Origin of the sequence: uncultured Mobiluncus sp. (genome assembly GCF_902488535.1) — a bacterium.
In the GTDB taxonomy this organism is placed as follows: Bacteria; Actinomycetota; Actinomycetes; order Actinomycetales; family Actinomycetaceae; genus Mobiluncus.
On the sequence record NZ_CABTWO010000004.1, the window covers coordinates 57,672 to 115,342 of the forward strand.

General features: G+C 58.9%; 51 protein-coding genes (2 of these 51 cut by a window edge). 25 read left to right on the forward strand and 26 right to left on the reverse strand.

Features of this window, described 5'->3' with window-relative positions; translation table 11 throughout:
- From RDL66_RS02405 to RDL66_RS02420, 4 genes are all read left to right on the forward strand, one after another.
- Positions 1 to 248, forward strand: partial view of a DUF2142 domain-containing protein gene (locus tag RDL66_RS02405; RefSeq protein ID WP_308534944.1) — the end only. The gene continues 1,414 nt to the left of window position 1, outside the view; 248 of the gene's 1,662 nt are visible here — the last part of the coding sequence; its start codon lies off the left edge, out of view; its stop codon occupies positions 246 to 248.
- 255 nt (positions 249 to 503) lie between these two features.
- The gene (locus RDL66_RS02410; RefSeq protein ID WP_308534945.1) at positions 504 to 1,559 is read left to right on the forward strand and encodes a GDP-mannose 4,6-dehydratase; all 1,056 of its coding nucleotides are present in this window, start codon (positions 504 to 506) and stop codon (positions 1,557 to 1,559) included.
- 55 nt (positions 1,560 to 1,614) lie between these two features.
- Complete coding sequence (locus tag RDL66_RS02415; protein WP_299296310.1) at positions 1,615 to 2,436, forward strand: ABC transporter permease; 822 nt, start codon at positions 1,615 to 1,617, stop codon at positions 2,434 to 2,436.
- Positions 2,436 to 3,785 carry an ABC transporter ATP-binding protein gene (locus tag RDL66_RS02420; RefSeq protein ID WP_308534946.1) on the forward strand — a complete coding sequence of 450 codons (1,350 nt, stop codon included), beginning with the start codon at positions 2,436 to 2,438 and terminating at the stop codon, positions 3,783 to 3,785. Before RDL66_RS02415 ends, RDL66_RS02420 begins: the two co-directional genes overlap by 1 nt.
- 40 nt (positions 3,786 to 3,825) lie before the next feature.
- Here RDL66_RS02420 and RDL66_RS02425 read toward each other — a convergent pair whose 3' ends face one another.
- The 3 genes from RDL66_RS02425 to RDL66_RS02435 form a co-directional block, all read right to left on the reverse strand.
- Complete coding sequence (locus RDL66_RS02425; RefSeq protein WP_308534947.1) at positions 3,826 to 4,926, reverse strand: acyltransferase; 1,101 nt, start codon at positions 4,924 to 4,926, stop codon at positions 3,826 to 3,828.
- Entirely contained in the window at positions 4,923 to 6,782 is a 1,860-nt protein-coding gene (locus RDL66_RS02430; protein ID WP_308534948.1) for a rhamnan synthesis F family protein, read from the reverse strand. The genes RDL66_RS02425 and RDL66_RS02430 overlap by 4 nt, the downstream gene beginning before the upstream one ends.
- 87 nt (positions 6,783 to 6,869) lie before the next feature.
- Positions 6,870 to 7,727, reverse strand: coding sequence for an NAD-dependent epimerase/dehydratase family protein (locus RDL66_RS02435; protein WP_308534949.1), 858 nt, complete (start codon positions 7,725 to 7,727; stop codon positions 6,870 to 6,872).
- A gap of 88 nt (positions 7,728 to 7,815) precedes the next feature.
- Between RDL66_RS02435 and RDL66_RS02440 the strand changes: the two genes are divergently transcribed.
- Entirely contained in the window at positions 7,816 to 8,868 is a 1,053-nt protein-coding gene (locus RDL66_RS02440) for a glycosyltransferase family A protein (protein WP_308534950.1), read from the forward strand.
- Here the strand turns inward: RDL66_RS02440 and RDL66_RS02445 are convergent.
- From RDL66_RS02445 to RDL66_RS02465, 5 genes are all read right to left on the reverse strand, one after another.
- Positions 8,851 to 10,893: a DUF6541 family protein gene (locus tag RDL66_RS02445; RefSeq protein ID WP_308534951.1), complete on the reverse strand. Its 2,043-nt coding sequence runs from the start codon at positions 10,891 to 10,893 to the stop codon at positions 8,851 to 8,853. The genes RDL66_RS02440 and RDL66_RS02445 overlap by 18 nt on opposite strands.
- Complete coding sequence (locus RDL66_RS02450; RefSeq protein WP_308534952.1) at positions 10,890 to 11,909, reverse strand: glycosyltransferase family 2 protein; 1,020 nt, start codon at positions 11,907 to 11,909, stop codon at positions 10,890 to 10,892. The genes RDL66_RS02445 and RDL66_RS02450 overlap by 4 nt, the downstream gene beginning before the upstream one ends.
- Positions 11,910 to 11,933: 24 nt before the next feature.
- Positions 11,934 to 12,551: a dTDP-4-dehydrorhamnose 3,5-epimerase gene (locus RDL66_RS02455; protein WP_308534953.1), complete on the reverse strand. Its 618-nt coding sequence runs from the start codon at positions 12,549 to 12,551 to the stop codon at positions 11,934 to 11,936.
- Positions 12,552 to 12,636: 85 nt separating this feature from the next.
- On the reverse strand, positions 12,637 to 13,806 hold the full coding sequence (locus RDL66_RS02460) for a glycosyltransferase family 4 protein (RefSeq protein ID WP_308534954.1): 1,170 nt from the start codon (positions 13,804 to 13,806) through the stop codon (positions 12,637 to 12,639).
- A gap of 92 nt (positions 13,807 to 13,898) precedes the next feature.
- A complete protein-coding gene (locus RDL66_RS02465) occupies positions 13,899 to 16,052 on the reverse strand; it encodes a DUF6541 family protein (RefSeq protein WP_308534955.1) in 2,154 nt (717 codons plus the stop codon).
- A gap of 119 nt (positions 16,053 to 16,171) precedes the next feature.
- Between RDL66_RS02465 and wecC the strand changes: the two genes are divergently transcribed.
- The 5 genes from wecC (at position 16,172) to RDL66_RS02490 (ending at position 22,203) form a co-directional block, all read left to right on the forward strand.
- On the forward strand, positions 16,172 to 17,404 hold the full coding sequence (gene wecC, locus RDL66_RS02470) for a UDP-N-acetyl-D-mannosamine dehydrogenase (protein ID WP_308534956.1): 1,233 nt from the start codon (positions 16,172 to 16,174) through the stop codon (positions 17,402 to 17,404).
- Positions 17,405 to 17,525: 121 nt separating this feature from the next.
- Positions 17,526 to 18,659 carry a non-hydrolyzing UDP-N-acetylglucosamine 2-epimerase gene (wecB, locus tag RDL66_RS02475; RefSeq protein ID WP_308535011.1) on the forward strand — a complete coding sequence of 378 codons (1,134 nt, stop codon included), beginning with the start codon at positions 17,526 to 17,528 and terminating at the stop codon, positions 18,657 to 18,659.
- Between the two features lie 38 nt (positions 18,660 to 18,697).
- Positions 18,698 to 19,819 carry a hypothetical protein gene (locus tag RDL66_RS02480; protein WP_308535012.1) on the forward strand — a complete coding sequence of 374 codons (1,122 nt, stop codon included), beginning with the start codon at positions 18,698 to 18,700 and terminating at the stop codon, positions 19,817 to 19,819.
- Between the two features lie 19 nt (positions 19,820 to 19,838).
- Positions 19,839 to 21,155, forward strand: a complete 1,317-nt coding sequence (locus tag RDL66_RS02485; RefSeq protein WP_308534957.1) for an oligosaccharide flippase family protein — start codon at positions 19,839 to 19,841, stop codon at positions 21,153 to 21,155.
- Positions 21,142 to 22,203 carry a glycosyl transferase gene (locus RDL66_RS02490; RefSeq protein ID WP_308534958.1) on the forward strand — a complete coding sequence of 354 codons (1,062 nt, stop codon included), beginning with the start codon at positions 21,142 to 21,144 and terminating at the stop codon, positions 22,201 to 22,203. The genes RDL66_RS02485 and RDL66_RS02490 overlap by 14 nt, the downstream gene beginning before the upstream one ends.
- 58 nt (positions 22,204 to 22,261) lie before the next feature.
- On the opposite strand, the gene RDL66_RS02495 is transcribed toward RDL66_RS02490, so the two are convergent.
- Positions 22,262 to 23,398, reverse strand: a complete 1,137-nt coding sequence (locus RDL66_RS02495) for a glycosyltransferase family 4 protein (protein ID WP_308535014.1) — start codon at positions 23,396 to 23,398, stop codon at positions 22,262 to 22,264.
- A 90-nt stretch (positions 23,399 to 23,488) separates the two neighbouring features.
- Here RDL66_RS02495 and RDL66_RS02500 point away from each other — a divergent pair, with 90 nt between their 5' ends.
- Positions 23,489 to 24,481, forward strand: coding sequence for a glycosyltransferase (locus tag RDL66_RS02500; RefSeq protein WP_308534960.1), 993 nt, complete (start codon positions 23,489 to 23,491; stop codon positions 24,479 to 24,481).
- A gap of 40 nt (positions 24,482 to 24,521) precedes the next feature.
- On the opposite strand, the gene RDL66_RS02505 is transcribed toward RDL66_RS02500, so the two are convergent.
- The 7 genes from RDL66_RS02505 to RDL66_RS02535 all read right to left on the reverse strand — a co-directional run bounded on the left by RDL66_RS02505 (position 24,522) and on the right by RDL66_RS02535 (position 33,918).
- Entirely contained in the window at positions 24,522 to 25,886 is a 1,365-nt protein-coding gene (locus RDL66_RS02505) for a nucleotide sugar dehydrogenase (protein ID WP_308534961.1), read from the reverse strand.
- A gap of 169 nt (positions 25,887 to 26,055) precedes the next feature.
- On the reverse strand, positions 26,056 to 27,132 hold the full coding sequence (gene wecB / locus RDL66_RS02510; RefSeq protein ID WP_308534962.1) for a non-hydrolyzing UDP-N-acetylglucosamine 2-epimerase: 1,077 nt from the start codon (positions 27,130 to 27,132) through the stop codon (positions 26,056 to 26,058).
- 76 nt (positions 27,133 to 27,208) lie between these two features.
- A complete protein-coding gene (locus tag RDL66_RS02515) occupies positions 27,209 to 28,441 on the reverse strand; it encodes a glycosyltransferase (RefSeq protein ID WP_374042898.1) in 1,233 nt (410 codons plus the stop codon).
- 150 nt (positions 28,442 to 28,591) lie between these two features.
- A complete protein-coding gene (locus tag RDL66_RS02520) occupies positions 28,592 to 29,578 on the reverse strand; it encodes a Gfo/Idh/MocA family oxidoreductase (RefSeq protein ID WP_308534965.1) in 987 nt (328 codons plus the stop codon).
- A 113-nt stretch (positions 29,579 to 29,691) separates the two neighbouring features.
- A complete protein-coding gene (locus RDL66_RS02525) occupies positions 29,692 to 30,792 on the reverse strand; it encodes a DegT/DnrJ/EryC1/StrS family aminotransferase (RefSeq protein WP_308534966.1) in 1,101 nt (366 codons plus the stop codon).
- 32 nt (positions 30,793 to 30,824) lie between these two features.
- Positions 30,825 to 31,457, reverse strand: a complete 633-nt coding sequence (locus RDL66_RS02530; protein WP_308534967.1) for an acyltransferase — start codon at positions 31,455 to 31,457, stop codon at positions 30,825 to 30,827.
- A 142-nt stretch (positions 31,458 to 31,599) separates the two neighbouring features.
- The gene (locus RDL66_RS02535) at positions 31,600 to 33,918 is read right to left on the reverse strand and encodes a cell wall-binding repeat-containing protein (RefSeq protein WP_308534968.1); all 2,319 of its coding nucleotides are present in this window, start codon (positions 33,916 to 33,918) and stop codon (positions 31,600 to 31,602) included.
- 221 nt (positions 33,919 to 34,139) lie between these two features.
- Here RDL66_RS02535 and RDL66_RS02540 point away from each other — a divergent pair, with 221 nt between their 5' ends.
- Both RDL66_RS02540 and RDL66_RS02545 read left to right on the forward strand, forming a co-directional pair.
- A complete protein-coding gene (locus tag RDL66_RS02540; protein WP_308534969.1) occupies positions 34,140 to 34,874 on the forward strand; it encodes a glycosyltransferase family 2 protein in 735 nt (244 codons plus the stop codon).
- A 1-nt stretch (position 34,875) separates the two neighbouring features.
- Positions 34,876 to 35,328 (forward strand): DUF2304 domain-containing protein, encoded by a 453-nt coding sequence (locus tag RDL66_RS02545; protein WP_308534970.1) that lies wholly within the window; start codon positions 34,876 to 34,878, stop codon positions 35,326 to 35,328.
- Here RDL66_RS02545 and RDL66_RS02550 read toward each other — a convergent pair.
- Positions 35,282 to 36,208 (reverse strand): glycosyltransferase family 2 protein, encoded by a 927-nt coding sequence (locus RDL66_RS02550; RefSeq protein ID WP_299296290.1) that lies wholly within the window; start codon positions 36,206 to 36,208, stop codon positions 35,282 to 35,284. The two genes, RDL66_RS02545 and RDL66_RS02550, sit on opposite strands and share 47 nt — an antisense overlap.
- A 95-nt stretch (positions 36,209 to 36,303) precedes the next feature.
- On the opposite strand from RDL66_RS02550, the gene RDL66_RS02555 reads away from it, so the two are divergent.
- The 4 genes from RDL66_RS02555 to RDL66_RS02570 all read left to right on the forward strand — a co-directional run bounded on the left by RDL66_RS02555 (position 36,304) and on the right by RDL66_RS02570 (position 41,189).
- Positions 36,304 to 37,764: an LCP family protein gene (locus RDL66_RS02555; RefSeq protein ID WP_308534971.1), complete on the forward strand. Its 1,461-nt coding sequence runs from the start codon at positions 36,304 to 36,306 to the stop codon at positions 37,762 to 37,764.
- Entirely contained in the window at positions 37,761 to 39,098 is a 1,338-nt protein-coding gene (locus RDL66_RS02560; RefSeq protein ID WP_308534972.1) for an LCP family protein, read from the forward strand. The genes RDL66_RS02555 and RDL66_RS02560 overlap by 4 nt, the downstream gene beginning before the upstream one ends.
- Positions 39,099 to 39,499: 401 nt before the next feature.
- Positions 39,500 to 40,033, forward strand: a complete 534-nt coding sequence (gene purE / locus RDL66_RS02565; protein ID WP_299296295.1) for a 5-(carboxyamino)imidazole ribonucleotide mutase — start codon at positions 39,500 to 39,502, stop codon at positions 40,031 to 40,033.
- A gap of 1 nt (position 40,034) precedes the next feature.
- Complete coding sequence (locus RDL66_RS02570; protein WP_308534973.1) at positions 40,035 to 41,189, forward strand: 5-(carboxyamino)imidazole ribonucleotide synthase; 1,155 nt, start codon at positions 40,035 to 40,037, stop codon at positions 41,187 to 41,189.
- 74 nt (positions 41,190 to 41,263) lie between these two features.
- On the opposite strand, the gene RDL66_RS02575 is transcribed toward RDL66_RS02570, so the two are convergent.
- The 6 genes from RDL66_RS02575 to RDL66_RS02600 form a co-directional block, all read right to left on the reverse strand.
- On the reverse strand, positions 41,264 to 42,103 hold the full coding sequence (locus RDL66_RS02575) for an ABC transporter permease (RefSeq protein WP_308534975.1): 840 nt from the start codon (positions 42,101 to 42,103) through the stop codon (positions 41,264 to 41,266).
- Positions 42,093 to 42,827: an ABC transporter ATP-binding protein gene (locus tag RDL66_RS02580; RefSeq protein ID WP_308534976.1), complete on the reverse strand. Its 735-nt coding sequence runs from the start codon at positions 42,825 to 42,827 to the stop codon at positions 42,093 to 42,095. Before RDL66_RS02580 ends, RDL66_RS02575 begins: the two co-directional genes overlap by 11 nt.
- A complete protein-coding gene (locus RDL66_RS02585) occupies positions 42,820 to 43,182 on the reverse strand; it encodes a GntR family transcriptional regulator (RefSeq protein WP_308534977.1) in 363 nt (120 codons plus the stop codon). Before RDL66_RS02585 ends, RDL66_RS02580 begins: the two co-directional genes overlap by 8 nt.
- A 117-nt stretch (positions 43,183 to 43,299) precedes the next feature.
- Positions 43,300 to 43,974: a Maf family protein gene (locus tag RDL66_RS02590; RefSeq protein WP_308534979.1), complete on the reverse strand. Its 675-nt coding sequence runs from the start codon at positions 43,972 to 43,974 to the stop codon at positions 43,300 to 43,302.
- 9 nt (positions 43,975 to 43,983) lie between these two features.
- Positions 43,984 to 44,832 carry an alpha/beta hydrolase gene (locus RDL66_RS02595; RefSeq protein WP_308534980.1) on the reverse strand — a complete coding sequence of 283 codons (849 nt, stop codon included), beginning with the start codon at positions 44,830 to 44,832 and terminating at the stop codon, positions 43,984 to 43,986.
- A gap of 124 nt (positions 44,833 to 44,956) precedes the next feature.
- The gene (locus RDL66_RS02600) at positions 44,957 to 45,751 is read right to left on the reverse strand and encodes an alpha/beta fold hydrolase (protein WP_308535016.1); all 795 of its coding nucleotides are present in this window, start codon (positions 45,749 to 45,751) and stop codon (positions 44,957 to 44,959) included.
- A gap of 286 nt (positions 45,752 to 46,037) precedes the next feature.
- Here RDL66_RS02600 and RDL66_RS02605 point away from each other — a divergent pair, with 286 nt between their 5' ends.
- From RDL66_RS02605 to brnQ, 4 genes are all read left to right on the forward strand, one after another.
- Positions 46,038 to 46,715, forward strand: a complete 678-nt coding sequence (locus RDL66_RS02605) for a response regulator transcription factor (protein ID WP_308534982.1) — start codon at positions 46,038 to 46,040, stop codon at positions 46,713 to 46,715.
- A gap of 3 nt (positions 46,716 to 46,718) precedes the next feature.
- Positions 46,719 to 48,038, forward strand: a complete 1,320-nt coding sequence (locus RDL66_RS02610; protein ID WP_308534984.1) for a HAMP domain-containing sensor histidine kinase — start codon at positions 46,719 to 46,721, stop codon at positions 48,036 to 48,038.
- Between the two features lie 62 nt (positions 48,039 to 48,100).
- Complete coding sequence (locus RDL66_RS02615) at positions 48,101 to 49,285, forward strand: site-specific DNA-methyltransferase (protein ID WP_308534986.1); 1,185 nt, start codon at positions 48,101 to 48,103, stop codon at positions 49,283 to 49,285.
- Positions 49,286 to 49,655: 370 nt separating this feature from the next.
- Positions 49,656 to 51,104, forward strand: a complete 1,449-nt coding sequence (brnQ, locus tag RDL66_RS02620) for a branched-chain amino acid transport system II carrier protein (protein ID WP_308534988.1) — start codon at positions 49,656 to 49,658, stop codon at positions 51,102 to 51,104.
- A 112-nt stretch (positions 51,105 to 51,216) separates the two neighbouring features.
- Here the strand turns inward: brnQ and rplL are convergent, their stop codons facing one another.
- From rplL to RDL66_RS02635, 3 genes are all read right to left on the reverse strand, one after another.
- The gene (gene rplL, locus RDL66_RS02625) at positions 51,217 to 51,606 is read right to left on the reverse strand and encodes a 50S ribosomal protein L7/L12 (protein ID WP_308534990.1); all 390 of its coding nucleotides are present in this window, start codon (positions 51,604 to 51,606) and stop codon (positions 51,217 to 51,219) included.
- Between the two features lie 108 nt (positions 51,607 to 51,714).
- Positions 51,715 to 52,236: a 50S ribosomal protein L10 gene (gene rplJ / locus RDL66_RS02630; RefSeq protein WP_308534992.1), complete on the reverse strand. Its 522-nt coding sequence runs from the start codon at positions 52,234 to 52,236 to the stop codon at positions 51,715 to 51,717.
- Between the two features lie 292 nt (positions 52,237 to 52,528).
- Complete coding sequence (locus RDL66_RS02635) at positions 52,529 to 53,227, reverse strand: TetR/AcrR family transcriptional regulator (RefSeq protein ID WP_296182788.1); 699 nt, start codon at positions 53,225 to 53,227, stop codon at positions 52,529 to 52,531.
- A 141-nt stretch (positions 53,228 to 53,368) separates the two neighbouring features.
- Here RDL66_RS02635 and RDL66_RS02640 point away from each other — a divergent pair, with 141 nt between their 5' ends.
- The 4 genes from RDL66_RS02640 to RDL66_RS02655 all read left to right on the forward strand — a co-directional run.
- A complete protein-coding gene (locus RDL66_RS02640) occupies positions 53,369 to 55,912 on the forward strand; it encodes a DMSO/selenate family reductase complex A subunit (RefSeq protein WP_308534995.1) in 2,544 nt (847 codons plus the stop codon).
- 11 nt (positions 55,913 to 55,923) lie between these two features.
- The gene (locus tag RDL66_RS02645; protein ID WP_296182783.1) at positions 55,924 to 56,562 is read left to right on the forward strand and encodes a DMSO/selenate family reductase complex B subunit; all 639 of its coding nucleotides are present in this window, start codon (positions 55,924 to 55,926) and stop codon (positions 56,560 to 56,562) included.
- 2 nt (positions 56,563 to 56,564) lie between these two features.
- Complete coding sequence (locus tag RDL66_RS02650) at positions 56,565 to 57,551, forward strand: DmsC/YnfH family molybdoenzyme membrane anchor subunit (RefSeq protein ID WP_308534998.1); 987 nt, start codon at positions 56,565 to 56,567, stop codon at positions 57,549 to 57,551.
- A gap of 76 nt (positions 57,552 to 57,627) precedes the next feature.
- Positions 57,628 to 57,671 carry the 5' portion of a molecular chaperone TorD family protein gene (locus tag RDL66_RS02655; RefSeq protein WP_308535000.1) on the forward strand. 856 nt of this gene lie beyond the right edge of the window, so only the first 44 of its 900 coding nucleotides appear in the window; it begins with the start codon at positions 57,628 to 57,630; its stop codon lies beyond the right edge, outside the window.

A 57,671-nucleotide genomic window follows, 5' to 3' on the forward strand; every position in this document is an offset into this window, starting at 1 on the left:
CAGCAGGACTGATGGAATTCGGAGCCGTAATGAGTGCTTCCGCACTGACGGCGGCTTGGCGCTACGGAACTGGTACCGCAGAAAAGTTCAACTTCGCAGCCTTACCGGTACGCCACCAAACATTTTTCTTCTCGATGCTGATTTCCCTGTCCTTAGTATTGGCTTTCGGTATTGTGCAGATTCTGCCCCTCAGGCACCGTCAACATAGCCCCCAGTTGGATCACAGTATGCCTTCCCAAGACGACTAAGACATGCTTACGGCGCGTCCAGCGCACAATAGCTTTTTGAATGCCCGCTTGACTTTTGGTGGGTTGTTTCACAGGCCACTCTCTAAAGTTTCGCCGGCCTTGGCGTCTCAACGGAATTTGCGCGGAAATCTATGGCTCCTAGTTGTCCTTGGTTTTCCCAGACCCGGGTTGCAGAAAGCCTAGCGATAGAAGTTCTCAGCCTTGAGTCTTCCTTGCTAAACTGAGTGGGTCAAAAAATGTCAAGGGGAAAATGTTATGTCGAATGGTTGCCTGGTCACAGGCGGAGCGGGGTTCATCGGGTGTGCACTGTCTCAGCCGCTCGCTGAACGTTTTGACCGTGTGGTCGCCCTGGACAACCTCCAGCCTCAGGTTCATGCGCAGCAGGTTCGTCCGGTCGCGCTCGACCCCCGGGTTCAGTTAGTGGTCGGGGACGTGGCGGACGCTGCTGTGTGGGAAAACCTGCTGCAAGACTTCCAGCCCCAAGTCATCATTCACCTCGCGGCCGAAACCGGTACGGGGCAGTCTCTGCGCGAAGCAACCCGACATTCCCGTACTAACGTGCTGGGCACCACCCAGATGACCGATGCTTTGGCACGGCGCGAGACGATTCCAGAAAAAATCATTTTGACGTCTTCGCGGGCTGTGTACGGCGAAGGACGCTGGCAGGACCAAGAGGGAACCTTTTGTTATCCGGGAATGCGCACCCACCAGATGCTGGCCGCTCAACAGTGGGATTTTGCTGGGTTGGAACCTACCGCACAGAGTTCTCACGAGGTGAACCCAAACCCAGCCAACGTGTACGCCGCCACGAAACTCTGCCAGGAAAACCTTTTGACCTCATGGTGCGGCTCGATGGGCACCGAGTTCGTCAAGTTTCGGCTCCAAAACGTGTACGGAGTGGGACAGTCCTTGACCAACCCCTACACCGGGATTGTGTCCATGTTTACGCGCTGGGCCAAAGCCGGGAAAGCCCTGCCAGTCTACGAAGACGGAGCCATCATCCGCGATTTCGTCTATATTGAGGACACCGTGGCCGCGATTATGGCGGGCATCGATCGAGGCACGAATCAGTACGCCTACGATATCGGCACCGGTGTGGCCACCACTATCCTGGAACTCGCACAAGCCGCCGCAGCCTATTACGGGGCTCCCGAGCCGGTAATCACCGGGGAATTCAGGGAAGGCGACGTTCGTGCTGGATGGGCCGATATTTCCGCGGCTCGCCAGGAACTCGGATGGGAGCCGAAGATAAGTTTGCAGGAAGGCATTGCGAGACTATGCCACTGGATAGACGGAGGCGCTCTTGAGTAAATCAGACACCAGTCCCACTCCCCCAGCTGTGAGAAAATCTGAGTTCCGCCACACCATGGCTCTGGTTTGGGTGTTGGCAAAAAGGGAGATTTCCGCTGAATACAAAGGCACAGCGCTGGGAAGGCTGTGGTCCTTGATTAATCCCTTGGCGACCATCGCGGTGTATGCCGCGATTTTTGGGGTTATTTTCCGCGGCGGGGTCGAACCCGGGATTAACTCTCACGTGCAGTCCTTCGCCCTGTACATCGGGATCGGGGTACTGTGCTGGGGATATTTGTCGCGAGTCATTCTCAATGGCATGAATGCTTTTATGTCCAATGCCGGATTGTTGACGAAAGTGTATTTCCCCCGCTATGTTCTGATTCTGGCCTCGACGCTGGCGCAAACGTTCAATTTCTTGTTCGAGCTGCTGGCCTTGCTGATTGTGTGCGCCCTAGTGGGAGGGCCGCTCGTGTTCCTGTACGTGCCTTTCCTGGTACCGGTGTTAATCATCACCGCAGCCTTTGGCACCGGTTTAGCGCTCATGCTGGGGATTGCCACCGTCTATTTCCGTGATATTTCCCACCTGTGGGAAATCTTTACCCAAGTTTGGATGTACGCGTCCGGGGTTGTGTTCCCGCTTTCGATGCTGGTAGCCGCCCAGGATTCCCTGTATGAAAAAGGAATCAGTTTCAACGGCCAGCCGCTGCCCTTGGACATTATTTTTCGGATTAATCCTGCCGAGCTGCTTTTGGAAGCGTACCGGGCTGTTTTTTATGACTTCACCGTCCCGCCGCTGGAAGTTTGGCTAGGAAGTATTGCCTGGACCCTGGTGAACCTGCTGTTCGGTATCCTCATCTATCGAAAGTTCCAGGCTCGAATCGTGGAGGAAATCTGATGCCATCCACCGTCTCCCCTCATGACCCGGAAATCGCTATCAAGGTTGAGAACGTCTCGAAAACCTTTCGCGTTTATCACGACCGCAACCAGTCTTTGAAACGCCGACTGTTGTCAGGGCGCAAAAATCGTTTTGAGGAGTTTCAAGCCCTGCAAGATGTGTCCTTAGAGATTCCGGTGGGTTCCACCTTTGGCCTGCTCGGCAAGAACGGTTCGGGCAAATCCACCCTGCTGAAGTGCATCGCCAAGATTCTCGCCCCCAACCATGGCAGCATTACTTCTCACGGCCGCATGGCGGCCATGCTGGAGGTGGGTTCCGGTTTTCACCCCGAACTGACCGGGCGGGAAAACATCTATCTGAATGGCACGATTCTGGGGATGAGTCGAGCCGAGATAGACCGTAAATTTGACGAAATCGTGGACTTTTCCGGGGTAGAACGTTTCATCGACCAACCGGTTAAGAACTATTCCTCCGGCATGTACGTGCGCTTGGGATTTTCGGTAGCTATCCACGTGGAACCCGAAATTTTGTTGGTCGATGAAATCCTGGCCGTTGGGGACTTGGATTTCCAGGAAAAATGTCTCGACAAGTTCACCCAGTTTCATGACGAAGGACGCACCGTGGTGGTGGTATCTCACGCTCTAGATCAGATGCGGACCTTCTGCAATCAAGCGGCTTGGTTGAACAACGGCAAAATCGTGGCTGTCGGCAACGCTATGGATGTGGTGGATCGCTACGCCAACACCGCTCGTGGCGCGGAAAAAGTCGAAGGCGGCGGGGTTCGTTTTGGTTCGGGTGAAGCCCAAATCACGAAGCTGGAACTCTTGGGGGAATCCCCAACTAACTCTCAACAGGCCACGAGAGTCAGCCAAGGAACGCGCGTCCACACTAACGAAACGGTCACGATGCGTATCCATTTCGACGCCAAAGAAACGATTAAGCGTCCCGTTTTCGGGGCTTCTATTGACACCCGCGAAGGGGTCTGGGTCTGGGGTTACACTTCCTTGGATGATGGGTATGTACCGGAGTCTATTCCGAAGGGAACAGGCTATATTGACATTGTCGTCCCCCGTTTACCGCTACGTACCGGAGCATATTTTCTTTCGGCTTCAATCCAGAATTTCGAACTGACAAACATTATTGATGCCTGGCAAAAAGCGCTAGCGTTCAAAGTTACTCCCTGGGCGGGAATGGAGTCTGCGGGCATCGTGACGCTGGGTTCGCATTTTGCGAACTTGACCCCGAACCAACCGATGCTGGAGCTGCCTACGCGTGATACGGACTATTGGACCCGGATGACTGGTGAGGACAACTCTGAGGACTCAGGAGAGCCGGAGGTAAACGCCTAACCTACCGCTGGCTGATGCAGTCAAGTCAGTATTCACACGGTTATGAGGCGGAACGCGCCCCGAGGCGGATTTTCCGAATCAAACTCATAATCAGCCGGTGCACATGGTAGAGAACGAACCCGACCGCGGCAGACAGCAAACAGAGCACCAGGAAAGCCACGTACTTTCTCCCTTGTGAAAAATCTTGAATCGGAAAACGATTAAACGCCTCCGCAATAATCACGTGGTGAACCAGAAAGATGGCGTAGGAGTATTTTGAAATCCAGTTCACAACCTGGGTAACACCCCAAACTTCCAGGTACTTGCCGATGAACACCAGAACCGTGAAAGCTGCAATACCAACCAAGGTAACCGAAAGCCGGTCGGGAACCTCAGCGAAACAGAACGCTGCGAGAATCAAGATACCGACCGCGGGAATTAGTGCCCAGGGAGAGATTTTTTTCCAGTAGGTCGCAAAGTACATACCGAACAGCAGCTCGGGAATGCGGAACGGCAACAATACTGCAGTGGGGTATGGCAACGGGTGCAGCTGCCAGAAAATCATCGCGGCGGCGTATATCCCCAGACCTAGCACGGCAGTCGCCCACGGATGCTCTTGCACTCCCCACAGCATGAGGGGAAAGACTAGATAAAAGATTACGATGAACCCGAGGAACCATTCCCCCAAAAGGTACATGGTCGGCACCCCTAAGTTAGCCATGAGGCCGTCCATGGCTATAATTGTCAGCGGAAAAGACCGGTAAGGCAACGGGCCTAAACTTGCCCCGTACACCAGGAACCGCATAGTAAAGAAAACCGCGTAGGCAATCCAAAACATGGGGTAAATACCCAAAAACCGTTTCTTAAAGAACAGTTTCAAATCGAGGGGACGCCGATAAGTCACCGTCAGGGCAGTGCCAGAAATCATCAAGAACAGGGAAACACCCAGGTCGCCAACATAAATATGGAACGGGTGATTGGTAATAATCCATCCCGAGGCGGTGAAAAATGGATTATTGAAATGCGTCAACAAAATCAGCAAAACACTGAAAGCTCGGACGAAATCCAAATAGAACAGCCGCTTCTTTTTGGCGGGTTCACGGGAATTCGGAAAATTTGGACTGGTCGAGGAAACTTCTGAAAGTCCGCTGGTTTCGTTCATAGACCGCGCTTCCGATCCATGTGTTCCCGGTATTTCCGGCGAATATCGACATAGGTCTGGCGCGGCAGGATTTTTCGCAGCACCCGCACGTACAGCTTTCCCTTTCCGAAGACAGTGAAAGGCAATCTGTCGGCATGGTTCATCTGCTTGACGTAGTAGGCCAGATTTGTCAGTTCGATACGTGAGAACTCGTCGGAGAAACAGTGAGCGGAAAAGTAGCCGGCAGACTGCGCCACGTAGGCATAAGCCCGTTCTATTGCGTGCAAGATTGTGCCGTCGGTGTTGTTGGGTTCAGGCGGGAAATCCTCCCACTGCCAATCCCGATCATATAGCGGAGCCAACGCGGCGGGACGGAACCAGAACATAGTTCCCAGCGGGGCGATAGGTTCAATGTTTTTCGACAAGGGGACGTGGCATCCCAAATCATTGAGAAGTGTCGCGGTGTTGTTATAGTTCAAGCCCCAGCTGGTATAAATATAGGGCGCAAAATAGTCCGCATGGTTCGGAGGCGCCGGAAACATCATCCCCAAGCGCGGCTCTTGACGGAACTTATCGATTAGGTTGGCCACGTATTCTTTCGTGGCAAACATATTCTCAAAGCACTTCAATGCAAAACCGTCGCCAACCGAGCCCTGGTCCAGCTGAGTAACTTTTTTATCGTGAGCAAAACACACCAGGTCGTAATCATTAATGATGTCTTTGACCCCCACCAGCAACGCGGACACGTCACGACCGCGATTCTCAATGAGACGAATAATCACGTTGTAGGGAAGATCCTGGGTGGCTTCGCGAACTTTCGCAGCCTTTTCCTCACTGCCAACCGTGATGACGATGTCGCTACCGGCGGGCATAGTTGACACATACGCCAAGAGTTTGGGCAGAATATCCAGGTAATAAACATGCAAAACCATGGCGATTTTCAAATCGGGGGCGTTTTTAACGCTGGGCGGGTTCACCGCGCGGGTGGGGAACACGTAGGTGAGTTTCAGGTTATTAACCAGGTTCATGAGGTTCATGGTCCTCAGCGCGTTGTTCCAAATCAGGTTCACATCGTAGTCGGTGTGGTCACGCAGGTATTCATAGAGGTCACGAGTGTCCTGCCCGACTGACTGCACCAAAACGTCACGGTAATCGTGAAAGAACGAACGGCGCTTGAAAATCGGGCACCTCTTTTCCTTAATGATCGTCACCGGGGCAAACATGATGGGAGCGAAGTTATAGCCCTGTAAATCCTCTGTGTTGACATACACATCAGATTTAAAACCAAGTTGCTCAAAACGTTTTGTAAAGGGAATCTCGTGTTTGCCGACCGAATCGTTGTAGTCCCTGATAACCGGCAAATCGCGCCAATAGTCCTGGAATACTTGGGCGGTGATCAAAGAACGACGGTAGGCGTGGAAATGCGACTGGAGGTGACGCGGAATGTAGCCTTCCGGGGTCGTTCCAAAAGGATCCATCGGATATTCATGAAACCAGGTGATGCCCCAAAAATCGATGTCTCTCTGATTCATCTCGGTGAACATCTCAGCGAACGGATAGACCGGACCCATAATCGTGGCGTTGAACATGATGACTTCGTCGAATTGCGCCAAATGGTCCCACCCGGTTGTTTCCAGGGCGGTTTTATAGGCCCAAGCGTCGAGCCCCTCGTTCTCTCGTACAATCAGCCGATCTGACCAGGACTCGAATTTTTCCCGACCCGCCTGGTTCAGCGCTCCGTTAACCACAATGCACAGTTCATCAAGGTTTTTCCGCATGTCGAGGACCATCGTGTCAACGTAATCGTCAACCACCCCGTCCTTGTCATAAAAAAAGAAAATCCCGAACCGCTTGGGGTTTTCCGGCATGACAGTCATGTTTCACCTTCCATAATTTGCCTGTTGATGGGGCGAGCCCTATTCCCAGGTCTCCCGGTTGCTTTCACGAAATGCTGGTTGTTTTCACTAGGAAACGATGGGGGCTTCGCCCGCGGTCGCCAGGATTTCGGTAATCTTGTCAGGATTTCCCCACTCACCCGGAGAATCATAAGGGCGGTCGGGGTAGGCGCCGTAGTCTAGGGTGATGTCGAGATTGTTTTCCTTGATGTAGGACTCCACGCGCTCAGCTAGGGACAGCGGTTTGCCGGTACAAACATTGATGATGCCGTCCACAGCGTCCTGAGTGGCAGCAACGGCAATCTGACGTGCCAGTTCGTCTACGGTGATGAAGTCGTAAAGGTTCTTGCCCATGGTAAAGGGAAAGTGCTTTTGCCCAGCCTGGCCGGCTTTCAACAGTTTGGAAAAAATCGAGTCGCCACGTAAATCGTCACCGGTGATGTAGTAGGCGCGCAGCCACTGCACCTGGACATCGTGCTGTTTAGCCGTCAGGAAAGTAAACTGGCGCAGCGCGTTTTTCGCGATGCCGTAAAGCGACTCGGGGTTGCAGCAAGCGGTTTCATCGATAGCGCCTTCCCAATAACCCACTTCGTGCATGGTCCCCATGGTGGCAAAGTGCTTTAAGCCGCCTTTAAAGAGGTTTTCGGTGAAATGCATATGCGCCGCGAGGTCATCGATGTGGCTGGCGGAATTGTGTTTGAATCCATCGCGCCAAGCCATGTGCAAGACAATTTCGGGACGTCCAATCTCGTCATAGATAGTCGGCGACCCCGAAAAAATATCCGCCTGCACCACGGTGGCCCGCGGGTCAATCCCGGAGGTGACACGGTCTATGACTGAAACCTCATGACCGCGCTCTAACAACTTCACGACAACGTGCCGACCAATGTAACCGCCAGCACCAGTAACCAGAATCTTCTTTCCCACGCCCCAATGCTACCAGCGCCATACCCGGCTTACCCAAATAGCTCCCAGTTTCGTTAGACTAAATGCGTTGGATATTCCAGGAGGAATCTTGAGCAAAGTCGCTGTCGTAACCCGTACCCACAACCGTCCCTTGTTCCTGGCTCGTGTCTTAAAAACCGTGGCGGAACAGACGTTTCAGGATTATGTGCACCTCATCGTGAACGATGCGGGCAGTCCGGAAGCTGTCAGTGCTGCCGTAGCGAAGCTGCCCGCCGCTCAACAAGCTCGGGTCGAAGTCATTCACAACGAAGTGTCTCGCGGCCGCGAGGCGGCGGTCAATCCCGGTTTTTCCCGGGCTGGCGAACTGGGCGTGACCTATGTGGCAGTGTTGGACGACGACGATAGTTGGGAACCGGAGTTCCTCACGGAATGTGTCTCTTGGCTGGATCGCAAGCCGGATTACGTTGGGGTCGCCACGCGCACCACCTTGGTTTATGAGGAAATCAACCCGGAGGGCAGCGCAGTGGTTGAGCTTCGCCGCGGCCCGCTGGCTCCAGATAAACATACCGTTGCTTTGGAGGACATCCTGCAGGTCAATTGGGTGCCCCCGGTTTCCCTGCTGTTTCGAGCTGAAACGTTGCCGAAGCTCACGGGCTGGCGCGAAGATTTGCCAGTCTTGTCCGACTGGGATTTTTTCCTGCGCATGCTTTTGTTGGGACCGGTAGGTTTCATCGACTCACCCTTGGCTCGCTGGCATCACCGGGCTAACGCCGTTGGTGATGATGGCAATTCGGTGGTGGTGGCCGCGCAGGATCACAATGATTTCCATGCCATCATTCGTGACCAGGCTCTGCGCGAAGCGATGACCTACGCCGCGTCCCCGAGCACGCAACCCGATTTGAAAACTTTGGCAACGCCGCTTTTGCTGGCTCATTACGCCAAAACTCTGCGGGAGGAAAACGAAAGTTTAACCCAGGAACTCAAGGAACTGCAGCTCCAGCAGCGGGAGCGCAACGAAGAAATTGTGCGCTATTTTGATGTAAAAACGGAACGTCTGAGCACCCAGCTCGGAGAGGTCGGAGAATCCGTATTGCTGCTGCATGAGCGGATGAATTCGATGGGTTTCAAGGCGCGGTTGCGCCGTCTATTTCATCGCGGCTGAGTTTGCTCCGCAGGCCACGATTTTATACACCGTGGCTTCGCCGAGCTGCGCGACCGGGGTGAAACCGCTGTTCAAGTCCACGTTGTGCAGGCCCGGATAGGTAAAGTCGCGGTCGGAAACTCCGGTTGCATCGGCGTAGTAGTGGGTGATGCCTTCCTGCCGGATAATAGCGCAGACCTTGGGGTTAGTGCCGATTTCACGGAAGTGATCGGCCAGGTACTTGCGGTTTTCGTCAAAAGCCGACCCGGACAGCTGCAGGTAATAGGTCGGGATGCCCGTGGTGGCGTACAGGAGGCCTTCCCCGGCGGAGGGGTCGCCGATGACCAGGGAGTTTCGCGGCAGCTGAAGACGGGACATGGCTGCAAATTCTTCGCTCGACACCCACGGGGCATGGAACTGGGAACCAGGGACAAAGGCGATGGTGGCCAGCATCACGCGGTCGGGATAGAACCGCGGCACCACCGGAGCTGCCGCCAATCCGGTGAGGACGAGCGCGATGAGGGAGGCGACCCCGACACGCACCGGCACAGCTCGTGACGGCAAAACTCGTGACGTCACCTCGCGGTACAGAAACACCGCGAGTTCCCCCACCGCCCCCGCCGCAAAAACTGGCAGGAACACGGCAATCCCCGACCCGATACGGTCGTAAGCTCCGTACCACAGGCCGGTGAGGATGCTGAGTGGCCCCAGCGGCACTTTCGTGGCCGCCACCAGGACCAACACTCCGGCCATAATCGTGGCCAGACGCAGGTCGCGGCGTTTTGCGGTGTACCAAGCCAGGCCCAACAGGCTGAGCAAACCTAAGGGAAGCGGCAGCCACCAGGGAGTTTGATAGATTTGGCTCAGGCCCAGCATGGCCGCCAGCGCCCGCAAGGCTTCCATGTTATCTCCGGCCTGAGTGGCACGCGCCCCGATTCCCAGCCGAGCCAGGCCCAGGGGCACCACCAGCCCTCCCGCCAGGGCTGCTAAGACTACCCCCAACCACCACCACGGCTTGAGCTGGCGTTTCACGACCGCGTTCAGCAGGCAGGCGAACACCGCCACCGCGAGGAAACCAAAAATGGAGGGATGGGCATGGATGGCGGCGAAAACCACCAAAGCGCCCAAAACGGTCTTGTGAAAAAACCGTCCCCAGAGCCGGGAAAAGGTGATGTCCGGGGTCACGCCCGCCTGCCAACTCGCCAAAGTATCCGCCGACCTCAGGACGACCCACAGAGCCGAAGGCCACCACATCACCGCCAAGACGTAAGGATAAAGGGATTGCAAAACCCCCAGATAGTAGGGAAAAACCAGGGGCCAAGGGCTCAGCAGGACCGCCAGGGGAACGCCGGGGTGGCGCTGACCAAAGATATATTGGGCCAGAAGGGCGACTCCGAGTGGCCACACGGTGAGGGTGAGGGTCATCAGCAGGGCGTTGGACAGGAGCATGGGGGTGGCGTAGGGGACGAATAGGCTCAACAGCGTCGCCCACTGAGCCGGATAGTACACTCCGTGGCTGCCGGGATAAAGCGCGTCCAGAGCCCCTTTCCAGGCGGAGCTCGCGTCATCGGCCACCACCCGCACTGAGGAATAGTGGAACATCGCGTCAAACGATTGGGAGGGGGACGCCGGTATCGGCAGGGTTTGCACAAACGGTAGCAGCTGGATGATCCCGGCCGCCACCAAGGCCAGGACCAGCAAAATCACAAACCAGACCCGCGGCACAGAGACTTCGGGAGCTACCGGACGCGACGGTATATCTGCATTCATGGCGTGTCCTCCCCGCGGCTGGTGTCTGAGGGAATACACCCGTTTAGAGCAGACTGCAGCGACCAGAAACACCAGGAAAGGCCCGACCACCTGCAAGTTCCACGGAATATGCAGCCAGGCCAGGACCTGGCCGAAAACGGCTAGAACACCGGCGGTAATCGGGGCGCCCAGAGCTAGGGCAGGCAAAAGCCGAAAACGCGCAGCCAGGGCCAGCACAAAACCGGGAAGAATCAGGAAAACCGCCAGAACGGCTATACACAGCAGGAACGCGATCATCGCGCCGGTCCCGATTGTGGCGCAGGAGACTCACCTGACGCGGGGGGCGCGACGGTCGTCGTAGCGGGCATTCGGCTCCAGCCGGCACGCAGCGCCCGCAGTATTGTCGCGGCGCGCTGGGCCAGGTCACGGGTCAGCCGCGGGGCAAACACCAGGTTGAAGGCCACGAACTTGGCCAGCCACACCGCGTATCCCATCCGCCAAGTCACAGGTATCGGGGCGATGCCGCGAATCAGCCAGCAAGTGTTGCGCACCAGGTAGAACACCCGGAACGGCGAGTGAACATGCACGACTTGAGCGCGACCCGGGATTTTCACGACATCGTCGCCGAGCTGGTGGTCAATAGTCGCCCCGGTCACCAGAACGGTGCCGCGGCCGGCCGCGTTGGCTCGGGCGGACCATTCCAAATCCACATGGTCAATGAACATGTCCGCGTTCATTGGCCCCACGGCTCGCCAGGTTTCCACCGGGACGTACAGCCCGGAGGCAATGAGGAAAGCCGCGGGCATTATGCCCCCGCCAGAGAGATCCGCGGACGCCTCGCGCAAGGCCTCGTCCGGGTAGCGGCGCGGCCCGAAGCGGGTGAAGCGGTAGGCCAGCACGTCTCGTTTGCTCGAATCGGTTTCGCGTTGGTCAAAAGCCAGGCCGCCCAGCGCCCCGACACTACCAACCAGACGCCCGTAAGCCTCTTCGATTTGTGCCACGTAGTCGCTGGCAAACACCGAGTCGTGGTCAAAGAACAACAGCGCGGTGGCACCGTGACGGAAAGCGTGGCGGGCGCCGAGGTTTTGGGCCGCCGCGATGCCGAGATTGCGCCCGAGTTCCAACACCACTACCCCGCGCTTGACCCAAGACTGCCAGTATTTGTGCAGCTCCGCGTGAGGTTCCGGGGTGTTATCGACTATCAACACCTGTTGAACTTGGGTTTGCAGCGAGGCAATGACCGCATCGAGCCGAGCCGTATCGGGGGCATACGCCACCCCGATTGCCCACACTTTTGAGCCAGTCTGACCCACATAACCTCCTGAAACGAAAAGGAATTACACACCCAGCGACGCCACGTAATCCAAGGTCGCCTGATAGTCCGGCAGCAAGCCCTGTTCACGAGCCTCGGCCAGGCTCGGCGCGGCCGTGTCCTTTTCCGAAAGAATGACTTGCAGCGGCCGGCCGGCCAAGTCACGGTCCGGCCACTTGAGCGCCACCTCGGGGTCGACCGGGGAAACCCCGTGTTCGCGTCCCGGATTGTAGCCCGCGGAGCACAGGTAAACCACGGTGGAGTTGTCCTCCAGCGCTACGAAACAGTGTCCCAAGCCCTCCGAAAGGTAGATGGCCCGGCGATGTTCGCCCTCCAGCAACACCGAATCCCACTGACCAAAGGTGGGGGAACCCACGCGAATATCAACCGCGAAATCCAACACCGCCCCGCTCGGACACATCACGTACTTGGCCTGGCTGGGCGGCACTTCCGCGAAATGAATCCCGCGCACCACCCCGGCTTTTGAAATGGAGCAGTTCGCCTGGACCAGGCCCAGCGGATGACCCACGACCCCGGCAAACTCGTCCATCTTGTACATTTCCATGAACGCCCCGCGTTCATCGGGGAACTGTTTGGGGGTAATCTCCCAAGCGCCGGCAATTTTTAGTTCGCGGTATTCCATCGTGTCTTCTTTCCCTAGTCCGTAGCTGTTTCAGCCATCAATAGTTTAGTGGGTTTTTCCTCATATGCAGAGCGACCCCGGCCGGTCAGCTGGCAAACCCGCTGGCCGCCATGGTTTCGGCGTAGACCTCGTCGTATTCCGCGGCTATGGCGGTCGGGGAGTACCGGTCCCCCACCGTTTCGGCGACCTCGCGGGGCTCCATCGCGGCGGTAGCGGCCTGCAGTTCCTGACACGCCTGGGCCCAGAACTTCGAGTTCTTTTCCGTCACAATGCGCACGACCCGCTCGGTTTCGTCGCTAATCCACTGCAAATCGCGGGCACCTTCACCCAATACCAGGGGTCGGCCCGCCAGCAGAGCCTGGAGGGCCGGCACGTAAAAGTTTTCCTCCTTGGTAGGGCCAATGAACAAATCTGTAGCATTGAGGGCTTCCACGACTCCGACCTCGTTGGTGGAGACAAAACGCACGTATTCCTCCAGCTTCAGGTCTTTAATCTTTTCCTGACTCCGAATCTTCGCGACCCCTTCGCCGACCCAGGTCAGGGTGGCGTCCACCCCGGCAGCGCGCAGCGTTTTCACTGTGCGAATCGCCACTTCCGGCTGATGTTTCGCGTTGACCGTACCGACCGAAACCAGGCGGAGCTGACCCGCCTCGCGCGGGCGAGAGGCAAACTCACTGTCAGCAGGAACAGGGCTCGCCGCTCCCTCTAGCTGCGGAACCGCGGGGTACAGCGGGGAGGGCACAATGTAGGGCACAGCGGCGGTATAGGAAGAGAAACGCCGGGAGGCAATGTCCTCGAGCATTTTCACCGCCGGGGCGGTGAGACCGTCGGGACGCAGCAGGATTTCCTCTACCGGCAAGACTTCCTGAGGCCAGTCCATCGGGCTGGTCAGCTGCCACGGCTCGGTGTGCACCCAAGCACAAGCCAGCTGTTCATCCTCGCGTTCCGGCAGCCCAAATGGAATTAAGGAACGCTGATTCATCGTGTGAACAATGTCAAAACCGGGAGCTAGGGCGTACACAATCTGAGCGGCACGTTCGAAATCCTCCGGGGCGCGCATCGCGTTGGGAAAACCCCGCACATCCACGTTGGCGTCGGTGTAGTGACTTTCCTCACTACCAGCCGCTTCGGAACGCAAATGCACCACCGTCACCTCGTGATTCATCCCGATAGCCTGGGCATTCATACGCACGAACACCCCGGTATTGGGAGATTCAATCGTGGGATATTCAGTAGTAACAATGGCAACCTTCATACTGTCCATTATGTCTCAATAGTGCGGTTGGGTTGCCGGTTCTGGTCTACTGACTGGTATTGACTGCACAAGGGCGGGGGGTGCGAAGCCGCTCAGCGCACGTGTCCGGGGCAGGTGTCGTAGCTGACGCGGTACAGGCGCTGACCGGTGAACTCGTAGTCCCCCGTGTCCACCCTGTTTTCCGCGATTTTTTGAAGCATCTGCGAGGGCGGACGGAAGATTGCGTTCGGTTTTTTCCAAAACCAAATGTAGATGCCATACCGCGAGCCGTCCGCAGAAGTGTCGTTGTCCGAGTAATAGTGCGTGACTCCTTGTGCTTTCAGATAGTCACAAGTTTCGGCGGAAATCTGGCCGTCATAGAGGTCTTTTGTGACTTCCAGGGCTCGCCCGGTGGGGTAGTTCATGGCAGGACGCACCACATGGACTCCACCGAGAATCCACCAAAACGGGGTGCCAATCTGCGGAGCGCCCCAGATGACTGCATCGGGCGGCAAAGTCGGGGCCACCCGCTCGATGAACGCCTGTTCGGAAGCGGTGACCATCGTGCCGCGGACGATAACCGCCGGATCGTAGGAACCGTCGATAACCGTGAGGCGTCCCCCCACGGTGCCTCCGCACCCGCTGACCAGCACCACCGCAGCTAGTGCCCACGAAAACCGCCGGTAAGCTCGCGGGCGCGACACCCAACGAGGCCAGGCGACGAGACGTTCCAGGCCGCGCGACAGGGCTAGTGACCCCAAAGGATAGGCACACATCAACACCAGCGGGGCAATCCGACCGGACTGCAGATACCACGGTGCCGTGAGAAAGTAACCCGGCCACACCGGCCCGGCCGCCAGCAGGAAAAACACCGCGCTCATGACCAGCCCGCCGACCAGCCACAACAGTCGGCGCTGGCGCACCAGCCACACACTGGCCACCACCGCTGCCACGGTATAAATGGCGCCGCCCAGCCCGAAACCCATAAAGAACGGGCCTTTCGGATAGTCCAACAGCAGCCGCCAGGTCAGGTCCCAAGTGTGGTTGTGCGGGTTGGCGAATTTAGACATGGAAACCAGACGGGGTAACACCACCATCCAAAACCCGCCCCCCAGCACCGCCGCAACCATCAGCGGCACCAGCAGCTTTACCGCCCGAGACACGTGCCAGCCCCGCCACCAGCGCCACCCCAGCACCAGCACCGGCACGAACATCAGCAGCACCAGATTGAACACCGCCGCCGGGTGGGTGCAGCCCAGACCGGCCAGTCCCACCAACCACCCCAGGCTCATCCACGGGGCGAGCTGGGAGGACAGCAGGCTGTGGCGGAGGTTGCCGCGGACTTTTTGCCCGAAGCGCCATGCCGCTTGGCTGGCAGAAGGGGTGTCAGCGGGTATTTCCAGGGACGTCCCGGCAGTCTCATGGCGGGGATATTTCACCGGGACGGGGCGCAGACGATAGATGGCGACGGCGAAAATCACCATGCCCGGGGTCGCAATGAGAGAGAAGGTGTAGGGCGGGGTCGCTAGGTTCGCCACGTAGTTGGCGGTGAAAGTGGAGCTGGTGGCCGCACCCAAGGCAGTCAAAGCCGCGATGGTGCGGCTCGCCTCGCCCGCGCCTTTCCACGCAGTCAGCGCCAGCAGGGCGAACAGCCCCAGCAGGGCGGGCCACAGCACCAGCACGGCCGTCATGGCACCCACATAAGACTGCAACGGGGAACCGGGCAGCAATGACACCAGGTTATGAAAAATATTGGGGTAATAGGCTCCGACCCCTTCGTTCATGGGAGCCAACGTGACCCAGGGGCTGGCGGAAGCAAACTCGCGCGTATAGCGAATCCCAGACAGGTGAAACACCACGTCCCAGGTTTGGGGCACCCGTGTCGCCAAACGGGTCGCCACCAGGTAGGGCAACGCTGACAACACCGCGCAGCCGGTGAAAACTGCCCACAACCCCCCAGAAACGTCGGTAGAGGGAACCCGGGGCCACACCGCTCGTGACCCCGAACGCAGGGTCCACAGCCGACCCACCACGAAAGGCAAACAAATGAGCACCAGCAGCGGCAACGCCAGCCACGCCCGCCACGGCAGCTGCAGCCCGATAGCTATCCAGGTCGCCCCGGCCCACACTCCCAAACTCACCGCCGGAGCCGCCACGACACGCAAAGCCCCGTGAATCCCTAAACCCCACAGCACCGTCAGCCCCGGCACCAGCAGGTAGACCAGGGCTATCAGCGTCGCGCCGGCCAGTAACAGGGAGTCAATCAACGTCAGCGGTTCCTTTCTAAGGGTAGTTTAATTCTAGCCGAGACTAAAGCCCGGAGCCTTGCCACGATTCTGGAAAGGTTCGGTGGGGCGATTATTATGGAAGGGCGGAAGGAAGGCTTATGGTTGCGAAAACGGTACAGGTTGTCGGATTGGGGTATATCGGGCTGCCAACAGCGGTGGCTTTGGCGGGTGCAGGTCACACGATTAAGGGCGTGGATGTAAACCAGGAGCATGTCGATGCCGTCAATGCCGGGCGGGTACCGTTCCTGGAACCCGGCCTGGATGAGGCCCTGAAGGAAGTACACGCCAAAGGACTGATTTCCGCTTCTACCCAGGCCAGCGAGGCGGAGGTTTACATTGTCGCCGTACCGACACCCTTCAAAGGCAACCACGAAGCCGATTTGTCCTATGTCATGGCTGCGGCCGACGAAATTTCCCCTTACGTCGCCAAGGGCGCCTTGGTGATTCTGGAATCGACTTCGCCCCCGGGAACGACCGAGGCTATGGCCGAACGTATCGAGAAAAACCGTCCCGAATTGGCCGGCCAGGTCAAGTTCGTCCACGCCCCCGAGAGGGTTTTGCCCGGGCGCATCATGATTGAAATGTTTGAAAACGACCGCATTGTGGGCGGTTTGACCCGCGAGGCGGCCGAAGCAGCACGCGACCTCTATGCGAGTTTCTGTCGGGGCCAAATCCGCGTGACGGACGCCAAGACAGCGGAGATGTCGAAGCTGGCGGAAAACTCTTTCCGGGACGTGAACATTGCTTACGCCAACGAGTTGGCCAAGATTTGTGAACGTCTGGGCATCGACGTGTGGGAACTCATCGAGCTGGCTAATTTGCATCCGCGGGTCAATATCCTCCGGCCCGGACCAGGTGTGGGCGGGCACTGTATCGCGGTAGACCCGTGGTTCATTGTTGACGCCGTGCCGGATTTGTCGAACCTGATTCGCACCGCCCGCGAGGTCAACGACTCACGTCCCGACGACGTGATGGCTCAGGTGCGTACCATTTTGGGCGCGAATGGCTGGAAGGAAGGCGAACCGGTGAAGATTGCAGCTCTCGGTTTAGCTTTCAAACCCGATGTGGACGATTTGCGCACCTCCCCGGCCATCACCGTGGTGCAAAAACTGGCGGAAATCCCGGGGGCACAGGTGCTGGTTTCCGAGCCGAACGTAGACGCTTTGCCAAAGTCCTTGACCGACAAAACGAACGTGACCTTGGTTGCCTTGAACCGGGCTATTGAAGAGGCAGCGGTCGTGGTCGGCCTTGTCGCGCACAAGCAGTTCAAAGCCTTAACCCGCACGGCAATCACCAAGCCAGTGTTGGACACCTGCGGGATTTGGCGCTAGCTGCGCCGTGTCACCGCTGCGCCAACACGTCCGCCACACCCGGCACGGACGCCCCTGGGCAATGACCGCCTTTCTGCCCCTCACTTTTGTCTAAAATGGAACCGTGAGTAAACCGTGCGTATTGGTAATTTATGGCACCCGACCGGAAGCCATCAAAGTCGCTCCCGTGGTGTTAGCTTTACAGGACTCTCAGTTGGATGTTAAAACTCTGACCACGGGTCAGCATCCCGAAATGGTTGCCCAGGTCAACAGCATTTTTGGGATTACTCCTGACTTTGCCATCGACGTGATGCGCCCCGGGCAATCGCTAAATATGCTGGCTGCCCGAGTGCTGCAAGGCTTGGACACGAAATTGGCAGAAATCCGACCCGACGCCATCATGGTAGAGGGGGACACGACCACGGTAATGGCGGCTGCCCTGGCTGCTTTCAACCTGCATGTCCCGGTGGTGCATTTGGAGGCCGGACTGCGTTCGGGCAACATCAACCTGCCCTTTCCGGAGGAGGCTAATCGCCGCCTGGCGGGGCAAGTCGCGGCGCTACACCTAGCGCCCACCCCGAAATCCCGGGATAACCTGCTGCGGGAAAACGTCGATCCCCGCCTGATTGCCGTCACCGGTAACACCGTCATCGATGCCCTGCACTACGTGGTCGACACTGACCAGGCTGGCGAGGGCCTGTCCCCCGAGTTTGGCGCCGCCTTGACACGTCCCGGACTGAAAGTACTGGTCACCGCGCACCGACGGGAATCTTGGGGACAACCGCTACGCGAGATGGCGCGTGCGCTCGCACAGTCCGCCACCGACCATCCGGAAGTGCATTTCCTGCTGCCCGCCCACGCCAACCCCGCCGTGCGCGAAGTACTGACCGAGATTTTGGGCAGCGTCCCCAATGTGACCATTGGCGACCCCCAGCCCTATGCCGCGTTCTGCGGACTGCTAAAGGGCTGCGACCTGGTGCTGACCGATTCCGGCGGGATTCAAGAAGAGGCCCCGGCACTGGGCAAACCGGTTCTGGTGATGCGCGACACGACCGAACGTCCCGAAGCCATTGCTGCGGGAACCGCCCGCCTGGTGGGGACCACTTATGAGTCCGTCCACTCTGCCCTGGAAGGAATGCTGATTTCTCCAGAAGCCCGCGGGGTGATGGCTCACGCCGTGAATCCTTACGGGGACGGTCGCGCCGCCGCGCGGGTAGTGGCAGCTCTGGAACAGCTGCTGGGGGTCGGAACGCGTCTCCCGGACTTCGAAGCCTGAGAATCCAACGATAGAATACCCCTGTGGCTAAATTGAAGATGCTGATTGTGTCCTACTCCCGACTGGTGTCTGACGCGCGGATTTTGAAACAAATTGACCTGTTCAAAGACGCTTACGAGCTGACCACCTGCGGTTACGGACCTGCCCCGGAAGGTGTGGCTCAGCATTATGAACTCCCCGGTGAAGGCACGTATTGGCAGCGCAACCGGCTGGCCACCATCTTGCACCTGTACACCTGGGCGTATTGGTCCTCCTCCGCCTCCGCGTGGTGCCGGCGCAACCTGCCTCAGGGATACTTCGATGTGACTTTCGCAGACGATATTGATTCCATCGGGGTGGGGCTGTGGACGAAACCAAAACTTGGTGTTCATGCTGACCTGCACGAATACTCGCCGCGCGAAAAAGAAGACGTCCCCAGGTGGCGGATGTTTGTGAAGCCCTACATGGAATGGCAGGTGCGTCATTTTGTGAAGCGGGCTGACTCGTGTTCCACCACGGCTACGTTCTTTGCCTCTGAATATGAAAAAAACTTTGGCATTAAACCGACGTTGGTCGTCAATGCCACCCCGTTCCATGATTTGCAGCCCACCGAGACTCCTGAAAACGGTCCAATACGTTTAGTTCACGCCGGAACTTGTCGACCGGACCGCTTTGCGGAAGTCATGATTGACGCGGTTGCTAGTTTGCAAGATAGATATACCTTGGACCTGTATCTGGTCAACAACAACTCCAGCTACTTTACGCAGTTAAGCGAGAAATGCCGCGAGATACCCAACGTAAATCTGTATCCCGGCGTGCCTTACGATAAACTCATCGACACGTTGCACCGCTACGACCTCGGTTTTCACAACCTTCCCCCGGTGAACTTCAACAACCGTTACGCTTTACCGAACAAGTTTTTTGACTTCATCCAGGCACGTATCGGAATGGTTATCGGTCCGACCCCGGAAATGGTCTCCCGCCTCGATGAGTACCAGCTGGGTCGGGTCGCCGCCGATTTCACGACAGAAGCGTTGCGGGAGGCACTGGAGAAAACCACTCCCGCAGAAGTTGCAGCATGGAAACAAAACGCCCACCACCACGCCCGTGAACTGTCTAGTGAAAATGTCGTGGGGCTATGGAAAGACGCTGTTGACCGCATCGTGACAGCAAAGGGTTAACCTGGACGGAAATTAGCTGATGGACACCAACAATCATCTGCGAGCTTGGCTGCGGAAACAAGCCGAGGCGCATCCCGTTTTGTCCAATATCAGCATCTTGGCGACAGGCACTGCCGCCAGCCAAGCTGTTGCCATCATTGTTTCGATATTCACAGCCAGAATTTTCACCCCGGAAGCATTCGGAGAATTTGCGCTCTTTTCCTCCATTTCCAGCATCTTCGTGGTCATCGCCACCCTGCGCTATGACGTGGCAATCGTGCTGCCGGATACGGATGACGAAGCTCGCCAACTGGCTCGTCTCGCCACCCGCGCCAACCTCGTCGTATCGGTTTTGGCGACAATCCTGGCTTTTGCCACGCGACCAGTCGTATTACAGGTGTGGGGTTCAAAAACATTGGCCACCTGGCTGCCGCTGGTGGGACTGGCGATTTTTTGTTCCGCCCAAGTCGCGATTTGGCAGTATTGGTACAACCGCCAGCGACAGTACCGCGTCATCGCGCTGAATCGCTTTGAGTCTGGCGTGGGTTCGTCTCTGGGACAGCTGGGATTTGGACTCGGCGGTCTGCGCAGTTTCCTGGGGCTGATTTTCGGGAACTTCATTGGCTTGCTGTGGGCACTGTTCAATCTGGGGCGCCAATCGGGAACCGTCTGGCATCCCGTGGCCCCCGATACCTCCCGGATGCGCGACATGGCACACAAATACCGCAAAATGCCCCTGCTGAACCTCCCTAATGCGCTGGTGGATGCGGTGCGAACCAACGGTATTCAGATGTTGATTGGGGTCGCGGCGCTCGGTTCACTGGGTCAGTTTAACTTGGCTTGGCGAGTCCTGCAGGCTCCGATTGCCCTGTTGAACGGGGCGATTTCCCAGGTGTTCCTGGAACGCATGGCACGAGTACAGCCGGGACAGCTGACCGGGCTGGTGCGGGCGGTGATGAAACGCGCCTGCCTGTTCGGGGTGGGTCCTTTCGTACTGCTGTGGATTGTGGCGCCGTGGCTGCTCCCCTTCGTGTTTGGTCCGCAGTGGGTGGAAGCTGGCTTGATTACCCGCGCATTGGTGCCATGGTTGGCAGTAAACTTGATAACTTCCCCGATTTCTGGGGTGTTCGTGGTGACCGGGCGGCAGTCCTGGATTTTATTGCACGCCATCTTGTTTACCGCGATTCCCCTGGGTTGGCTGGCGTTTTCCCCACTGGATTTCCTACCGACCCTGCAGATTTTGAGCCTGATGATGGCAGTGATGCTGCTGATTTTGCTGGTCTTGGCGGACCTTGCCGCCCAAGCCTGGGACCGGAATAGTGGAACAAAGGAGACCAAAGACAGTGACCAAGAATGATGCCACCGTAGTTATCGCCTGCCACGACCCCAACCGCCCGATTCGACGCGCGGTCGCTTCAGCGCTACGTTCCAGCGGAGTAAATGTGCTGGTTATAGCCCATAATACGGATCCAGAGGGGATGCGCACCGCCTTGGGTCCACTGGCCTCCCGGGTGCGTGTGGAGCCGTTTGCGGATGGTATCCCCTCCCCGGCGGGGCCATTCAATCACGGGTTAGCCATCGCAGACACCCGCTTCGTGTCAATCATGGGTTCCGACGATGTCCTGGAAACGGGGGCAGTCGATTCCTGGCGCGTACTGGCGAAACGTTGGGACGCTGATATGGTGTTGACGCGACTGCACCGCGGAAAAGCCCGCCGTCCGATTCATGCCCCCGCGGTTCGCCCTTGGCTCCACGGGGTGGCAGACTTTGCCAAAGATCGGCTCTATTATCGTTCCGCCCCGCTGGGGTTAATGCGTCGCGAACGCCTGGAAGAACTGGGACTCCGCATGACTCCTGACTTTCCGGTGGGTGAAGATATTGCTTTTTCGATGCGACTCTATTCTTCGTCTCCCGTGGTGGTGCAGCGTCGCGGACCAGGCTACCTGGTCGGCGAAGACGCGAAAACGCGGGTCACCACTACGTCTCGACCGGTAGATGTGGAACTGCAACACATCACTGATTTACTGTCTCGGTCTTGGGTGGCAGATTGGAGTGCAGAAACGCGCGCCGGGGTGGCAATCAAGATTCTGCGGATTCACGTTTTTGGACTTTTACTGAACCGAGAAATGGATTTTTGGACAGCCGCCCAACGTGTTTCTCTGGCGGAGATTGCCCAATCATTGTGCGATTTCGCCCCCGGTTGTGAGCGGGCTTTCTCGCGAGCCGACACTGCTTTGTTGCAAACCATCTTAAACCCACAATCCCCCAACGAACAGCTGCTCCGGTTAGCTCAGGCTCGGAGTCGGTTCTTTACGCCCGCAGCCCTCGTTCCGGCGTATGCACAAGGGTGGTGCCACCGGGAGGGACCACTCCGTTTTGACGTGGCTAGTTTCCTGGTGCGCTAACTTTAGCTCGACGCGGACTGAGGGCACCGCGCGACCTGACGCCCCGACCTTGTGCGGTCTACCAGCCCCTCCAGGAAGGCAGCCGCTCCAAAAGTGCGGGGTCCCCCGCCACGACCGCCTCGTAAACTTTCCGGTAGGACTCCCCGACGGTTTGGCTGGAAAAGGCGGCGCCGATGCTGGCGGCAATAGTCTCGGCGCTAGGAGTGTTATCGGGGGTGGCAGTCAACAGTTCGGTCACCGCGTCCGCGTAGGCGGTCACGTCATGGGTGGCGATAGCCCGCCCCACAAAGTCGCGCATATACTCAGGGTGACCCCCTGCCGTGCCGACCACCACGGGACGACCGTTCAGTATCGCTTCGGCGCAAGACACAAAGAAATTATCGCCGTGAGTGGGACCAATAAACAGGTCTGCTGCCTGGAGTTCCGCCGAAACGCCCCCCTCCCCGGTATAGGGCAGAGGTCCGGTCAGCCGTAACGGCAGACCGTGATTGGTCGCATAGTCACGCGCGGCTTCCTCCAAAGGTCCCTGACCCACCCAAGTCAGTTCCGCTCGGCGTCCTCTGCGACGCAGCTCCTCCACGACTTGTAGCGCAAAAATCGGATCCTTGCGTTCCACCAGTCCCCCGACTGAAATCAGACGCCACGGCTCTGGGGCAGGTAGTTTCCGCGGAGTCAGGTCAAGCACCGGCTCTACGACGCAGGGCACTTCTACCGTGGGGCGATGCCGATATTGGCGGATAGGCTGGGACAGATAGGGGCAAACTGTCGTGACAATGTCCGGAAGTTTCTCCAGGCGAAAAATGACTTTTCGAGCCTGTCGTAGCAGCGGGGTCAGCGAGTCAGGGTTCGTCAGTCCGGACCAGTGCTCAGTGTGTACCCACGGCACCTGAGGGCGCGCCAAAGCCGTGGGCAACAGGGTGGACATTGCCATCGAGTGAATCACGTCGGCGTCCCCCACGGAACTGCGCAGGTGACGTGAGGCTGACACTGCCGAAAGCGGGTTGAGAGGCTGGAACGCGATTCGCAGCCCCGCGATGCCTTCGTATTGGAAACGTTGCGGGGAACCTCGGTGATCCGCGTCCAAATGAACGACTCGAACTTGGTTCCCAGCAGCGGCTATCGCATGTAAATCCTTCACTACAAAAGCACCACTGGAGGGACGCTTCTGATGAGGAAACCAGGTAGTTACAGCCAAAACACGCACCTGACCAGTTTACACTGACCCAGACTCACGGTGATATCTAAGTATCGAGCACCGACTGGCTTTTCCCCCTAAAATAGGGGTATGAGCAGCGCTGATTCCCCTCGAGTCCTGCACTTCAATGATTGTGCTAACGTCGGGCAGTCCCTGGTCCGCGCTGCCCGGCAGCAGGGCTGGGATTGGGATTATCTGCCGCCCGCCTTGGTGCGTCCCCTGGTCAATCCCAGATCCGGTCTGTCACGATTGGCTTGGACCCCGTATTTCTTCCGTCGCTGGTCCCACCTGCGACGAACGGATGTGGTGCACGTTCACTACGCCACTTCGGTACCGCTGATTCACCAGTCGCCCCTTCCGCAGCGTCCTTACTTTCTGCACCTGCACGGGAGTGACATTCGTCGCCGCTGGAAAGAAGCACCGTACCATGACCAGGTACAGCGTGCCATCGATGAGGCTCAGGCAGTTTTTTACACAAACCTGGACACCATCGAAGAAGCCACCACCGCGCGTGGCGACGCGGAATATATGCCGGCTTTCGTCCAGACTGAGTTCCTGCCTAAGTGGCAGCTAGGGCACAATGCCCCGAAAATTATTTTTACCTCGCGCTGGGATGACGACAAAGGCATTGCAGAACAACTGCAATTCGTGAGCGAACTGCGACGGACTTTCCCCCAGATTCCCTTGGAAGGCTTGGATTGGGGTTACGGCGCCGCAGCGGCGAAGTCTCTGGGCGTGAAGCTGCAACCAAAGATGAAACATGCGGATTACTTGCAGTGGCTTGCCGGCGGGACCCTCGCTATCGGTCAAGCCAACCGCATTCTCGCAGTCTCTGAATTTGAGGCTATGGCTATCGGTTTGCCCTTGGCGGCGCTCGGTTCCCGGATTCCCCGCCCGGATGACGGCAGCACCCCTCCCGTTATCGAAGGAGACATGGAAACCGTTATGGCAGGAATTGCTCAGGCATTGCAAGATCCTCCGGCGATGGCTGCCGCTCTGGGGGGCAAAGACTGGGTGTATAGTCACCACCAGGCTTCGCCTTATGCTGTTCGCTTGGAGAAACTCTACCGCGACGCTATCTGAGCTGACGCTGTCTGTACCAGGAACAAACAGGTTCGATTCTTTAAGCGTCGGTCGCCAGTTTAGCGCCGGCAAAAGCCGTGGTCACGTCGCTGTCCGTGCTGGCACCGCCGCCGACCCGCAGGTAACGCGCGGTGGGGAAACGCGAGGGCGTGAGGATGCCGCGGCCGTCAAAAATCACTTTCGCTCCGCGCAAGTCCGCTGCGGACAGTTCCCGATATTCAGCGTGGTCGGCCTGGAGGATGGCGGCTTCGACCGGTTCGCCCAGGTGATAAGGCTCCCAGCCAAACCCGCGCAACTCCTCGTCATTAAACATCGGGTCGTGCACCACCACGTGCGCCCCGCGCTGCGAAAGCTCCGCGACAGTGGCAAACACACCGGAAAACGCGGTTTCTTTGACGCCGCCGCGATACGCCGCTCCCAGCACCACCACGGTCGCCCCGGACAGTGTCGCGCCCTGCTCGTCAAGGGCTTGTGAGAGACGTCCCACCACGTAACCCGGCATTTCCGAGTTTGCCACCCGGGCGGAGCGCACCACGGTTGCGTCAGGGTCAGTCGAGAGATACAGGCGGGGATAGACCGGGATGCAGTGCCCACCCACAGCGATGCCGGGACGGTGAATGTGGGAATACGGCTGGGAATTACAGGCGTTGATGACTTTCATCACGTCAATCCCGGCGCTATCAGCGAAACGCGCGAACTGGTTAGCCAGCCCGATGTTCACATCCCGATAGGTTGTTTCGGCCAGTTTCGCCATTTCGGCAGCTTCAGCGCTGCCCATATCCCACACGCCGTTGGGTTGAGGCAGGTCGGGGCGCTGGTCAAAATCCAACACCGCGCGATAGAACTCGAGACCGCGCCGAGTCCCTTCCGTGCTCAGCCCGCCCACCAATTTCGGGTAGCGGCGCAGGTCAGCATACACTCTCCCGGTCAACACGCGTTCGGGAGAGAACACCATCCAAAAGTCCTGGCTCTCTCGCAGACCGGAGAGTTTTTCGAGCATCGGCTGGAAACGGCGCCGAGTCGTGCCTACCGGCAGGGTCGTTTCATAGCTGACCAGTGTGCCGGCGGTGAGGTTTTCTCCCACGGAAGTCGTGGCGGCGTCCATAATCGCGAGGTCTGGCTCCCAGGTCTGGTCATTAACGAACAGTGGCACCACGATTACGACCGCGTCCGCGCCGGGAATCGCCTCGGCATAGTCCGTGGTGGCGCGCAGCTGCCCGGTCGGAACCAGCTTTGTCAGGTATTCACCCAGGTGAGCCTCCCCCGGAAACGGCTCCACCCCACTGTTGATGGACTCAACCGTGTGCGGATTGATGTCTACCCCCACAACCTGATGACCCTTTGACGCGTATTGGGTCGCCAGCGGCAGACCAATCTTTCCCATTCCCACAACAGCGATTTTCACGGTGTTTCCTTTCCTTCGCGACACTTTCGCGATGTATTCTGGGCGTCTGGGCGTGAGCTCGGCGCCATCCGTCCCCGGTTGATTTTACGCCAGACGATTCCCCCCGGCGGGCAAGAGCACCTGCGCCGTGACCGGCAACCGAGCTGACAAACCGGTTCAGGGGCGCAAATTAGCTCTGCGCGGTGTGCTCCCGCAGGACCTTCAAGACCTCTTGCGCTGCGGCACCGGTTCCATAGGGGGTGGCGGTGGTTGGCTCCGGCAGAGGTCGAGTTACCGCCTGAACCAGGGAAGACGGCTCCGCCAGTTGATTCCAGCCCAGCTCAACCGTCTCTACCCACTCAGTTTGGGGTCGCACCGTGGTGACAGGAACCCGCAGCAAGAACGCTTCCTTTTGCAGTCCGCCGGAATCGGTGACAATGTGGCGGGCTTGCAGCGCTGCCGCTACCAGCTGCGGATATGCCAGTGGTTCGTGCAAGTGAATGGCTCCACGGGTCAGGTTCACGCCCGCCGCCTCCGCTTTGGCGCGCAAGCGCGGGTGGGCTAGCAGCACGACGGGGAACGGCAGGTCCGCGAGAGCCGCCACGACGGCCTCGAGACGGCTCGAATCGTCAGTATTTTCGGCTCGGTGTATGGTGGCAAGGGCGTATTGAGAGGGCGCCAAGCCGAGTTCGGCGGGGATAGGGTTCGTAATCTGTCCCGACTGGACCCGGTCGCGGATGGTGAACAACACGTCAGTCATCACGTCTCCCACCAGGACCGTACGATTCTGCAAACCTTCCTCTGCCAGGTGGCGCATCGCGATCTGGGTGGGTGCCAGCAGTAAATCCGCGGCGTGGTCGGTGAGCACCCGGTTGATTTCTTCGGGCATGTCCCGGTTAAAGGAACGCAGCCCGGCCTCCAGGTGTGCGACCCGCTGGTGAATCTTTACCGCCGCTAATGCCCCCGCCAGTGTCGAGTTTGTGTCCCCGTAAACCAGCACCCAATCCGGCTGAGCCTCAGCAATGACCGGTTCCAACTCGGCCAGCATTCGCCCGGTTTGCACCCCGTGACTGGCACTGCCCACGTTGAGATGTACGTCGGGACGCGGAATCTCCAGGTCTTGAAAGAACACTTCGGACAGCATCGGGTCGTAGTGCTGGCCGGTATGGACAATGAGATGTTCCACCTCTGCCTGGGCACACGCCTTCGCGATCGGTGCCAGTTTCACAAACTGGGGGCGCGCCCCCACAATCGACATGATTTTCACGTCTCTAACTTACCAATCCCGGAGCATCTGTACCTAGGCATGACCCGCTGGCACCCCACGGACCTGACGCCGGAATCTAGTGACGTATCCGCGCCAAAACCACCCGTGCCGCGTTCTGACCGGTCAAACGCAACGAACGGTGCTCCTGCACCCACTTTCGCGTCTCACCAGACCGCAACCGCCCCTCTAAAACGCTGGTAAGAGCCATTTTCAAAACGTCGGGGTCATAAGGCAGAGCCAAACCTAACTGGTTTTCGGTGATGTCCGCGGCGGCTGGACCCGCGCCGACGTAAATTACCGGAGTCCCGCAAGCCAGTCCTGCCAGCACCTTGGTCGGGTAGGCAAAATCGTAGCCCTGTCCAGGTTTAATACTGACCAGGCAAGCTCGCGCCTGACGCTGCCACGCCGCGGCCTGTTCCGCAGACACTTGATCAAACAGAATCCGACCCGGTCCTAGACGCGCGGCAATCTCGTGCATAGTAGCAAAAGAACTGCCCTGCCCCAGGAAAAGCAGGCGGGCGCGGGGAAACTTCGGGGCAATTTCTGCAAACACCTCGGCAAAAATTTCTGCCCCCTGCCATTCCGAGGCAGTGCCGGCATAAACCAGCCAATCCGTCTGTGTGACCTCATCCGCGCTCAACCCCGCCACCGGCTGCGGGTCAGGACCTAGCTCGGTGAACACCTCGGTATCAATCCCATTTTCCACCACGGCCACCCGCTGGGCTCCCAGCTCCTGACAACGCGCTGCCACCTGGTCAGACACGGCGATGACCGTGGCGGCTCCACGCAGGGCGAAACGTTCCACCACCCGCAACGCCCGCACCACCCAACCCGGAGCGCTCGTCTGCGCCGCATCTGACCAAATATCAGCCGCGTAATAGACGTAAGGACGGCGTTTCAAAGCTGCCAAAACTCGCAGCATCGCCCCCGTGGTCGGCGGCGGCTCGCTGACATAAACCCTGGGGCTAGGGGCGCAAAAGAGCCGGAAAAACGCGGGAATATCAAAACTCATATAGGGCAGGTAGCCGCGGATATACCCGGTTTCGTCGCGTTTAGCCTGGACTCGTTGGACGTGCAACAGGTCCCCCGCGCCGGTTTGCGTTTCGACTTGTGCCCGCGCATCGCGGTCAGTGCCGGGGGCAGGAATAGTGGTCAGCACGCTTACGGCGGCCCGGTGTTCCAGCAGGGCTTTCACCAGGGCTTCGAGCCGGAACGACGCCGCGGCCGGCTCCGGAGCAAAAATCCGGGACACCACGGTGACATCAGGACGTAGACGCATAGCTCTATTCTTTCCCAGTTTTGCGTTCATAAAGGGCGGATTGGTCGCATTTTTCGGTTTGTCAGGGGGCTGGTCGGGCGTGAACCTAACTTGTTTCGCTCTGCCAGCCGTGGCACAGCGAAACATTTTGCAGATTTCTGACGGTGGACAGTAGCGCCGCGACACGTTCGGCTCGCAGCTCTACAAGTCGACCGTTTGCCCCGTGTCTCGTGACTGGACCATCGCATCCAATACCCTAAGGGTCTGCAGCGCGTCCGTGAGCGGCACGATTCGGCTGGCGTCCCCGTTCAGGGCGGCGACAAAGTTTTCGTGCTCGACCCGCAACGGTTCGCGCTGATCCAAGGCATATTGGGTTACTTCCCCCACACTGACCCCGCGGACGTTCGCCACCTGATCCCATTCCACAGCCTTGGTACCATTCTCATAGAACGTCAAAGTAGAGTTCATCGTGTCCGCGACCAACGCGCCCTTTTCACCGGTCACGGTGGTCAGGCGCTCCTTGAAAGGACTGAACCAGTTAACGATGTGGTTCACCAGCACCCCGTTTTCCAGCACCCCGGTGGCGACCAGCAGGTCTTCATGTTCGCGCCCGGATTTGCGAGCTGTCCGGGCAGACACTGATTGATAGCGAGCACCTGCAATCCACGCAGTCAAATCCACGTCATGGGTAGCCAGGTCCTTAATGACCCCCACGTCTGAAATTCGGGCAGGGAACGGACCTTGGCGTCGCGTGGCAATCTGGAACACTTCCCCGAGCTCGCCAGCAGCAACCCGCTTTTGCAGCTCGATTAAAGCCGGGTTGCAGCGTTCTACGTAACCGGTGGCACCGACCAGGTTGGCTTGCTGGAAAGCGGTCACGATTTGCTCGCCTTCCTCGACCGTACGAGCCAGGGGCTTTTCGATGAGGGCCGGGACACCCGCGGCAGCCAGCTGCAGCGCCACTTCCAAGTGAAAGGCCGTGGGCACCGCGACGACCGCAGCCTCGATACCAGCCTCAATCAGGGCTGACACGTCGGGAAGAACCTCCAGTTCCCCCGCCACACCGAACTTGTCACCGGCCGGATCCGCTACGGCTACCAGGGTTTCGCCGGGGGTTTCGCGGACGTTGCGGACATGGTGGCGACCCATGCTACCAATACCGATTACTCCAACACGTATTTCTTTCATAACTTTCCTATCTGCTTTGAGTTCCGGCTAAAACGGTCCCCCAGATCGTTTCTTAACGCCTCCACACCACCACGCGGCGCCCCCATGCTAACGCACCGGCACCACGCTGGAATCTAGGCACCGGCTTTGGCTAGGGCGTTGACGGCAGTCACGATGCGTTCCAGGTCTTCTTGATCCAAGGAGGGGTGCACCGGCAGAGACACGACTTCGCGAGCGGCCGCTTCGGTCTGGGGCAGGTCCAAGCCCGGCGCGAAGTGGCACAGGGACGGTAGCCGGTGATTAGGAATCGGGTAGTACACGCCAGAACCAATCTGATATTCCTCGCGCAACGCCTGAACAAACCCATCACGGTCGGCCGTGACCCGAATCGTGTATTGGTGGAACACGTGAGAGGCTTGCGGAGCAATAGCCGGGACGGCGACTCCCCGCAGGTTTGCGCTCAGGAAAGCGGCGTTTTCCTGGCGTTTCGCGGTCCAGCCCGCGACCTTTTTCAGCTGTTCACGCCCGATTGCGGCGTGAATGTTCGTCATGCGCAGGTTAAAGCCGATGACTTCGTTCTGGTACTGCTTTTCCATGCCCTGATTGCGGTACAGGCGGCATTTGCGGGCATGTTCAGAGGTTTCGGAAGTAATCATCCCGCCCTCGCCGGAGGTCATGTTCTTGGTCGGATACAGCGAGAACGCTCCGAACGTCCCAAATGTCCCAACCTGCTGGCCGTCCCAAGTCGCCCCGTGAGCCTGGCAGGCATCCTCGAAAATCATCAGGTTGTGTTCACGCGCGATCCGTCCCAGCTCGGTCATATTCGCCGGATGTCCATAGAGGTGCACCGGCAAAATCGCCTTGGTGTTCGGCGTAATCGCCGCCTCAACCGCAGCGGGATCGAGACAGAAATGCTCCGCCTCAATGTCAGCAAACACCGGCTTTGCCCCGGTTAGCGCCACCGAATTCGCCGTGGCGGCAAACGTAAAGGAAGGCACGATGACTTCGTCGCCCGCCCCGATTCCAGCCGCCAGCAGCCCGCACAGCAGGGCGGAAGTGCCGGCGTTGACCGCCACGGTTTCCCTCCCCGCCCCCAGCTGGGCACCGAAAACATGTTCAAACTCGGCCACTACGCTGCCCTGAGCCAACATTCCGGTGCGCAGGACAGCATCCACTGCTTCGCGTTCTTCCGCCCCGATAATCGGCTTGGCTGCGGGGATGAATTCTTTACTCATTTTGTCTCCTTGCTTGTGTTTCTAAGCCGTACTTAGGCTTGGTCAAAAGTCAGTTTTCCGTCAGTTTCGGTATAGATCTGTCCGGTCACGGGGCACCGCCAGCACCCGGTTTTCCCTTCCACAGCTTCGAGGCGCACCCCGGCGCGTCCTACCCACCCAATCTGGTGGGCAGGGACGCCAACCACCAGGGCGTAATCGGGAACGTCACGGCTGACCACCGCGCCGGAACCGACTGTGGCCCACCGCCCCACGGTGACCGGGGCAATACACACCGCGCGGGCTCCGATAGCGCAACCGTGGCGCAACGTCACCCCCACAGCTTCCCAATCCGTTGCGGATTTCAAGGTACCGTCCGGGTTAATGGCCCGAGGCCACTGGTCATTGGTCAGGACTGCGGCCGGCCCGACAAACACGCCATCTTCCAACACCGCCGGTTCATAGACCAGGGCATAGTTTTGAATCTTGCAATTCGCGCCGACTTTCACGCCGGCATCAATGTAGGCTCCGCGTCCCACGATGCAGTTTTCCCCCAACACCGCGTCTTCGCGGACCTGGGCGTAATCCCAAATCGAACAGCCGGCACCAATTGCAGCCGACTGCGCAATTTGGGCGGTTTCAACGATACGACCCATAGCTACCTTTCTTGACAAATGAAACTCCTCCATCTTATCCCAACGAGGCTCTACGGAACTCAGTGAAAAAAGGCCAACCAAGACACCCGCTTCTTCGAGGACCCCATCCCGCAGATAGCTCCGAACGCAGAAAACGGGGGCTCGAGAATAGCCCCGAGCCCCCGCTGGTCAAGTCCTATTTGGAGCTGGGTGTCGGGGTAGGACCGATGGATTGCAGGGTCACAAAGACCTGGTTCAGTTGCTCCCGGGACACTGCACCGGGGCCGCCCAAGGCCGTGGCCGTGCGTGCCTGGAGACGCACAATCTCAGCGGCAATGCTCGCGTCCAAGGATTTCCCTCGGGCGTTGGGCAACAGCAGAATCGGCCCGTCTGACAGCACCCCGCCAGCTACCGCGTCGACCGGGTTCGTTCCGGATGCCAAGTAAACCTGCGCGGAGCCTTGCGGGAACTGATATTTGCTGATTTCACGGGCGGTCTGGTAACGGTCAGCCCCAAAAATCCGCTCGCTGGCGCGCCCGGCGGCAGCTTGCGACAAAACCGCGTCTGACACCGCGCCCGAACCGCCCAAAGCCACCACTTTGGCCGGATTAATCGCCGCAATCGTTTGGGCTACGACCGCGGGCAGCTTGCCGCTAGTGGGAACCAAAATGACCGGCCCAGCCGTCAGCGAACCGGCCGCCAACGCATCCACTCCCCGCGACATTTCCGCCAGGAATACGACACTAGCCGGTCGGATTTCCGCAGCGTGACGGGCAATGAGAGTGGAAGTTTCCACCCGGTCGCGGCCTCCGATTCGGTCGGTCGCCGCCCCCGCTGCCACAGTGTTCAACACCGCGTCACTGACCGCTCCGGTACCGCCCAAAGCGACCACCTTGGTAGCTTTCGCTTCCCGCACGTAGTTCGCGACCGCCGCTTGGGCATCCCGTTTATCCAGCACCAGCACAATCGGGCCATCCGTGAGCGACCCTCCGGCCAGCGCGTCAGCGGTGTTCACCCCGTTAGCCACGTAGACCGTACGCGAACCCTGCGGGAAAGCGTGCCGGGCAATTTCGATAGAGGTACCCACCCGGTCTTGCCCAGCTAGAACCGTGGGGATTCCCTTATTGACCTGATCTTGCTGCGACTGATTGAAGTTAGGGGAAACAATGGGGTTACCTGGCTCAGAAACGTATTGCGCCACCATTTGCCGCAGCGTCGGCAAGAATGCATAAAAGGCGTTGCCCGGGCAGGCGGTAGCGCCAACGTCACGGTGCCCGGAGACGACCGGAGCCATAAAATCATGTCCGTCTTTACGAATGTTGGTCTGCAGATTCAACGGGTCCAAGCCGGTGGGCCGCAGCTTGTAAGCCACGACGCGCGCAACCGTGTCTACGGCCGCGTCCGACGGCCGGAAGTCCATGTAATTACCCAGCACGGAAATCCCGAAGGTCGTGCTGTTTACGCCATAGGCGTGCCCGCCGACGATGTTGGAGGACCAGAAGTTGCCGGCGCGGCCCTGCCAGGCTCGCCCAAAGTTATCCACCAGCACGTTGTAGCCGATGTCTCCCCACTTCAAACTGATGGCGTGGTAGCGATAGATGGAACGCAGGATGGCCGGGACGTCTCCGGGGGAATAGTTGTTTCCCGTGGCGGTGTGGTGCACTACTGCTCCACGGACCGTGCCCGCCCGGAGTCTCCACCCCATCCAGGACTCGTCCGCTCCCCAGTCAGCCCGGGAATAAACCGTGGCAGGTTGTCCCGTCGCCGGGACGTTGGTCCAAGCATTTTGGGCCGGGTCGGGGGGAATAACCTGTTTACCGGCGTCACTAGTGTTGTTATCGGGCTTTTCTTTACCCCCGTCCGGGCCGGTGGCGATGCTGGGCTTCACCCCGGCGGACACAAATACTTGCGTGTCACCCGTTTCTACGGTGGCAAAAGCGTGGTCCTCGGCTTTGGTTTGGGAATCAATCACCTCTACGGTCGGCTGCAGTTTCGCTCCCTGCGGGATTACCACAGCGATTTGCGCTGCCGCTACGTTGGTCAAAATCCACGGCTCGGTAGCGTTGAGTGTGGCGTCTTTACTGGACTCAAATTCTTCACCGATGGTTTGCCACTCGCTCCAGGCTCCGCCTTGCAGGTAACGCCCCAATATCACTAGGGGCTGCGGACCGCGAGCTGACCACCGCGCCGCTATCAACGCCACGGGTGCTTGCGCTGTCACGGTGGAGACGAGCTTGTTCGTCTGGCCTAACTCAACCGCAGCTGCGGATCGTGATTCCCGAAGTATTCCTTGACTGTCGAGCAAGGCCACCTCGCCTTGCCGGGAGGCTTGAAATGCTGCCGTTTTCTGTTTCAGTTCAGCGTTGCCCAGACCGTCCAGAGCCGGCTGGCTCACAAAATCGGAACTGACGTTATCAGCAATACCACTGTCCCCCTCTGCTGCTGAAGCTACCGCCGCCGGGCTAGCCAACAGACTAAAAGCCAATAAAGTCCCCATAATGACGCGCTTACGCATAAGTTCCTCCCATCAGTGCCAGAATCTAGCATTCCTGATTTATTCATCTCTGTCCAGATGTATTTGCTCAAAACTTCAGAATTATCTTGCGTTTTGATGCGCTTTGATGCTGAATTTTCACACCAGTAACAATGGTAACACAACTGGAGCCGCCTCCCCCGGATTTCTTGCTCCAAAAATCCGCTTTCACTGATTTCGCTCTCAAATGACACAATATAAAGGTGCGTGAAAATGGGAAGGACACCAACCAAGCTGTGCCGCAGACACCGCAGCATCGAACTGCAGCTCAAGAAGTTGCTCTAGTTGTACCTATTTACAACGAAGGTCCGGTAATTGCCAAGGTGCTCAACGAGGCGAAAACCATTTTCCCTCACATTATCTGCGTAGACGATGGTTCCGTCGATGATTCCGCTGCTTTAGCTCGTGCCGCCGGCGCCACTGTCCTGACCCACGCTATCAACTTGGGACAAGGTGCCGCCCTACAGACCGGAATCACCTACTACTTGCAAGCCACCGACCTTCCCTATGTCGCGACTTTCGACGCCGACGGCCAGCACCAAGCCGATGACGTCGTTTCTATGTGGAAACGCGCCAAAACAGACGAACTCGACATCATCTTTGGTTCCCGGTTTTTGTCCGAAAGGCAAGAGATGGGCGCAGCCAAGCGTATCGTGCTGAAAACCGCCGCCTGGGCCACCGCTCGCACGACCCACATGGAGCTTACCGACGCTCACAACGGACTGCGACTGCTGTCGCGCCGGGCGGCGGGCAAGTTGAATCTAAAGCAAAACCGTATGGCCCACGCTTCGGAAATCGTGGCGCAGCTGGGCAAAAGCGGTCTGCCCTGGGCGGAAATGCCGGTCCATATCCGCTACACAGACTATTCCAAAGCCAAGGGTCAATCCCTGTGGAACTCGATAAACATCGTCATGGATTTAGTTATGGGGGTGCGTTGACGTGGACGTTTTCACAAGTGTGGCCGGGCTGGTTCCCGCTTTGGCCCCGACACTGCTGGCTTGGGCCGCGGCCGGCCAATGGGGTATCAAGATTGTCCTGTTAATTGTGGTCGCGGTGGGGCTGGTTTACGTGTCCCGCCTGCAAGGAGCCCGCGACCTGGCATTGCGGCGTATTCTGGCGCTACTGTTCGCGGTTTTGGCAGCCGTGGCAATCATCTATCCGCCGGTTATTTCCGCGGTCGCGGCGTTCCTCGGCGTGGGGCGCGGCACTGATTTGCTGCTGTATCTGCTGGTTATTGTGGTGTTGGCGACCTGGCTGGTGCAGTGGCGTTACAACATCGCGGTCCAGGCGCGCTTGACCGAACTGACCCGGGCTCTGGCCTTGGCAGAAGCGCGGCTCACCAACCCTAACGACGAGCCAAAACCCGATACCGCAGCCGCAGACCACAGCTAATCAATTTCAGCAACGGCGAGAAATACGGACGGTCTGCATAGAGCCGGTCTAAGAAAATCCGCGCTGAATCGTGGTGAGCTCGCAAGACCCGCAGATTGCGTTTCTGACCCACCCCCAGCGTCTTGTTACCGGTCGTAGCTCCCTGCTCGTGTACCGCCACAGCACTGCCCACGAATAGCGCCCCACGTCCCAGGAAACGCTGAGCCCGCCAAGCCAAGTCCATATCTTCAAAGTACATAAAATAAGCCGGGTCAAAACCGCCCAACTGCTCCCAATCCCGGCGGCGAATCAAGATGCATGCCCCGCTGACCCAGTCCACCTCAGCTGAGCCAGTCCCCCGCCAAGATGACCCCCAGTACCGACGGGTCCACGGGTTTCCCGGCCACACTCGACCCAGTAGGGCGTGGCCTATCCCTATGGAAATATAGGGAAAAGACCGGCCGGTCGGGTAACGCGTGCCGGTTTCGTCCACTAGGGCGGGACCGATGAGGGCCGCCGTGGGATGGGCTTCGGCGGCGGTAATCAGGGTGTCTAAAGCGCCGGGGGTCAGGCGCAAATCCGGGTTAGCAAACACCAGCCACGGCTCACTACCCCCAAAATCGGAACCAAAATTATTACCCGCTCCGAATCCCGGATTGCCCGGTAAAGACCGGTATTCCGCCCCGAATTCTTGGCAGGCTGCTACCACCGCGGTATCACAGTTCTCTGAGTTGTCCACCACCACAGTGTGAATTACCTGATGGGAGGCTTCGGAAAGGCTCTGTAACAGGCCGCGAATCCCCTCCCCGCAGTGGTAAGCGACCGTCACCACACGGATAGCCGGGTCGCTGTCACCAGATGCCGGGATCGGACTGGTGGGGATGGCGGACACACTCGACACGAACTTTCCCTCCCTGGCGCAAAAATCTAGCAAAATCATCGGTTCCGGCACAGCCGTGCCAGGAAATACCCGACGCTTAAGTCTACAATGGCTGGGTGTCATCAAAGCACCACCCTATTGCCTCGCACGCCGCCGCTCTGACGCGCCCGCGGCGGGGGTTGCGCATTTTGAGTCTCGTCGGAGTGTTCTTGGCGATTTTTAGCCTGAGCTTCGCAGGTCTGGTAAACGCCGACATTTCCTCGTGGACTAAGAAAGTGAACCTAAACGCTTTCCTGGACGACAATCGCAAAGAGAAAAAGCTCCCGGAAGACAGCTTCGCAAACCGTGACTTGAACGTGCTGGTCATCGGTTCGGACTACCGGACACAGAAGGAGTATGACGAGACCGGTCAACGGATTACCGGGATGCGCTCGGACACGACTATGGTGGCGCATATTAGCGCGGATCGCACCCGAGTGGAAGTCATGTCTATTCCGCGTGACCTGATGGTGAAGCGCCCGGCTTGTCTGCGCGCTGACGGGAAAACCGAACCCGCCAGTTCGGGTTACGTCCAGTTCAACTCCGTTTTTGCCCTGCTGGGGCAGGACGAGGACGTGGCCGCCGCCACGGCCTGCACCATGAAAACTGTCGAACAGCTGACCGGGATTTTCCTTGACGAATTTATGGTTGTGAACTTTGACGGCTTCCAAGATATGGTCGCGGCCCTGGGCGGAGTACCGATATGCCTGGAAGAAAAGATGAAAGACACCAAAGGCACCATTGACCTCCCCGCCGGGTGCCAAACGCTGAACCCCCAACAGGCGCTCGGTTTTGCCCGTGCTCGCTACGGGGTGGGCGACGGGTCAGACATTTCCCGGATTGGCCGCCAGCAGCAGCTAATTGGCGCCATGATGAAAGAAGCCAAGAGCCGTAATCTGTTGACCGACCTGCCGTCCCTTTACGCTTTCCTGCGAGCCGGGATGCGTTCTCTGACCACCTCCGAAACTTTCGGAAACGCCAAGAATCTGGGCGGATTGGCGCTGTCCCTTTCAAAAGTCAAGCCCAGCAACATTCGCTTTTACACTCTGCCGTTCGGGGAATACGCTTTCGACCGGGCGCGCGTGGCGGTGGCTGACAATGCCACGGATATGTTTGATGCCTTGCGGATGGACAAGCGGGTTCCCTCCATTTTCCCTTACCAGGACATGAACGGGAACCTCCACGTGCCCAGTGAGCAGGCTCCGGCGTCCTCCAACTCTCCTAATTCCGCCAGTTCCGGCGGGTCTGTCCCTTCACAAGGGAATAGCACCGGTCGTACCGGAGGGTCGCCTTCTCGGGGGACGAGTGGGACGAGCGGGGGCAATTCTGCTCACTCCGGGCAAACCGCGGGAGGCTCGGCGAACAGCAACCCTACCGGTAACAACGCGGGCAACACTGACGCCCCGGCACATAACTCAGGTACTGCGGACAATTCGAACTCGACCGGTACGGGCGAAACGGGAGGAGACTCTGCCAATAACGGCCCATCTGGGGAAACGTCCGGAGGTAGCGGCACGTGGCAGGATCCCCAGCAATGACTTTACCGCCGTCATTTTCGCCGGGCAGTTCCCAGCCCCGCCCTGCCCCGGAAGATCCCCCAAAAAATCCACAGCAGGCTAGCCAGGTGACTTACCCGGCTTTTCCAGGCAGCTCAAGCGCGGCGGGCCGACCGGATTTACGCACTGCCGTGGTGGTGGGCGGCTCTACCACGCCATCGACGCAGCGCCAGGGCTTGAGCTACGCGGACTTGGCGCTGCCAGCCGCTTATGCCCCCGGTTCGGCCGCGAGCCACCGCCCCGGCACATCCAGCACACCTAGCACACCCCCGGCGAAACCGGCCAGTCCAAGGCCCGCACCCGGCCTCGTGACCAGTCCGAAGTCACCCCCGCCCGCCGGTCGGCCCCGCTCCGGCGTCGCCACCCGCAGCTGGCCAAAACGCATCCTCATCACCATCTTGACCCTGCTCTTGGCACTGGTTTTGGCCATCGTGTTTTGGGGGCTGTTCCTGAACAATCGGGTCAATACGAATATCGGTCGCGCTGATGCCTTGAGCGGTGCGGCCGACACGCCGGGCACGACCTGGCTCATCGCCGGTTCGGACTCCCGCGAAGGCACCGCCGAGGCGAACAGCGGGGTGGAGGGCCAGCGTTCCGACACAATTCTTTTGCTGCATCAAGCCACCAACGGAACTGCCATACTGGTTTCTCTGCCGCGCGACACCTATGTCGAAATTCCAGGTCATGGCCGTAATAAGCTCAACGCTGCGTTTTCTGAGGGCGGTCCGGCGCTGCTGGTTTCCACCGTCGAAGGCTTGACCGGACTGACCATCGACCATTATGTGCAAATCGGTTTCAACGGGGTCTCCCAGGTCGTCGACGGGGTCGGCGGAATCAACCTGTGCTGGGACCAGACGTTTTCCGACCGGATGTCCGGTCTCAGTTGGCAAGCCGGCTGTCACGATGTGGACGGGCCGACCGCCCTGTTGTTTGCGCGGATGCGCTACTCCGACCCGCTGGGCGACATCGGACGCACCCAACGCCAACGCCTAGTCATCAGCTCTACTCTAAAGAAAGCGCTGAGCCCGGAAGTGCTGATTAATCCTGCCCGACAAGTGGCACTGGCCGACGCTGGCGCGGCCGCTCTGACAGTTGACCGTTCTGCCCAGACCATTGATATTGCTCGGCTGGCGCTGGCACTGCGGAAGGCCGGGGACGGCGGTCTGCAGGGAGTGCCGCCCATCGCGTCGCTCGGTTACAACCCCGGCGGTGGGGTCGGCTCGACGGTGAAACTGGACGAGAACCGCACCCCCGCTTTCTGGGAAGGGCTGCGTAATGGAACCCTCACCCCTGCCGACCTGACCCCGCAGTTCTAGGTTTTTACGCAAGTATTTCACTAAGTTCCCGCCGTTCGCAAAGACACCCGGCTGGGCGGGGTGTCGCTCGTTTGGATAGCTGCGCTGGGCGGGGCCTCGCTTATTTGGAGAGCCAGCCCGGCGGGGTGTCGCTCGTCAGCGGGGCGAGAGGAGCGAAGGCGGAGGTACTCGCAGGCGACGCTAGGGGGTGAGGAAAATGCTATGCTCTGCAAGCATTTTCCGAGGGGGGTCTGTGACCCCCCAAGTCGCGCGAGACCTCCGCGAGCGACATCTCGCCCACCCAAACCCAGGCGTGATCGACATCCCACCCGAACCACGATTCTCGTGACACCCGGCCGAACGCGAGGACGAATGGCGCAATCGCCGCACCGGGCTGCAAACCAGCGGGGTAGAATGACGTTATGAGCGAAGCTGAGAATACGCCCCTGGTGGGCTTGGTTATGGGTTCGGATTCCGATTGGGCGACGATGTCGGCCGCCGCGGAGGTGCTGCGCGACTTTGGGATTCCTTTCGAGGCTCGGGTCGTGTCCGCCCACCGGATGCCTATCGATATGCTGGAGTACGGGACTTCGGCGGAAAAGCGCGGTTTACGGGTGATTATTGCCGGCGCGGGCGGAGCGGCGCACCTGCCGGGGATGCTGGCGGCAGCTACTGTCCTACCGGTCATCGGGGTGCCGGTTCCGTTGAAGCACTTGGAAGGCATGGATTCCCTGCTGTCCATCGTGCAAATGCCCTCCGGCGTGCCGGTCGCCACCGTTTCTATCGGCAACGCCAAGAACGCCGGCTTGCTGGCCGCCCGCATCTTGGGCGCCGGTGAGGGACCAAAGGCGGAACAGATGCGCGAACAGATGTTGAAATATCAAGCCCTGCTGCGCCAAGTAGCCATCGACAAAGGCGAAGCTTTGAAAAACGTGATGGACACGGAGGAGAACTGAGTTGACCACCTATCATCCGCCCGTGGTGGCGTGTATCGGCGCTGGTCAACTGGCCCGAATGCTGGCTACCGAAGCCGGTGAACTGGGCTTTCGCTTGCGAATTTTAGCTGACTCCCCCTCGGATCCGGCCGCGTTCGTGTGCCCTGAAACCGTGGTGGGCTCTCCTGAAGACCCCGAAGCATTGCGCGAGCTGCTGGACGGGGCGGACGTGGTGACTTTTGAACACGAGTTGATTCCAGACACCGTTTTCGACACCGCCGCCGCGACCGGTGTTCCCGCCCGCCCCTCCCAATCCGCATTGCTCTATGCCAAAGACAAACTGGCGATGCGCCAACGATTGGGGGAACTGGGACTGCCCATGCCTGCTTGGGCCAATGGGGCGCACTTGGATGCGGTCAAGGACGTGGGTCGGCGTTGCGGCTGGCCGTTGGTGGCGAAAATCAGCCACGGCGGGTATGACGGCCGCGGGGTACGTCTGGTATCGAGTTTGGACGAGTTCAAGACCTGGCGTGAGGGCTTAGACGAGGGTATCGAGTGCCTGGTCGAGCAGCGCGTCCCGTTCAGCAGCGAGCTGGCTGTGATGGCGGCGCGGCGTCCCTCGGGGGAACTGCGCACCTATATCCCCATGCAAACCTGGCAGGAAGAGGGACAATGCGCGGCCGTTTTGGAGCCGGCGCCGATTCCTGAGGACATCAGGGACCAAGCCGAGGACTTGGCGCGTCAGATTGGGGTGGAACTCGACATTACCGGGGTGTATGCGGTCGAAATGTTCCTGGTAGTGACCCCTGCCGGGAACCATCGCCTCTATATCAACGAGCTGGCAATGCGCCCGCACAACTCTGGACACTGGACCCAAGACGGGTGCGTGACTTCCCAGTTCGAGCAGCATTTGCGGGCGGTATTGGACCTGCCGTTGGGTGATACGTCCCGTACTGCGCCCTACACTGCGATGGCTAATGTATTGGGCAGTAAGCTGGATGACCCCGGTGCTGCGGGAAGGCAAGTAATGGAACAGTATCCCGAAGCAAAGATTCACCTGTACCGCAAAGGCAACCGTCCCAAGCGCAAGCTCGGCCACGTCAACGTCTGCGGCACGGACCCCGATCTGGAGCTTTCTTCCGCCCGCGCGGCCGCCGACCTGCTGATGGGCAAGTAAGCGTCTCCCCGACCTTGTGACCCCAAAGAATTGTGGCGACCCGGAATACCGAGCCGCCACAATGAAACACCCAACTAACGCAACGACAGGTGGCGAGACAGCGAGTTGTGGGCAAACCAGTAGCCGACAATCAACAGAGGGATTATGCTCAGCATTCCCAGTGGCAGGAATACGCCGGCCCCTTCGTTGGTCTGCGAGAAGATAGCGCCGAAAAGTAACTTTGTCTGGGTGGCTGCTGTCGAAATCGTGATGTGCAAGGTCACCGGCACCAATAAAGTAAACAGAGCCAACACCGCTTCATAAACCACATAGATGAGGATTGCGCTGATGGTCACCGCTTTGTTGGTGGACAGGTAAGTGAAGCTGAATCGGTTAGCTAGGGCAGATAAGCACACCACCCACAGCACAAACTGTGCCGCCGCCAGCAGCAATACCACAATCATGGGGACGATGAGGTAGGCGGGAGCGCCTTGCAGGGCATGCCCGATAGCCTCCCAAGTCGCAGCTAATTTGTCGCCAAAACTCAGCCCGGGACCTGCCGCCCCTGACATCTGGGTAAAGATGACCCAGGCCAGCGCCAAGCAGCTCCAACAAGTGCTGAGTAGGACCGCGATAAACAGCCACAGAGACTTCGCACCCAGCACGGTTCCACCCGAGGCCGGCAGCGTATTCGTAAAGTAGCCGCGCTGGCCGTAGGTGGTCTGGTAGTAGTGTTTGGCTCCGCTGATGAACACGAGGAAAGGAATTATGATTGCCACTAGGGCGCCAATGGTGGTACCCGTGGTGGCCAGGAAACTTTGGTCAGTGAGGCTGAGCATCCCCGAGACAAACACCACCGCCAAGCCGACGACCAGATAGAGCAGCAGCTGCCAGCCCATTTCCTTGGCTTCATACTTGAATAACTTAGCAAACATGGGAGTATTCCTTCCTAAAGATTTGATCCAGGGACATGCCGTAGGCTTCCCGCAGTTCATCGGCTTCGCCCTGTTTGAACAGCTTGCCCGCGTGCAGGAATACGGCTTCGTCCAGCACCGGCTCAATGTCAGTGACCAAGTGGGTGGAAATGAACAGAGTCGCTTCGGGGTTCCAGCCTTTCACAATGGTGTCCAGCAGGGTTTGGCGTGCCGCCGGGTCCACTCCCGAAATCGGCTCGTCCAATAGATAGAGCCGGGCCGAGCGTGACATTACCAGCGCCAGCTGCAGTTTTTCACGCATCCCTTTGCTCATATGGTTGGTGGTTTGGCTACGTTCTAGCCCCAAAAACTCCACCAGTTCCGTGGCTTTTTTCGCGTCAAAGTCCGCGAAATAATCCGCGTGCCGCCCGATTGCCGCGTCAACGCTGATAGATTCGGGCAGCCAGGCGGCGTCGGGCAGGAAAGAGGTCATGGCTTTGGTTTTCGCCCCGACTTCCTGACCGTCTATCCGAACTTGCCCGCTGGTGGGTTCCAGTACGCCTGCCAAGATTTTTAGCAGCGTGGTTTTCCCCGAGCCGTTTTCGCCCAGCAAACCGATGATTTTCCCGGCACTCAAGTTGAGGGTGAGCTGGTCTAATGCCGGTTTCACCACTCCGTTTACCTTGATGCCCTGGTAGCGTTTGGTGAGGTTGGACACTTCCACTAAGGGTTGCATCTCAATCACGTCCTTTCCATTGACTATTCAACAGATCTTGGGCTTCGCTGAGGCTCAGTCCCAAAGTTTTCATGTCTGTTACGAAGTTGCGTACGGAGGTTTTCGCCAGATCATGACCGAGTTCCCGGACGGTTCCGGCATCTTCAGTGACGAAACGTCCCAAGCCCCGGCGCGAGGCAACCAAGCCGGTGCGCTCCAGCTCGGTCAATGCCTTTTGCATGGTGTTGGGATTGACCCCGTACTCGGCGGATAAATCACGTACAGAGGGAATCTGGGAACCCCGCTCCCATGCTCCGCTGGTGATACGCCGTGAGAAGTCGTCAAGCAACTGGCGCCAAATGGGCGTTCCAGTATCGAAATCCATCAGCTTCTCCTTACCTGAACAAACGCGGTACCATGTTTGTGTACTACAACACTAATACACCGGCACACAGCTGTCAAGGGGAAACTTTTTCAAGGCTGAATAAAAGGGAGATTCGGCTCAAGCCCACAACGAGGGCCAGAAAATCCCCAGCTCGCCAGCCAGTTTTCGCAGCAAAGGCAGAGAAATCCCGATGACATTGTGCGGGTCGCCCTCGATACCGCTGATGAATGCCCCGCCCAGGCCGTCAATCGTAAATGAGCCGGCGACTTCCAGCGGTTCCCCGCTGGCCACGTAGGCGCGGGCCTCCGCCTCGCTGAAATCCGCAAAATGTACCACGGTGGACTCGGTGCGCCCCACTTCTGCAACCGGTTCGGCCGCATCGCTGCGTAAACGCATCACCCAGTGCCCGGTGTGTAACACCCCGAAATCCCCCGACAGGGCGCGCACGCGCGCGAGGGCCACCTCGGGATTGTGGGGTTTGCCCAGCACCTCGCCGTGAAACTCCAGCATGGAGTCACAACCCACCACCAACGTGTCCGTACCCGGCGAAAGCGACGTCTCGAGCTCCCCCGCTACCGCCCGCGCTTTTGCCTGCGCGAGAGCCAAAACCTGCTCGGCCGGACCGGCCGCACGCGAACGCAGCTCAGCCAGCAAAGCATCCTCGTCCACGTGAGAAACCCGCACCACCGGGCGCAGCCCCGCCCCTTGCAACACTTTGCGCCGCGCCGGAGAGGCGGAAGCCAACACCACGCGCACCGCGGCCGCACCCAAATCAGAATCTGGTTTTTCCATATCTCTAGCCTAATCGCGCGGGTCTGATTCGCGGCAACCCAGAAAACGACCCAGCAGTTCCCGCAGCTCAGCCCAGGTTTGGCTGCCCGGCACTCGCAAGGACCCGTGGAAGGTTCCGGCATACATATGCGTCTCCACCGGCACTCCGCAATCAGCCAGGCGCAGCGCTAAACGCAGCCCTTCATCGCGCAGCGGGTCGATGGGGTTCACCACGATGAGGCTGCGCGGCATTTTGCCCGCCACTGCTGGGCTGTCCAGGATTTCCATCAGTTTCGCACGCAGGGCCAGGCTCGGTGCCGCCAAATCCCAAGCCTCCCGATTAGCCTCGGCCGTCCAGACCGGGCCGGCAGCGTGAGTTTGCATAGAATCACTCTCGCAGCGCGGATCTAAGCAGGGTTCAAACAGGATTATTCCCGCCACCTGACACTCCGCTGATTCCGCCAGCAGGTCCGCCACGGCATAATACGCCAGGCCTGCCCCTGCGGAATCGCCGAAAACATACACTTCCAGCCCTAACTCGCGCCCCCACTCCAGGGCGTAAAGCAGCGCCGCCCGGCAATCCGCCACCGCTCGGTCCACCGGAAATTCGGGCGCCAAACGATAATCCGCGGACAGGACTATGGCCCCCAAATACTCGGCCAGCTCAACATTGTGCACGTCATCAAACCGGGCTCTGCCAGCCACGTAGCCGCCGCCGTGGAGGGTGAGCAAGATGGCTGAACAGTCCGCCCGACCTTTTGCCGCCGAGGACTGCGCAGCGGGTTGCGGGGTGAAACAACGCAGCTCCATAGGTTGGCCATCCCCGCCGGGGATTTCCCTCACGTCGAGGTTCACTCCGGCCGGGGTTTCTGTGGACATACCTAACATTCGGTCCCCTTCGCTTCGCATAGTTTGCAGGTCACAAGGTGTTTGTGGGGGCGTGGCGGCGATTGTCGGTGTTAGTTCGGGGCACAAGAAGGGTTGCATCGTTTTGCCTTTCAGGTCAGCCCGCGTAGCGGTGGAGCCATTCGTCTAAGCTGGCGTGGTATTGCTCCGGGGCACCGAGCCGCACGCCGTGTCCAGTCCCGGAAATAACCTCGGTTTGCACCAAGGGGTTACCCACCTGGGCGATAGCGGCCACGCCCTCCAGACCAATCAACACCTCATCAGTGTCTGAGGTAACAACTTTAGTCGGTACGCGCAGCGCCGCGACGATTTCTGGCCAGGGTTCGTGGAAGCTGACGATACCGGTAGCCAGCAGGCGCGGGTCCACCAAGCCTTTGCCAAAAGCCCAGCCGTAGTGCGAGGCGGCGCTCCAGCCCGGACGCTGCGCCACGTTGTCCGCCAGCGTTTCCACCGGATTGGCCTGCCAGGTGTGTTCACAGCGGGTGACTTGTTCGCCGGCCCGCTGGCGATACCCTACCGCCTGCGACGGGCTCAACCAGGCAGGGTCCTCGAGAAAAAGTGCTTTCATCAACTCGGGACGACGCCCACCGAGGTAGCTGGAGATGGCCGCCCCCATAGAATGGGCTACGATTACCGGGGTTTGCCCATAGAGCTGTTCCAGATATTGCAAAGTCAGCGCTAATTCCTCTGCCGAAGCCGCGGCCGGGTCGGCTAGCTCCGTATTGCACAGACGCCGCGAGGTGCCGTGTCCCAGCGAATCCAGCGCCACCACGAAGTAGCGGTCGCGCAGGTGGTTCAGCAAATCGACCCAAGCCAAGGCGGAATCGCAGACTCCGTGGACTAACACCACCATCGGGTTTTGCGGCTCACCCGACACATAATGGGACAGCATCACCAGTTTCCTTTCGCCAGCACTATTCTAGCTGCGGTTGCGTTCCCACCCTGAAAAGCCGGACAAAGTACCCGCCAGAGACTCCAGAAAGACTGGGAATACTAAGGAATAATTTAAATGCTCCGTCGAATAGCGCGACGGGTCAAAAAAGGGTAAAGTTTTACTCGATGATGACTTAGGGTTTTACCAATCTCCCAGTTCACGAATACCTGCGATAGTCCAGCGTTTCGGTAAATTCGAGAGAACGGAACCAGGATATAGAGAAACGAAAGCAGAGGAACAAAGAATGACCAGAGTCCTTTTAGTCGAAGACGATCCCGCCATTGCCGAACCGTTGACCCGCGCTTTGCAGCGTGAAGGCTACGAGGTCAGCGCCCACGTTACGGGCGGTTCTGCCCTGAAACAAGTCAATGACTCCGACATGGTGATTTTGGACTTGGGCCTGCCCGATATGGACGGCCTGGACGTAGCACGCACGATTCGCGCCCAAGGCCTCATCATTCCGATTCTCATTCTGACCGCGCGTACCGGCGAAGTCGACATGGTGGTGGGCCTAGACGCCGGGGCGGACGATTACGTCACCAAGCCTTTCCGGCTGGGCGAGCTGCTGGCCCGCGTGCGGGCTTTGCTGCGGCGTTCCGGCGGGGAAATCACTGAAGAAAGCGACCTCACCGCCCAGGATGTGCGCATTGAGGTTTCCGCTCACCGCGCTTTCCAAGGCACGCGTGAACTGCAGCTGACCGCGAAAGAGTTTGAGCTGCTGCGGGTGCTGGTGCGCGAAGCCGGCGCGGTCGTGGAGCGGGAAGCCATTATGCGGGAAGTATGGGGCGGGGACCCGTCGGGTTCCACCAAGACCTTGGATATGCACGTCTCGTGGCTGCGCCGCAAGCTCGGCGACGACGCGAACAATCCGCATTACATCACCACCGTGCGCGGCATGGGTTTCCGTTTTGAAACTGCCTAACCCTTGCGCAAGCAAATCCTGATTTCCATCCTCAGCGCGGTCATCATTGCCGTGCTGCTGCTGGGCGTGCCCCTGGCCGCCTTCGCTGTCAATCAGCTGTGGGATTCAGCACGCGCCGATGTTGACGCGACCGCTAAACAATATGCGCTCGCCCTGGACCGCACGTCCCTGACCGGCCACTATGTGACTGACGTGACCGTGGCCAGCTGGCTGTGGCCAGGACGCTCGGCGGACACCAGGGTGGAAGTCACCACTCAAGACGGTCGCGACCTTAGCTTCGGAACCCGCCCAGTTTTCCCGCTTATCTCGCGGGTCGAAACCGCCACGGGAGCCACCCTGACGGTCATTTCTTCATCAGACAACGCCCGTTCGCGTTCCGTGGTGTTCGTTTTGGTGACACTTTCCGGAGTGGGGGCATCAGTCCTGGTCGGCGCGTTTATCGCGTTGCGGGCGTCTCGCCGGATTTCGGCGCCGCTGATTTATCTGTCCGCCCAAGCTGAACAGCTCGGTTCCGGCGGGGTGCGTCCCCGCGTGACCCCCTCCGGGATTGAGGAAATCGACCTGGTGCAAGACGAACTGGTCCGAGCCAGCGAAAACCTGGCGGGGCGTATCGCCGCGGAACGCCAGTTCGCTTCTGACGTGTCCCATCAGCTGCGCACCCCGCTGACGGCTCTGTCTATGCGGCTGGAAGAAATCCAGATGATCAGCAGCGAACCGGAGGTACAGCAAGAGGCCGAACAGTGCCTGGACCAGCTTGAACGCCTGACTGGTGTGGTCGAGGACCTGAAACGCAACTCCCAGAATGCCGGCGGGGGCACCACCCAAGCGATTAACGTCGACGAATTCCTGGTACACCAGCAAAACGAGTGGGAAAACCAGTTCCGGGCGGCGAATCGCCCGCTGGTGTTCCGCAACGAAACCGACCGTCCCGCCCTGGCCACGCCCGGCTCGCTGGGCCAAGTCATCGCCACCCTCCTGGAGAATTCGTTGAAGTACGGGGCGGGTACGACCACGGTGCGCGCCAAGATGAGCGGCAACAAGAAGGGCATGTATTTCGAGGTCAGCGACGAGGGTGCGGGGGTGGACGACGAAATCGCCCCGGACATTTTCAAAAAGGGTGTCTCGGGGCACGGTTCGACCGGGATTGGCTTGGCGCTGGCGAAACAGCTCATCGAAGCCGACGGCGGGAAACTCGAACTCATTGTGCGCCGCCCCCCGACTTTCCAGGCTTATGTCGCCACCGTGCCGGCCTCCCTGGATCCGAACAAGGTTTTGCCCCAAGGCGCCATTATTTCTGTTTCCCATCCCAAGCGCCGGTTCTGACTTTCCCGGTTCGACCGGCGATTTTTCACGGTGAAGGGCGTTTGCCTAGATAGGATTTTTTCGTGGACGATTTTCGGGAAGGTAACTGGCTGTTGCGTGCCGATGCCGCGGCCGGTTTGCGGGCACTGCACCGGGCTGGGCAACAAGTGAAAATGATATACATCGACCCGCCCTACAACACCGGAAACACTTTCGCCTACCACGACAGGCGCGCCAAGGACGAGTGGCTCGCCATGATGAGCCCGCTGTTGGCCGCGGCTCGTGAACTGCTCAGTGCTGACGGTCTCATCTTTATCTCGATTGACTTTAACCAGCTGTGTGAACTGAAACTCGAGATGGACCGCATTTTTGGCACCGCAAACCTAGTTGGAAACTTCGTGTGGGTCTCTAACCTGAAAGGCCGACAGTTGGGGGCGGGACCGGCGGGAACGCACGAGTACATCTTGACCTATGCCCGCGACGCCACCCAGGTGGGACAGCTCCGCGGCCGCACCGAACTGTTGCAAAAACTCATGCCTACCGTGTACCACCTGCCCCAACGCCAGGTGAAACACGATGCGCGCGGCGCGTACGTCACCAAGAACGAGCTGTACAACACGAACTCGAAGTTCAACGAGGTCACTGCCCCGTCGATGGTGTTCGACATTCACTATCACCCCCAGACCGGGGCGGTGCGCACCAGTGAGGTCGGGGCTGTTGACCCCGAACTGGCCGCTGCCGGCTGGGTCTGCACCCACCCTCACCCAAATGCGAAACCGGGACTGAAGTATCATGCTTGGCGCTGGTCGCGGGCCAAGGTGGAACGCGATTATGCTGACCTGGAATTTCAGGTTCACGGCCGGGGGGTGCACCGTAGCCTAAAGATTTATACGAAAATCCGGGATTTTCATGAAACTGCCCTGAAAGACATGGTCATGGGTCCCTCAACGATTTCAGGGCAGCGAGAACTGCAGCGTCTGGGGCTCGGCGGACTGTTTGAAACCCCGAAGCCCACGGGACTGTTGCAAGTCCTCATCGAGGCCGCTACCAGCCCCGGCGACACGGTTCTAGATTTTTTTGCCGGCTCGGGCACTACCGGGCAGGCGGCGCACGCCACCGGACGGCGTTTTTTCCTGATCCAACTGGAAGAGCCGTTTAGCTCGGCTACATCCGGTCCGGCTGGCGAACAGGGGCTGTACACTATCGCCGACCTCACCGCCGCCCGCCTGCGCGCTGCCGAAGTCCCGTTCCACGAACTGCGCTGTTAGCCAGCTTGGCGCGGGTGTAGGCCCGCTCGTGCACTGTTTCACTAAGCGGCTGGAGCGCGCTTGGCCGTCAAACCATTGGAACACCGCCAACCACGAAACGTACCCGGACTGGGCAATCACTATCTCCCACCCGAGCGACGCGCTGCCTCGCACCACCGCGCTTTACCGGCCATATCGTGCCATCGCCCCACCAACCGTCTTGTGCCACCGCCCTCGACCGCCCTTCACCAACCATGACCGGCCTTGACCAACCCGGCTCCTCACCCCTAAAACCGTTGAAAACCCGCGAAATTCCTGGTAAATCCGACTTGTGCTAGGCTTGGAACCCGGGAAAGTCCCGCTAATTCGCCACCCACAAGGAAGGCTCTATATGAATTCGCCCAGCCACAAAGGCTTCGACACCTACCTTTTGATTTCCGGTTTCGCCCTGTTCGCCATGTTTTTCGGCGCCGGCAACCTGATATTTCCGTTCCAAGTCGGGGTCAGCGGTGGGGCCAACGTAATCCCCGCGGTTATCGGAGTTTTGCTGACGGGCGTGCTGTTCCCGGTGGCGGGGATGATGGCGGCCTCCACGGACGCTTACGGAGCCGGGCGGATTGCAGACCGCATCGGACACATTCCGGGGCTGGTTTTGACCGTGGCTATCTTTCTGTTCTGCGGGATGCTCTACGCGATGCCCCGCGTGGCGACCGTGTCTTGGGAAATGGCGGTGCGGCCTTTGACCAGCCTCGGAGCCCAGACCGGAGATAGTCCCGCGAATCACGTCGGGTTGTTTATTTACTCGTTGATTTTCTTTGCCATCGTGTTGATTCTGCTCAACCGTCCCGACCGGATGCTCGATCGCATCGGGCAATACCTGACCCCGGCGCTGCTGATTTTGCTGCTTGTGATGATCGCCATCGCGATGTTTAAACTGCCCAGTGTCGAGACACTCCACCCTGACCCGGCTTACCAGGCTTCGCCCTTCACTGCCGGGCTGAAAACCGGGTACGGCACGATGGATGCCTTGGCCTCCCTGGTGTTTGGCGTCGTTATTATTACCCAGCTGCACTCCCACGGCTACAACGAAAAGCGTTCCGTGTTCCGGGCGACGACCTTTACCGCCGGGATTGCCGGAGCGTCCCTGGCCATCGTTTACACCGGCTTGGCGTTCGTGGGCACCCGCGTGGCTGACCAGGAGATTGCCAACCCGGCCGCCGGCCTGTCCCTGGCGGCGCAAATGATTTTCGGCCCGGTCGGTCAGATTTTGTTCTCGATTATCGTGTTCCTAGCCTGCCTGACTACCGCCACCGGTCTGATGGGCGCCTCGACCCAATACTTCTGTGACCTGTTCCCGAAAGTACATCGCTCAGCCATGCTGGGGATTCACGTGGTGGTTTCCCTGCTGGTAGCCAACCTGGGCTTAGAGAACATCCTCGCCATCGTGGTGACGATTGGTCTGGCGACCTATCCCCCGGCTATCTGCCTGATTCTCATCGCCCTGCTGGATTACACCATGAAGCGCCAGCTGTTCTGGACCTACCGGCTTTCCGCGTGGGTGGCCGGCATCATTGGGATTTTTGAGGCCATCTCCACTTTCAAGTTGCCGGCTTGGGAGGACGTCAGCGGTTGGCAGCAGGCTATGCAAAACGTTTTGCATGTCCTGCCGTTGGGCAGTGTCCAGATGGGCTGGCTGACCCCCGCTTTGGCCGGGGTCGCGGTGGGTATCGCCATTGACCTGCTGCATCCCATCGATGTGGCCAAGCTGCCGGTTTCCCAGACTCCGACCGGGATTCCTGACCGGGACTCGGAGACAGACGAACTGCCGGTTGAGGGCTAACCTTCGGCGCCGAATACATAAAAATCAGTTGGGCACTGCAGATATCTGCAGTGCCCAACGGTTTTAAGCCTGTGAACGGCTTTCGGAGTGCAGCGCACCCCGGAAAGCGCGACTACTTCAGGGTAACCTCGGCGCCGGCCTCTTCGAGGTCAGCCTTGGCCTTCTCAGCGTCTTCCTTCTTGGCGCCTTCGAGGATGGCCTTGGGAGCGCCATCAACCAGGTCCTTGGCTTCCTTCAAGCCCAGGCCGGTCAGAGCCTTGACGACCTTGATAACCGGCACCTTGGAGGAGCCAGCGCTCTCGAGCACTACGTCAAACTCGGTCTTTTCTTCGCCACCAGCGGCTTCGCCACCAGCAGCCGGAGCAGCCGCCACGGCCACCGCGGCCGGAGCAGCAGCGGTCACGTCAAAGACCTCTTCGAACTTCTTAACGAAGTCAGAGATCTCAATCAGGGTCATATCCTTGAACACGTCGATCAGTTCATCAACAGTCATTTTCGCCATTTTCGGCATCCTTTCGGTTTATCCGCCTGGTGGTTCCTATCACACCGGGCTTCGCTCTCGCTAGGGCGAGCGCATTTCTTTTTGAATCTAGGTCTAAAGTAAAGCGCCTCAGGCCGCGAGTTTTTCGCGGTAGGCGTCGATGGTGCGAACCGTCTTGGAGGCCGAAGCCTGGAACAGCCCGGCAGCGCGAGTTTGCAGCGCCTTGAGCAATCCAGCGGACTTCGCCAGCAAAACTTCGCGGGATTCCAGGGAAGCGAGTTTCTTAACAGCGTCAGCATCGAGGAATTCTCCGTCCATGATGCCCGCTTTCAAAACCAGCGCCTTGTTATCCTTCGCAAAGGTATCCAGAGCCTTGGCGACGCTAACAACATCACCATCGGCCGGGACAAAAGCAATAGCGGTCGGTCCCACGAGATATTCGTCGAGACCCTCCAGCCCTGCTTCCTTCATAGCCAGCTTCGCGAGCTTGTTCTTCGCTACGGAGTAACGTACTCCTACCCCAAGCGAGGTACGCAGCTCTTTCATCTGCTTTACGGTCAGACCACGGTATTCGGTCAAAATAACAGCGGTGGAATCCTTCGCGGATGCCGCGAGAGACTGCACATCTGTGACTTTATTAGGCCTTGCCATGAGCCCTCCTTCCGTTTTCAGCCGGCGTCACGGAGTTTTGGGCAATAGAAAAGCCCCGGGCGCAAGATCCGGGGCGTACAGACACAGTTTCCACGCTTTCTATGTAGGGTTTTATCCCTGCACAAGGTCGGTGGGTCACCGTTCGTGATTCGCTTATCGTTTCCTGCGCAGGCTCAGCTATCGCTGAATTATCCAATCGGACCGGCGGTCTTAGGCTCGTATAGACTAGCACATTGGCCGCCCGGAGCCAAATCTGCGGTTTCCCTTGACCCCGCGAAAACTCACCGGCACCCTAGGGGCGCGTAGTGCGCACCAGGAGCTGTTCGATGGCGTGGCGGCGGCGGTTGAGAGCGGCGCCGGGCTGGTCAAACTTGGTGAACTGCCAGGGCGCCGCCAGGCTCATGAACGTGTTGATGGCGACTTCCGGGCTGGTTTTCATTTCGTTTTGCAGCCAGGAACGAATAATTACGAAAGTGTTTTGTACCTGCTGTTCGGCAGCCATGGCAACCCATAGGTCGCCGTTGTTTTCCCCGGAATAGGTCACGTAATCCAGGACGTAGCGGCGCAGATACTGGTGAAAGTAGTCGCTGAAATAGCCGCGGGTTCCTGACGAGGGCACGTCAAGGAAAATATGGCGGTACACCTCAGCGTGACTGGCGATGTGTTCCAACAGTTCGATATAAATCTGACGCCAGCGCAGTAGGTAGTTTTCCCGGCTGGCGCTGAGTAATTGGCCGATGGCGGGGAAAAATTCGTGGATTTCCGCCAGCAGACACTTAGCCAACAGTTCGGCGGGGCTGGAGGCGTGGGCGTAAAACGTGCCCCGGGACACGCCCGCTTCTTTCGTCAGCTCCGACACGGAGACATCTTCCGGAGCCCGAGTGGCGCAGAGACGCAAAATAGCGTCATTCAGGCTAGCCCGCGCGCGGGCATAGCGCGGATCCATCACCACCTCACCGGTCGGAAAACTCAAAGGCTCGTTTCTTGCCACAAATTTATTGTGACACAACCCGCGGACAAGCCGAAACATTAATAAAAAATTACGCAACATTCTATTGAACATGTGTCCAATAGTGTGTAATATAAATCCCGAAGAAAGTGGCTTCATTTGAACTGCGGAAAAGGAACACTTATGGCACAACAGAGCGAAAAGACCTCGGGAATTTCCCGGCGGTCATTTTTACAATGGTCCGGTGTGGCTGCTGGAACCGCAACCTTACTGAGCATGGAAGGCTCGCTGCCGGGCTCTTCGGCAGCCAACGCCGCCGCACCTGACGACACCAAGCTGGTGTGGTCGGCTTGTACCGTGAACTGTGGTTCGCGCTGCCCGCTGCAACTGCAGGTCAAGAACGGTCGAGTCGTGCGGGTCCTGCCTGACGACACCGGTACGAACGAACTCGGCTCTCAATCCGTGCGCGCTTGCGTGCGCGGTCGCTCCATTCGGCACCGGATTTACAATCCCGATCGGCTAAAGAAGCCGCTGAAGCGCAAACCCGGCACGAAACGCGGCGCCGGTGAGTGGGTGGAAATCAGCTGGGAGCAAGCCCTGGACGAAATCGCCGAAAAGATGAAAGAAATCAAGTCCAAGTACGGCAATGAAGCCTTTTACATCAACTACGGCACCGGCACCCTCGGATCTGTTGTTTCGACCTCGTGGCCCCCGGATGTGACCGCGTTTGCCCGCCTCATGAACTGCTGGGGTGGCTACCTCGATCACTATTCCGACTACTCCACTACGGAAATCACCACAGCCTACCCGTATTTTTACGGGACTTGGTTCGGATCGAACTCGCTCGATGACGCGGCGCGTTCAAAGCTGCAGGTCATGTTTGGCAACAACCCGCTGGAAACCCGCATGAGCGGGGGCGGACTGACGTTCACCACCCTAGAGACGAAAAAGGCTTCCGGGGTGCGCACCATCATCATCGACCCGCGCTATTCCGAAACTGCGGTGGATTTGGCGGACGAGTGGGTGGCTTTGCGTCCGGGGACGGATGCGGCTCTCATTGCGGGCATGATTCACGTCATGCTCCAGGAAAACCTGCAAGACCAAGCGTTCCTGGATACCTATTGTGTGGGCTTTGACGAGGCCCATATGCCGCCCGGCGCTCCTGCTAACGCGTCTTACCGCGCCTATATCGAAGGGAAAAAGGACGGTATCGAGAAAACTCCCCAGTGGGCCAGCGCAGTCACCGGCGTACCGGAACAAACCATCCGCCAGCTGGCTCGTGAAATTGCCACCGCGAAACCCTGCGCAATTACCCAGGGATGGGGTCCGCAACGCCACGCCAACGGGGAAAATACTGCCCGCGCTATCTTCCTGTTGGCCTGCGTGACCGGCAACGTGGGTATCCCCGGTGGCGGTAACGGAGCTCGGGAATCCTCACCCGCCCTCGGGGTCGGCAAGAACCTGACCACCTCGAAACCGAACCCGTCAATGAAGATTATCTCGGTGTTCTCGTGGCTGGACGCTATTGAGCACGGCGAAAAGATGGACACATTCAACTCGGGTGTGATGGAAAAACCCGAGCTGGGCGTGCGGAGCTTTAAAGTCCCGGTCGACGATAACGGCACTCCCACCAACACAAAGCTGGAAGTCCCCATTAAGATGGTGTGGCAATACGGCGGAAACTCGCTGGTCAACCAAACCGGAGAAAACGCCGCTTCTGTGAAAATCCTCCAGGACGAATCCAAGTGCGAACTCATTGTCGATTGTGACATTCAGATGACGGTGTCTTGCCGTTACGCCGATTACGTCCTGCCCGGCACTTCCGCCGCCGAGGAATCCGACTATCATGCTGGGGAAAACGGCGCGCCGATGGCTTACGGGATTGTTTCCTCGCAAGCCATCAAACCCCTCTATCAGTGCAAGGACGTTTACACGATTTGCACTGAACTGGCCGACCGCCTGGGCATAAAGGACGACTTCACCGAAGGCAAGACCCGCGAGGGGTGGCTAAAAGAGGCGATTGACGCCGCACGCGAAGACGACCCCGAACTGCCCACCTTTGAGGAATGGAAAAAGATGGGGGTCTACCGCCGCTACGAGGGGCCGGTCGTCTCGATGGAAGATTTCCGCACGGATCCGCAGGCCAACCCCCTGCCCACCCCCAGCGGAAAGATCGAAATCTATTCCCAGCGCATCGAACAGATGGCTACCAAGTGGACTTTCGACGACTTCCGCGAAAAGGCCGAGGGCGACCGACTGGTGCCGCTGCCCGAATACGTAGAGACTTGGGACGGACCGGCCGCCGCCATGACCGGCAAGTATCCGCTGCAATGTATCGGCCACCACTTCAAAGGTCGGACCCACTCGTCCTACGGAAACGTGGACTGGCTGCGGGAGGCTCACTTGCAAACCATCTGGATTAACCCGATTGATGCCAAGGCTCGCGGGATTAAGAACGGCGACCTGGTGTTTGCCTACAACGACCGTGGAACTGTGAGGATTGAAGCGAAAGTCACTCCCCGCATTGCTCCCGGAGTCGTTTCCCTGCCCCAGGGCGCGTGGTACCACCCGGTCGACGCCTCCGAGGTGAAACCCCCGGCCGGAGCTAACCCGGATATTCCGGTGGACATCGGCGGAAACACCAATACTTTGTCCTCGCTGCACCCCTCGCCCTTGGCGCATGGCAACGCGGTACATACCATCACCGTGGAAATTGAGAAGGCTTAGGAGGATACATCATGGCTGAAAACTTCACTAAAGCTGGCGCCAAGTACGGGTTTTATTTCAATCAGACCCGGTGCAACGGCTGCAAAGCCTGCCAGATTGCCTGTATCGACAAACACGACCTGCCGCTGGGCGTACACTGGCGCAAAGTCGCGGAATACTCCGGCGGGACCTGGAAAGTCCAGGGCAACACTTTCCAACCGAAAGTGTTTGCCTATTACGTTTCCATCTCTTGCAACCACTGCGAATACCCGGTCTGCATGGAGGTTTGCCCCACTACCGCGATGAGCCGCCGCGAGGACGGCACCGTATATGTGGACGAATCGAAATGTGTGGGCTGCCGCTACTGCCAGTGGGCCTGTCCCTACGGCGCACCCCAGCTCAACCCGGAGACCGGGCACATGTCGAAGTGCGACCTGTGCTACGACTACCGTTCGGAGGGCAAAGACCCGGCCTGTGTAGCGGCCTGCCCCTCCCGTGCCCTGGAGTGGGGTCCCATCGAGGAACTCCGTAAGAAACACGGCAACCTCAACGGGATCGCTCCCCTGCCCGACCCGTCCTTGACGGAACCGCACCTGGTCATCGAAGCGCACCGGGACGCGGAACCGTGGGATCAACCCACCGGCGAAATCACCAACCCGAAGGAGATCTGAAAATGGAAGAACTCCCTATGATTCTGTTTACCGTCATCGCCCAGATGGCAATCGGGGCTTTTTGGGCTCTGGGGTTTGTCCAACTGCTGGGACGGCTGCGCAAACTGCCTGGTGAAGCCATAGACCGGGTGACCGACACGTCCTTGTTCGCGGTCGGACCGCTGCTGATTCTCGGTTTCTTCGCGGCGTTTTTCCACCTGAACGACCCGTTCCACGCCCCGTTCACGCTGCTGCACGTCGGCTCCTCGTGGCTCAGCCGCGAACTGTTGAGCGGGGTGCTGTTCGGCGGTTTCGGTTTCGTTTTCGCCGCGTGCCAGTGGAATAAGTGGCTGAGCCGCACCGTCCGCGATGTGCTGGCGGTCCTCACCGCCCTGAGCGGCTTGGCTCTGCTGACCTCGATGAGTGGAGTGTATTGCACCGTCAGGACCATTCCGGCGTGGCACACCCCCGCGGTTCCCGTGTTCTTCTTTGCTTCGGCTCTGTTGACCGGCCCTCTCGCGGTGGCGCTGAGCCTGCTGCTGGTGTGGAAAAAGGCGCTCTCCGCGACCGAAGCCATACCCGACGCAAAGGGGTGGCGCTCCCGTCTCGCGGTGGGACAGATTAGCGACGACCTGAAGTCGCTGGTGCACTCCGCCATGCAAATCCTCACCATTGTGAGCGCGGCCAGCGGCATCGTCATCATGATTACCTACCCGGCTTACCTTTTGGGTCTGCATCAGCAGGGCGGGGCGGCGGCACAAGTCGCGGACGTCATCTCGGGTGGTTTCCTGACCTGCCGCCTGATTCTGCTGGGTATCGCCGTCATCGGGGCTGGCGTGTTTGCGTTCACCCAGATTCGTTTGCATACGCAACCCACAACTACCCTGACCGTGTTGCTGTGCGGTTCGTTGCTGCTGGCGTTCATCAGCGAACTGATGGGCCGAGCCGTCCACTACGAGGGCTTGTGGCATGTAGGCTTGAATACAGTGCAAAACGTTATCGCACCCTAACCGGGGTCCTAGCGAAAACTCGGTGGCTCCCGGCGCATAACCGGGAGCCACACTTTATGACAGAAAGAAGATACCCATGAGTCAGCGCGTTGACGCCCCCTCTCTCGATGCTTTTGCGGC

What these genes read in the sequence shown, in the direction of transcription:
- RDL66_RS02410 (WP_308534945.1), top strand. Translation starts at nt 504, where the DNA reads ATGTCGAATGGTTGCCTGGTCACAGGCGGAGCGGGGTTCATCGGGTGT.
- RDL66_RS02415 (WP_299296310.1), top strand. Translation starts at nt 1,615, where the DNA reads ATGGCTCTGGTTTGGGTGTTGGCAAAAAGGGAGATTTCCGCTGAATAC.
- RDL66_RS02420 (WP_308534946.1), top strand. Translation starts at nt 2,436, where the DNA reads ATGCCATCCACCGTCTCCCCTCATGACCCGGAAATCGCTATCAAGGTT.
- RDL66_RS02425 (WP_308534947.1), bottom strand. Translation starts at nt 4,926, where the DNA reads ATGAACGAAACCAGCGGACTTTCAGAAGTTTCCTCGACCAGTCCAAAT.
- RDL66_RS02430 (WP_308534948.1), bottom strand. Translation starts at nt 6,782, where the DNA reads ATGACTGTCATGCCGGAAAACCCCAAGCGGTTCGGGATTTTCTTTTTT.
- RDL66_RS02445 (WP_308534951.1), bottom strand. Translation starts at nt 10,893, where the DNA reads ATGATCGCGTTCCTGCTGTGTATAGCCGTTCTGGCGGTTTTCCTGATT.
- RDL66_RS02455 (WP_308534953.1), bottom strand. Translation starts at nt 12,551, where the DNA reads ATGGAATACCGCGAACTAAAAATTGCCGGCGCTTGGGAGATTACCCCC.
- RDL66_RS02460 (WP_308534954.1), bottom strand. Translation starts at nt 13,806, where the DNA reads ATGAAGGTTGCCATTGTTACTACTGAATATCCCACGATTGAATCTCCC.
- wecC (WP_308534956.1), top strand. Translation starts at nt 16,172, where the DNA reads ATGGTTGCGAAAACGGTACAGGTTGTCGGATTGGGGTATATCGGGCTG.
- RDL66_RS02480 (WP_308535012.1), top strand. Translation starts at nt 18,698, where the DNA reads ATGCTGATTGTGTCCTACTCCCGACTGGTGTCTGACGCGCGGATTTTG.
- RDL66_RS02485 (WP_308534957.1), top strand. Translation starts at nt 19,839, where the DNA reads ATGGACACCAACAATCATCTGCGAGCTTGGCTGCGGAAACAAGCCGAG.
- RDL66_RS02500 (WP_308534960.1), top strand. Translation starts at nt 23,489, where the DNA reads ATGAGCAGCGCTGATTCCCCTCGAGTCCTGCACTTCAATGATTGTGCT.
- RDL66_RS02515 (WP_374042898.1), bottom strand. Translation starts at nt 28,441, where the DNA reads ATGAACGCAAAACTGGGAAAGAATAGAGCTATGCGTCTACGTCCTGAT.
- RDL66_RS02520 (WP_308534965.1), bottom strand. Translation starts at nt 29,578, where the DNA reads ATGAAAGAAATACGTGTTGGAGTAATCGGTATTGGTAGCATGGGTCGC.
- RDL66_RS02525 (WP_308534966.1), bottom strand. Translation starts at nt 30,792, where the DNA reads ATGAGTAAAGAATTCATCCCCGCAGCCAAGCCGATTATCGGGGCGGAA.
- RDL66_RS02530 (WP_308534967.1), bottom strand. Translation starts at nt 31,457, where the DNA reads ATGGAGGAGTTTCATTTGTCAAGAAAGGTAGCTATGGGTCGTATCGTT.
- RDL66_RS02535 (WP_308534968.1), bottom strand. Translation starts at nt 33,918, where the DNA reads ATGCGTAAGCGCGTCATTATGGGGACTTTATTGGCTTTTAGTCTGTTG.
- RDL66_RS02560 (WP_308534972.1), top strand. Translation starts at nt 37,761, where the DNA reads ATGACTTTACCGCCGTCATTTTCGCCGGGCAGTTCCCAGCCCCGCCCT.
- purE (WP_299296295.1), top strand. Translation starts at nt 39,500, where the DNA reads ATGAGCGAAGCTGAGAATACGCCCCTGGTGGGCTTGGTTATGGGTTCG.
- RDL66_RS02575 (WP_308534975.1), bottom strand. Translation starts at nt 42,103, where the DNA reads ATGTTTGCTAAGTTATTCAAGTATGAAGCCAAGGAAATGGGCTGGCAG.
- RDL66_RS02585 (WP_308534977.1), bottom strand. Translation starts at nt 43,182, where the DNA reads ATGGATTTCGATACTGGAACGCCCATTTGGCGCCAGTTGCTTGACGAC.
- RDL66_RS02590 (WP_308534979.1), bottom strand. Translation starts at nt 43,974, where the DNA reads ATGGAAAAACCAGATTCTGATTTGGGTGCGGCCGCGGTGCGCGTGGTG.
- RDL66_RS02595 (WP_308534980.1), bottom strand. Translation starts at nt 44,832, where the DNA reads ATGTCCACAGAAACCCCGGCCGGAGTGAACCTCGACGTGAGGGAAATC.
- RDL66_RS02600 (WP_308535016.1), bottom strand. Translation starts at nt 45,751, where the DNA reads ATGCTGTCCCATTATGTGTCGGGTGAGCCGCAAAACCCGATGGTGGTG.
- RDL66_RS02605 (WP_308534982.1), top strand. Translation starts at nt 46,038, where the DNA reads ATGACCAGAGTCCTTTTAGTCGAAGACGATCCCGCCATTGCCGAACCG.
- brnQ (WP_308534988.1), top strand. Translation starts at nt 49,656, where the DNA reads ATGAATTCGCCCAGCCACAAAGGCTTCGACACCTACCTTTTGATTTCC.
- rplL (WP_308534990.1), bottom strand. Translation starts at nt 51,606, where the DNA reads ATGGCGAAAATGACTGTTGATGAACTGATCGACGTGTTCAAGGATATG.
- rplJ (WP_308534992.1), bottom strand. Translation starts at nt 52,236, where the DNA reads ATGGCAAGGCCTAATAAAGTCACAGATGTGCAGTCTCTCGCGGCATCC.
- RDL66_RS02640 (WP_308534995.1), top strand. Translation starts at nt 53,369, where the DNA reads ATGGCACAACAGAGCGAAAAGACCTCGGGAATTTCCCGGCGGTCATTT.
- RDL66_RS02645 (WP_296182783.1), top strand. Translation starts at nt 55,924, where the DNA reads ATGGCTGAAAACTTCACTAAAGCTGGCGCCAAGTACGGGTTTTATTTC.
- RDL66_RS02650 (WP_308534998.1), top strand. Translation starts at nt 56,565, where the DNA reads ATGGAAGAACTCCCTATGATTCTGTTTACCGTCATCGCCCAGATGGCA.